The sequence below is a fragment of the Wolbachia endosymbiont (group A) of Aleiodes leptofemur genome, from assembly GCF_964028465.1.
GTDB lineage: Bacteria > Pseudomonadota > Alphaproteobacteria > Rickettsiales > Anaplasmataceae > Wolbachia > Wolbachia pipientis.
Genome location: NZ_OZ034782.1, coordinates 1 through 57671 on the forward strand (window position 1 = coordinate 1; position 57671 = coordinate 57671).

Sequence of the window (57671 nt, forward strand, 5' to 3'; positions counted from 1 at the left end):
TGGAAAGCGGCAAAACAACAATAGCGAAAATTATTAAGAGAAATGAGCCGGGTGGAAGAGTGCCTATCTGGCTAATGCGTCAGGCTGGCAGGTCTCTTCCTGAGTACCGCAAAGCAGTAGAAAATATGAATAATTTTATGGAGATATGCTACAACACAGATTTAGTGACAGAATTGACGTTACAGCCGGTGACAAGATTTGACATGGATGCGGCGATAATTTTTTCAGACATTTTAATAATAGCTGATGTTTTGGGTTGTGACGTGAATTTCGTACGCGGTGTAGGTCCAATAATAAAACCCGTGGAAAGTCCTAAGGAATTGAAGGGTCCACAAGAAATTGAAACTAAAACCTTACCAATTCTAAACGCTATAAAAAAAGTCAGAAGCCAATTACCAAAAGAAAAATCTCTCATAGGATTTGCTGGTGGACCATGGACAGTAGCCTCATACATCATAGAAGGTGGGAGCAGCAAAACTTTTTCCAAAGTATTAAATTTTTATCCTTCGTGTTTGAAGGAAATAATTGAACGAATAACGGAAGTAACGATTATTTATCTAATTAAACAGATAGAATTTGGAGCAGATGTTATTCAGCTATTTGACAGTAATGCTGGTGCGTTATCGGAACCATTGTTTAAAGAATATGTTATCGAACCAACAAAGAGAATTATCTTGGCAATAAAGGATAGATTTTCTGATTTTCCAATAATAGGTTTTCCAAGGTCTGCTGGAAATCTTTATAAAGATTACTGCGAACAAACAGGTGTATCTGCAGTAAGTATAGATTATAATGTTCCAATAAAATGGGCGAAAGCGAATCTAAACATCCCTCTACAAGGAAACCTTGATCCTAATCTTTTAGCCTATAATAAAACGGAAGCAATCAAAGAAGCAAAACGTATAATAGATTGCTTTAGAGATTTACCCTTCATATTTAATCTCGGACATGGAGTACTCCCTGATACTCCAGTTGAAAATATTGCTGCATTGGTAAACCTGGTAAAAAGCTACTAATACAATACACAAAATTCTAGCTTTTTTGTTGTACGGGGTTTATCATTTGAATTTAGCTTCAGTAAGATATGTCAGACCTTGCAAAAAGAATGTCCCTAATAAAACCATCACCTACGATTGCTGTAACTGATAAGGCAAATAAGTTGAAAAATGAAGGAAAAAAGATCTGTGTTTTAGCTGCAGGAGAACCGGATTTTGATACTCCAGATCATATAAAAAAAGCAGCTATTCAAGCAATAAGTGAAGGTAAGACTAAATATACTGCTGTTGATGGAACGCGTGAGCTGAAAGAAGCAATAATTAATAAGTTAAGAAAGGATAATAACCTCGAGTACACGCTTAACCAAATCTGTGTTGGTACAGGTGCTAAGCAGGTGTTATTCAATTTGTTCATGGCAACAATTAACTCTGGAGATGAAGTTATTATTCCAGCTCCTTATTGGGTTTCATATGTTGATATGGTAAGTCTTTTTGGCGGCTTGCCAGTTGTAGTAGAATGCAAACAAAATTTTAAACTGACAGCGGAATTATTGAAAAGCAGGATAACTAAAAAAACTAAATGGTTAATTCTTAACTCACCGAACAACCCTGCAGGAGCTGTGTACACATGTGATGAATTGAAAGACATAGCACAAATATTGCTTGAATATCCACATATGAATGTCGTTACAGATGATATTTATGAGCATATAATATACGACGAAAAGTTTTTTACTATCGCTCAGGTTGAGCCGAAGCTTTATGATAGAGTTTTTGTAGTCAATGGAGTATCAAAAGCCTATGCAATGACAGGCTGGAGAATAGGGTATATTGCAGGTAGAAGTGATGTGGTAAAAGCTATCTCTACGCTGCAGTCTCAAAGCACTTCTAATCCAAATTCGATAGCACAAGCAGCAGCAGCAGCAGCATTAAACGGTGATCATAGTTTTTTGAAAGAAAGAACAAGGATTTTTAAGAGTCGTAGAGATTTTATGGTGAAAGAGCTAAATTCTGCCCCGGGATTATCAGCGTCTGTTCCACAAGGTGCGTTTTATTTATTTGTCTCATGTGAAGGATTGCTCAGTAAAAGCACAAAAAGTGGTAAGATAATAAATAATGATTTAGATTTTACTGAATACTTACTGGGAGATCATTTGGTTGCTGTGGTTCCAGGAATTGCATTTGGTCTAGAAAATTTTATCAGAATTTCTTATGCAACCTCTCAGGAACAATTAGAAATTGGATGTGATAGTATTACTAAAGCGTGCCAGGAGTTAAAATGAAATAGACTATCCATAAGTTGTATATTTTGCCATACTTCGCCAAGGTTATTTTGAATGTTCTAACTTGTGTTTTTCTATGGAAGGCATTTTTATTGATTGAGCAAGTGTCTTTCTAATATTGAATTCCTCATTTTTTTCATTTTGTTGCAGTAAGTTAATGTTATTTATTTTATTTACTAAATCTTTCCCCTTTTCCAGAGTCTTTAAATCACTTTCGTTAATGTGATGTTCATTGTAAAATTCTGCAACAATTTCTTTTCTTTTCGGATAAGTATAGCTCTTTCCACAGAAGTCCGGATATGATAAGATTAAGGATAGATGGCGATAAGGAGGTTGGATGCCGGCAGCATATAGTTATGATTTAAGAAAAAAAGCAATGGAAGCACTAGACGAAGGGGAAAGCAGAGAAGCAGTGGCAGCAAGATTTAAAATTGGACGAACTACTTTGTGGGAGTGGAAGCAAAGAAAAAAAGAAACAGGCGACTTTCAGTCAAAAAACTCGGTAATGGAGGTTACAATCAGAAAATTATCGACTGGAATAAGTTTATCGAATTTGCTAAAAAACACGGTAGAAAAACTCTGTCGGAAATGGCTAAACTTTGGGGCAACGTTAGTATCGAAACGATCCACCGAGCTCTCAGAAAAATTGGATTTACGCGCAAAAAAAGACATATGGATACAAGGAAAGGAACGAAGAAAAACGTGCTGAATTCTTAAAAATTATAGCAACAAAAGAACCAGAAAACTTAGTGTATATAGATGAGTCTGGGATTGATAACACGGAGGACTATCCATATGGGTATTGCCAGAAAGGACAGCGATTTTATGCCCTAAAATCTGGAAAAAAAACTCAACGAATCAGCATGGTTGCAGCCTTAAGTAGAAGAAAGATAGTTGCTCCATTAACATTTGAAGGCCACTGTAATATGGATATTTTTAATGGATGGTTTGAGCAATTTTTGGCACCGATCTTAGAACCTGGACAAACTGTCATTCTTGATAATGCTACTTTTCATAAGTCTGATAAGCTTATCAAGCTCGCTAAAGGAGTCGGTGCAGAAATTTTGTATCTGCCGCCTTATTCTCCAGATTTTAACAAAATTGAGCATCATTGGTTTGCTATAAAAAACAGAGCCAGGAAAAACATTCCTCTATTCGAATCCTTTCGTCGTGCTGTTGATTCTGCCTTCCTATGACCTATTCGGACTATTATGAGAAATGCTATATTTAAAAATTCCGACACCTGATGTTTAGCAACAGCTTGAATAAATTTCTTATTAAATCTTGAATCGTTATATAGATCTTCTAAATTTTCATCGTAGTGTTTTGCTTCATTTACAGCAAGCTTTATTATCTCTTCTATACCACTTAGAAGTTTCCTATACAATTTGTCGTATCTATTCCCTAGCACGTGTGTAGCGAATGTTTGTTCAATGTATTTTGTTATGTAATTTTGCAGCGTATTATCTATCGTGCTTATATTCATCAGCCTGCTTTAATATTATATTAACTATTTTACACATAAAAAGGTTAATGTTGAATTAATAGAATACTTCTGAAGTCAAATTTTACTGAAAATTATGGTATTTAAGATATAATTGTCAGCATGAAATAAAAACATAAATAAAATGGATCTTGTAACAAAAGTGAAGCTCAAGATAAAGATGAATAAGGGTAAAATCATAAATATACTTATCATTTGTGGTGTAATTTTTTTCATATACCTTATTCATGAGCCAGTTGTAGATATGGTAGAAAAAATTATAAGTAAAATAAAAGGTCTCTTTTAAAAATAGAAAAAGTGAACTTTTTCCATCATCCAAACTTGAACCTGGAAAATTTAGTTAATGCATAAACTACTTATGTTGGCTATGAGTTCAACTGTATAAAATTCCGGTAAATTAAAATAAGTATTCATAAAAATATTGTTTTCTATAAACAGAGTATCTATAGCCTTTCTTATAATAGTCCGAATGCGATAAGATATGTGTTTATGGCTATAGCAGGCCAGTAGCATATTACGGTCTGTTCGGATTATTGTAAAAAGAGCTATATAATGCTAGCTTTGGGGTAAAGTATTGCAGAGGAATTTTTTAATCTGGTTGTTGGCGTCACTGTTTTATGCATACCAATATATATTACGCGTAATTCCAAATATTATAATTCCTGAATTGGTAGTAAGGTTTAATATAGGAACAACAGAAATAGGACAATTTTGTGGACTGTATTATGTAGGTTATGTGTTAGCACATATTCCTGTAGGTATTCTTTTAGATAGATTTGGTTCTAAAGTTGTTATACCGATTTGTATTGCATTAACATCTTTAGGTGCTTTACCTTTAGTCAGTTCTAATGATTGGAGTTATTCTATTATTGGAAGAATAATTACTGGTATTGGATCCTCTGCTTCAGTACTTGGACTCTTTAAAACAATAAGAATCTATTACCATAGAGAAAAATTTGCCATGATGTTCAGCATATCGGTTATTATTGGCATTTCAGGTGGTGTATTTGCCACCAAACCATTACATGTCTTACTTGATAAGTTTGGGTGGGATTATTTATTTACTGTGTGTATAATGCTTGGATTATTGCTTGCTTTAACTACCTTTATATCTATACCTAAAGTTGGCACCTCAGACGAAGAATTAAATATTAAAAATTTAAGCAAAGTTATATTTAATAAAGATATTTTATTGATAGGTTTGTTTGGCGGTTTTATGGTTGGACCATTAGAAGGCTTTGCAGATGCGTGGTCCGCAACATTCTTGCATGAGATGTACGCTATAGATAGACACATTGCATATAGCATTTCAAAATGGATACTAGTAGGCTTTGGCTTTGGGCATTTATTACTTCCTTACATATTAGCAAAAAATCCAACCAAGCACTATGAAATAATAATTTCTTGTGCTATGGCCATGATAATTGTGTTCTTATTACTTTTTATATGCAATATTAGTGAACTCCTGGCATGTATATTACTATTCATTATTGGTCTTGCTTCTGCATACCAAATTTTTTTTACTGCTAAAGTTGTAAGTTGTGTAAAAAACGAAGCAGTAGCAAGTGCAGGATCTGTAGGTAATTCCATAGTTATGAGTTTTGGTTATTTTTTTCACGTCATTATTGCAAATATAATGAATTTTTATTGGAACGGTGAAATTATCGATGGAAAGCCATTTTATGGAACTGATGTAATGGTTAAGTCTATGTTAATAATACCTATATGCCTACTAATAGGAATGATAGGCTTTTGGTTACTTAAAGTTATAAGCTGTAAAAAGAGCTAAGCAGATTTAGATGATTAATATAGTATTGTTTTTTATAACTAAAGTATCTATAATCCTAAATTTTAGCTGAGATTCATGTTGCAGAGGAATTTTTTAATCTGGTTGTTGACGTCACTGTTTTATGCATACCAATATATATTACGCGTAATTCCAAACATAATTGCGCCTGAATTAATAACAAAATTTAACATAAGTATTGCAGATGTTGGCCAGTTTGGTGGGTTATACTATGTAGGCTATACGCTAGCTCATATACCTATTGGTCTTTTCCTTGATAGATTTGGACCAAAGTTTGTTTTACCTGCTTGTACCGTTTTGACATTTACCGGAACACTACCGCTTATATGCTTTGATGAGTGGAGTTATTCAATAATTGGAAGAATAATTGTGGGAATTGGGTCATCCGCTTCGGCAATTGGAATCTTTAAAGTTGCAAGCATGTATTTTGCGCAAGAAAAATCAGCAAGAATGGCCAGCTTATCTATAATTATAGGAATTTTGGGAGGGATATGTGGCGGGTTACCTTTAGACTTCTTACTCGATAAATTTGGCTGGAATTATGTTATCTATACATTCTCAGCATTTGGGTGTTTACTTGCTCTGTTGCTGTTCTTAGTAACGCCTGAAAGCAATGCTCAACAGGAAAAAGTTAGCATTAGAGACTTAAAAAACATACTTTTCAACAAGCATATTATTCTAATTAGCTTTTTTGGTGGACTCATGGTCGGTCCAATGCAAGGTTTTGCCGATGGTTGGGTGAAAGCATTCTTTTTTGAAGTATATAAAATGAATGAAGACTTGGCATCTTCTCTCTCTTCCGTAATATTGATAGGAATGTTAACAGGATCATTCTCTTTGGCTTATTTATTGGAAAAATATAAAAATAAGCATTATGAAGTAATAATTGCATGCTCATTTGCAATGATCGCTAGTTTTCTTTTGCTTTTTACTCAGATTGGTGGCTTGTATGTTGTATTACCTACGCTTTTTATTATTGGCTTCACATCTGGATATCAGGTGGTTACCATTTACAAAGCGATAAGTTATGTAAATAATAACTTAGTAGGCCTGGCTACAGCTGTGTCAAACATGATAGTTATGGTTTTTGGCTATTTTTTTCACACTGGGATCGCAAAAATAGTAGATTTGTGTTGGGATAGAACAATAATACAAGGAAATCCTGTGTATGGTGCTGAATTGCTGATAAAAGCAACATCAGTTATTCCTGTATGTTTGCTGGTGGCTGTTTTTGGGCTCTTATGGTTAAAAAATAAAGATTTTAGAGAAGTTGATTGTAATAAGTAGATAATTTATCGAAGGCTCGTATGATAAAATCGTTAGATGTACTAATTTAAGGCTCTTGTTATTATGAAATATAATACTTTATTTTACTTTGATATTTTTGTTTTAATTGTAATTGGGTTTTATTAGGTGGTAGGTATGTCGAAAAGTAATTTTTTTGTATGGTTGATAGTATCTCTTTTCTATGCATACCAGTATGTGTTACGTGTCATGCCAAACATAATTGCGCCTGTATTAATAACAAAATTTAATATAAGCATTGCAGATTTAGGGCAATTTAATGGTCTCTACTATGTGGGATTTACACTAGTTCATATCCCTGTTGGTCTTTGTTTTGATAGATTCGGTCCAAAAATTGTTTTACCTATTTGTGCTGTCTTGGTATCTATTGGAACATTACCTCTTGTGTGCTTTGATGAGTGGTATTATTCAGTATTAGGTAGAATAATTGTTGGGATTGGCTCGTCTGCGTCAGTAATAGGAGTATTTAAAGTTGCCAGTATGTATTTTCCGCGAGAAAAATCAGCAAAAATGGCAAGCATATCTGTTATTATAGGGCTATTAGGGGCAATATATGGTGGTCTACCAATAGAACTTTTGCTTGATGAGTTTGGTTGGAATTACGTAATTTATATTCTTTCAGGGTTTGGTTTCTTACTCGCTTTATCTTTATTTTTAGTTATTCCTTACAATGCTTACGACTTTCGAAAAGAAAAAATTAGCATGAAGGATCTAAAAACTGTGCTTTTCAATAAATATATCATTCTAATTAGTTTTTTTGGTGGCTTAATGGTAGGTCCACTAGAAGGTTTTGCTGATGCTTGGACAAAAGCTTTTTTATGTGAGGTATATCAAATGGCCGGTGATCTAGCGTCTTCAATTTCTTCTGTTATATATGTAGGATTTGCAGCTGGATTGCTCTCTTTTGCTCACATATTAGAAAAATATCCAAATAGACATTATGAAGTTATTATTGTCTGTTCCTTTGCAATGATTGCTAGTTTCCTTTTACTTTTTACACAGGCTGGCGGATTGTATATTGTATTGCCTGCACTTCTTGTTATAGGTTTCGCTTCTGGATATCAAATAGTAACACTGTACAAAGCATTAAGTTATGTAAATAATAACTTAATAGGATTAACTACAGCTGTGTCAAATATGATAGTCATGGTTTTTGGCTATTTTTTTCACACTGGGATCGCAAAAATAATAGATTTGTGTTGGGATAGGACAGTGATACAAGGAAATCCTGTGTATAGTGCTGAATTGCTGATAAAAGCAACATCTATTATTCCTGTATGTTTGCTGATAGCTGTTTTTGGGCTCTTATGGTTAAAAAAGCAGGATAAGCAGTCTTAAAATTGCTTGTGCATCTTAAAATTAAAGCGAGGTTTGATCTATGATGAGTGTTTTAAAAAAAATCTGTGGCTCTAAAAATAGTTTAAAGTCTTTTGATAACGAGGTTTATCAGTCTATAGAAAAAGAATTACAACGCCAAAAATCACAATTGCAATTAATTGCATCAGAAAATTTTGCAAGCAAAGCGGTAATGGAGGCACAAGGCTCTTTTCTGACTAATAAATACGCAGAAGGTTATCCAGGTAAAAGATATTACTGTGGTTGTGAGCATGTGGACAAAATTGAAAGTCTGGCTATAGAAAGACTTTGTAAGTTGTTTGGTGTTAAATTTGCAAACGTTCAACCTCATTCTGGTTCTCAGGCAAACCAGGCGGTATTTGCTTCACTGCTTACTCCAGGCGATACAATACTTGGATTATCACTGAGTTGCGGTGGGCATCTAACTCATGGTGCGGCACCAAGCCTTTCTGGTAAATGGTTTAAGTCAATTCAATATACAGTGAATAAAGACACTTACTTGCTGGATATGGATGAGATAGAAAAGCTGGCGCTGGAGCATAAACCGAAATTGATCATAGCTGGTGCTTCTGCTTATCCAAGAAAAATGGACTTCAAACGCTTTCGCGAGATTGCAGATAAAGTTGGTGCTTATTTGCTTGCAGACATTGCTCACTATGCAGGGCTTATTGCAGCGGGCGAATATCCATCCCCTGCTGAATATGCACATGTTATGACTTCCACGACTCACAAAACTTTGCGTGGTCCTCGTGGTGGAATAGTGATGACCAATGATGAAGCATTACACAAAAAAATTCAATCCGCAGTTTTTCCAGGATTGCAGGGCGGGCCACTTATGCATGTGATAGCTGCAAAAGCTGTTGCATTTAAAGAAGCATTAGCACCAGAGTTTAAGACTTATAGCAAGAAAGTCGTGGAAAATGCGAAAGTGCTGGCTCAAGAATTGCAAAAGCATGGACTTGACATTATAACCGGTGGCACTGACTCTCATATAGTGCTAGTTGACTTAAGATCGCAGAAATTAACTGGAAAAGACGTTGTAGATAGCCTTGAGAGAGCCGGTATTACCTGTAATAAAAACTCTGTACCATTTGATACAGCAAAGCCGACCATCACTTCAGGGCTCCGTTTTGGCACCGCTGCTGAGACAACACGCGGACTTGAGGCAGAAAATTTTAAAGAGATAGCTGGTCTAATAAATGAAGTAATTCAAGGATTAATCAGCGGAAATAGCTCAAGTGTCGAAAAAGCAGTAAAAGCTAAAGTTGAAAGGATTTGTAGTAATTTTCCTATTTATTAATTTATGTGGTGTCATCCAAGTAGCTGGTAGAAACGAAAAAACTTACTTGACACCCTTCGCCAGCCCTCTTATCATGAAACTGAAGGTATTCATTTATCTTCAATCTGTGCAGATTAAACGACAACAGTATTACGTAATTGGCGTCTTATTTTTAATTTTTTGCACTATGCGCACCCTACGTCTTCACAACATTTCTGGGTTTTTACCTATATAAGCTGAAACGCGCTTATAAAGCGTTTAAGACAGTATAGCACGCCAATTTGCAGGGTTAGAGAGTGACAACTAGCTAATACGGGATTTCTTTTGCCTTTTTTTCTGCTTAGTAAATTTCTTAAATATTTAAACTAAGATGAGTTGCATTTAAAAGCAGCTAAATTGCAGTGTTTAAGACTTAAAAAACGCCAATACTGAAAATAGACAATGACTGGGGCTTCTTTTGCCTTTTTTTCGTTTGGTAAATTTCTTAATGTTTGTAGCTATAGCATTTCTCATAATAGTCCGAATAGGTCATAGGAAGGCAGAATCAACAGCACGACGAAAGGATTCGAATAGAGGAATGTTTTTCCTGGCTCTGTTTTTTATAGCAAACCAATGATGCTCAATTTTGTTAAAATCTGGAGAATAAGGCGGCAGATACAAAATTTCTGCACCGACTCCTTTAGCGAGCTTGATAAGCTTATCAGACTTATGAAAAGTAGCATTATCAAGAATGACAGTTTGTCCAGGTTCTAAGATCGGTGCCAAAAATTGCTCAAACCATCCATTAAAAATATCCATATTACAGTGGCCTTCAAATGTTAATGGAGCAACTATCTTTCTTCTACTTAAGGCTGCAACCATGCTGATTCGTTGAGTTTTTTTTCCAGATTTTAGGGCATAAAATCGCTGTCCTTTCTGGCAATACCCATATGGATAGTCCTCCGTGTTATCAATCCCAGACTCATCTATATACACTAAGTTTTCTGGTTCTTTTGTTGCTATAATTTTTAAGAATTCAGCACGTTTTTCTTCGTTCCTTTCCTTGTATCCATATGTCTTTTTTTGCGCGTAAATCCAATTTTTCTGAGAGCTCGGTGGATCGTTTCGATACTAACGTTGCCCCAAAGTTTAGCCATTTCCGACAGAGTTTTTCTACCGTGTTTTTTAGCAAATTCGATAAACTTATTCCAGTCGATAATTTTCTGATTGTAACCTCCATTACCGAGTTTTTTGACTGAAAGTCGCCTGTTTCTTTTTTTCTTTGCTTCCACTCCCACAAAGTAGTTCGTCCAATTTTAAATCTTGCTGCCACTGCTTCTCTGCTTTCCCCTTCGTCTAGTGCTTCCATTGCTTTTTTTCTTAAATCATAACTATATGCTGCCGGCATCCAACCTCCTTATCGCCATCTATCCTTAATCTTATCATATCCGGACTTCTGTGGAAAGAGCTATAAAAGTCATAACATGAACAAACATTTGAGAGTAACTTCTGCTAGTAGGGTGTCATCCCAGTGCCCAGACACTGGGATCCAGGAATTTTATTAAGTTAGTAAGCATAAAAGTAGCCGTTTTATGTTAAAATACAACATTTTAATGATTATGAAAAGGCTGGATTCCAGCGGGCTTTGTTGCATCGCTAGCTATGATGGATTAAAGATAAAAAAGATGGAGAATATCAGTAGCTTATTATTCTGGTATTTATAATAAGAACGGTCAGTGAATACCTAAATTTGAGTAAAAGAAATTTCACTACCACTCACTAATCTGGCTAAAATTCAAGAATTTCAATGCTTTAGCTATTTTCAATAGAATTAAATTTATTAATATAAATAATAAATTACTATTCTTAAATTTGATCAGATTGATTGCAAAAAACAAGATTTTCAATAGGTTGCTTATAATTCTAACTATAGTTAGCCTTTCATAAGTAGCGATGCAACAAAGCCATTCCAGCGTCACGCGCTGGAATGACATTGTAGGGTGTTATCCGAGTCCTTTTTCCGTCATCAGAGGACCATATGACGTCATCCAAGTAGCGTGACTACTTGGATCTAAGCTGTATTACCAAGTCCAATTAAGTGCAGCATCATCACTTGTTGGAGGCTCAAAATACGGTTGTGACATTTCCTCTTGCACAGCTCTTTTAAATTCTGGACTTTGTATGCTTATCTTTGTTACATGCTCTTGTAAGGCTTTCTCAGTAGCTATTTCAGCAGCTGTTGGACTTTTACCATCTGCTCCTTTCTCCCCTGTCTCCCCTTTCTCTCCTTGTGGGCCTTGAGCTCCATCTTTACCATCTGCTCCTTTAGGACCAGTGGCTCCTGTCTCCCCTTTTAGCCCTTTACCTCCTAAGAACACCTTTGCTGTTTGATCATTTTTGTCACCATACGCTGTGTCAGTAGCATCAAGAAATCCTCCTAATTTATCCACTAAAATTGATTTGTCGCCGTCTTTTGCATCAAATATAGCATTCACGACATCTTTCGCTGCAGCTTTTGTTTTAAGCTCTGTAGCTTTAACAAAAGCAGTCTCTGCAGCAGTTTTAGTGTAAACTTCATCGGCTGGAGCAGCTTTAATATATACCTTATTTGTAAAATCAGGAGAAGCAGTTATAGCATCCACAACAGGCTGTTTTACTACTTCTGTTTTTAGCGTATCTGTAAGTCCTAAAGTTTTAACAAATGCATCATCAACACCTTTTTTGGTATAGATACCATTATCATCAGCACCTTTTGCTAATTCTGGTATTAAAGCATCCACAACAGCTTTTTCTGCAACTTTTGTTCCAAGATCTGCAGTTTTAAGAAACGTGTCATCAACACCTTTTTTAGTATAGATACCATTATCATCATCACCTTTTGCTAATTCTGGTATTAAAGCATCCACAACAGGCTGTTTTACTACTTCTGTTTTTAGCGTATCTGTAAGTCCTAAAGTTTTAACAAATGCATCATCAACACCTTTTTTGGTATAGATATAGCTCTTTCCACAGAAGTCCGGATATGATAAGATTAAGGATAGATGGCGATAAGGAGGTTGGATGCCGGCAGCATATAGTTATGATTTAAGAAAAAAAGCAATGGAAGCACTAGACGAAGGGGAAAGCAGAGAAGCAGTGGCAGCAAGATTTAAAATTGGACGAACTACTTTGTGGGAGTGGAAGCAAAGAAAAAAAGAAACAGGCGACTTTCAGTCAAAAAACTCGGTAATGGAGGTTACAATCAGAAAATTATCGACTGGAATAAGTTTATCGAATTTGCTAAAAAACACGGTAGAAAAACTCTGTCGGAAATGGCTAAACTTTGGGGCAACGTTAGTATCGAAACGATCCACCGAGCTCTCAGAAAAATTGGATTTACGCGCAAAAAAAGACATATGGATACAAGGAAAGGAACGAAGAAAAACGTGCTGAATTCTTAAAAATTATAGCAACAAAAGAACCAGAAAACTTAGTGTATATAGATGAGTCTGGGATTGATAACACGGAGGACTATCCATATGGGTATTGCCAGAAAGGACAGCGATTTTATGCCCTAAAATCTGGAAAAAAAACTCAACGAATCAGCATGGTTGCAGCCTTAAGTAGAAGAAAGATAGTTGCTCCATTAACATTTGAAGGCCACTGTAATATGGATATTTTTAATGGATGGTTTGAGCAATTTTTGGCACCGATCTTAGAACCTGGACAAACTGTCATTCTTGATAATGCTACTTTTCATAAGTCTGATAAGCTTATCAAGCTCGCTAAAGGAGTCGGTGCAGAAATTTTGTATCTGCCGCCTTATTCTCCAGATTTTAACAAAATTGAGCATCATTGGTTTGCTATAAAAAACAGAGCCAGGAAAAACATTCCTCTATTCGAATCCTTTCGTCGTGCTGTTGATTCTGCCTTCCTATGACCTATTCGGACTATTATGAGAAATGCTATAGTAGCTGTTTCTCTTATCTCACTTTCAATGTTAGCAACTTTACTTGCTCTTAAATTGTGAGAATAAACCTCTACTTTAATATTTAAATCTTCAACTTCTATAACATGTGGCGAATTAAACCCTTTGCCGTTATTGTTGAAATATTCTGCTTTAGTTATATTTTTATTTACTTGTTGACTAATTGTCATAATTTTAACCTCTAATTTGCTGATCTTTCAATATCAAGCATAAAGTAATTTCCCTAAAAAAAACGTAAATCCCTGTATTAATATAATTTATATCTTAATAAATAAAGTATAGATAGTTAACTTAATATGTAAAATTTAGAATATGGCTGAAATTCTATACAGCTATATTCCGGAATCACATTGGACAAGGACAAAAGCAAAGTGGTTTATTGACTTTCATTCCACCAAAGCACTATACTAAAACCACGATGGGTAATTAGCTCAGTTGGTAGAGCACTTGCTTGACGTGCAAGCGGTCGCTGGTTCGAACCCAGTGTTACCCACGTTTTTGTTTATGAAAAGATTTTATATGACAGCAGTGCATAACGGTAAACACTCAGCAGCGCAGTCCAAGCGCTTAATCTATTCCATAATAATAGTTGCGATAACAATGTTTATGGAAATAGTAGGTGGAATAATTTCACATTCGCTTGCTCTATTATCAGATGCAGGGCATATGCTCACTGACCTCTTTGCCTTGGTTTTAAGCTGGTTAGCACATAGGTTTTCAGCTAAGAAATCCGATTTGCAGAGATCATACGGATATCATCGGTTGCAGATAATTGCAGCATTTGTTAATGGTTTAACTCTATTCCTCATTGCAGTAATCATTATAATTGAGTCAATAAAGAGGTTTATTTTTCCAGTCAATGTTGAGTGGAAAGTAATGTTAATAATTGCTACACTCGGTCTTGTCTCTAACATAATAGTCTTTTTTATATTACATAGTAAATGCGAGAGCAATATAAACATAAAAAGTGCTGTACTACACGTTATAGGAGATATTTTAGGTTCTGTAGCTGCTATACTTGCATCTATAATTATCATGCTTACTGGATGGCAAATAGTAGATCCAATCTTATCAGTATTTGTTAGTGTGATAATTCTAAATAGCGGCTATAAAATTCTCAAAAATTCTTGCCATATACTCCTTGAAGGTACGCCTGAGGGTATATCTGCTGAAGAGATAAAAAGTAAGATCACATCAGAATTACCTGAAGTGATAGATGTGCACCACATACATACATGGTCGCTGTCTGATAATTATTTTATAATTACCATGCATGCTAAAATAAAGCAAAATGTGCAGCACACCAATGTTTTATATGAAATAAAAAAAATATTGCTAGATAAGTTCGAGATAGCACACTCTACAGTCGAGATCGAATACGATGAGTGTGCGGATAATAAGATACTTAAACATTGACGTTTTAAATTATTATGCTATTACTAGAGTGTAATGATGTTGAAGGTAAGCTATGATAGGTATTTCTCAAATACAATTTCCTTCAAAGGATTCTAGTAAGCTAAAATTTGTTAGCTACTTTGGAGCTTTTGTCTCGTTAAGCATTATCACTAATCCTGTTAATGTTCTTTTTTCTCTTGGTACTATGTTCTTCAGGTCTGAAATTAAAACTCTTTATATCTACAAAGAAATAAAAACGGCAAAACAGCAAAAAATGAGCAAAAGGGAATATTGGGAAATATTTTTTAAGAACAATACAATCAAGGTAGCAGCCTTCCTCTTGTTTTCTGCTTTCATAACATATCTAACTTTCACTACCACTTTCTTGCTTATTTCGTTACTGGGAACTATACCACTTACAATGCTATTAATTTTATTGCAGAGTGAACTAAGGCCAAAAGATTTTAACCCATTTACGCTGCTTAAAGCTTCTATAAATTTCTTTTTGGAAGGTATAAAAGAGAATTTACGTGGTATGGTTAATAGTTTTGATGTTAAGCTTGAACATTTACTGCCCCATCAATTAAATGATGATATCATTAAAAATATTGATAAATTAAAAGGTAAGTATAGTGAACAAGTACCTGAAGACGTAATCAAAAATGATGAATATATTCAATTCATTGGATATATAAACAATTCATATGAGTTTAGTGATGAGGATAAAGGAAGAGTAATTGCATTTTTAGATGACTTTTGCAAAGATGATCAAAAGCATAGCTCCGGCTTTACAGGTGGGCAGGTTCTGCTTTTAGTTTTAAGGGCTTGCAATGATGGAGACGGAGAAGCCGTTAAGAGTAAAAAGGATGCATTGATTTCTAATTTAATTGATAGCCAAACTTTCTCTAGAAAAGAGCGAATTCCTAACACTTGCTTCACCGGTATTATCTATAGAATGTTAAGCACGCTAGAGGGTATTCATCCTGATCCAGAAATTAGATTTACTCCCCCAAGGGAAATGTTGCTCTCAGAAGCACAAAATAAAGCACGTGAGTTTATGTTAGACAGGTTAAAAAACAAGAAAAACAATAAAGAAATTCTTAAGGCTTGGTATGACGTTCAAAATGGTTATGAAGACGATGAAAGTCAAAAAATAGTTGATGATTTTATTTCAGAAGTAAGTATTCCTTTAATGAGAAAATTATTGAGTATTACTTCTCAATATAGTGAACAAATTGTGCTGACGTTAATGAAAAATATTAGCTCTATAAAGTTAAATAAATTACAATGTTGTGAGCTGGTTCAGCACATGAGAAATAAACTGCAGGAGCATGATTTAGATGACCAAGAAAGTTTACTCGAAAACATCGGAAAAAAAGTATTCTTAGAGCTATTAAATCGAGATCTACTCGAGACAGATTTTTCTCTCAAGGATTCATCTTTGGATGGAGCTAAGAGAATAGCTAATAAGATAATAGAAGAAGAAGTAGCAGAATTTAAATTAAAGGCTGAGAAGACTATTGAAGGTCAGATAATTAGCATGTTAGATGGGTTAAGAATGCTCCCAAGAGAAAAAAGATGTTATAGGGTATATGTAGAACTCAGTAAAAATAACGAAAATGATAAGGAAAAAATAAAGAAAATTTTGCAAGAAAGGTTAAAAGTAACAAAAGCAGCAATGGATGAAATGTTAAAAAAAGGAGCTTCACATAAGCTAGAGTTAGAAATTGAAAGTGTATATGAAGGAAATAAAGATCACGTTACTCAACTTTATGAAAAAATAAGAGAAACAAAAAAGGAATTCATTGAAGATGGTCTTTTAACACCTCAAGAAGTAGAGAATATAACAAAAGCAAAAATCATAGACTTAAACAAAGAGGACAAAATCATACCGTCAAGCAATTTGTCTCATAGTTTAAGTGTCAATAATTTGGCAGTACATTATCTATAAAATTTATACTCTTTACCTTGCAGAAGATTCACAATATTTCTGTGGTGTTTTAGGAAGACCAGTGCTCCTATAATTAGTAATGTTAAGAACAAATTCCTCTGAAAAAAAAAGGACCATGCTACAGCCGTTGAAGTAGCACTGAGTGAAGCAAGGGAAGAGTATCTAAAGGCAAGAAAGACTATTATCCAAATTATTACGAATACTAAAGTAATATCGATGTTAAATGCTATCAGTATCCCTAGAGTGGTTGCAACGCCCTTTCCTCCACTGAATTTTAGCCAAATAGGAAACATGTGTCCTAAAACTGCTAAAATTGCAGATACATATATATAAAAATCGTTATTATCACAAAATTGTTGTGCTATATAAACGGCAATAAATCCCTTAAAGGAATCCAGAAATAATGGCAAAGCAGCAAGAAATTTATTTCCCGTCCTTGCAACGTTTGTAGCACCAATGTTTCCTGAACCTACTTCTCTTAAGTTTATCCCTTTTATTCTTGTAATGATTAAGCTAAACGGTATTGAACCGAGTATGTAGGACAGTATAAGAACTACATACTTTTCCATTATACCAAGAACCTAATTAATTTTATTATTCCTCAGCCTTTTTAGGTAGCACTGAACTTCATCGTTAATCTGATTACTAAACAGTATAAGCGCTGTCATGTTGATGAGAGCTAAACAAGAGAATAAAGTTCCACCGATATTGGCAATAGCCATTATATCTTTAGAAAGACCAGAGAAAAACGCCACAATTATTACCGCTATGCGGTATATCACTATACTTTTTGCACCGAATAAATATAGCCACCCCATTTCACAACAATATACAAACGAAATTACTGAAGAAAATGAAAACAAAGGAGCAGCTACTGTTAGAAGGATAGGAAACCATGGAGAAACTGTCTCAAATGCTTTGTGAGTAATTAATATTCCCTCACCAACACCTGTTTGGTATGCACCTGTTATTACTATTGTTATTCCTGTTAAACAGCAAATTAACATTGTGTCAAAGCATGGTTCTATCATAGCGACTAGTCCAGTTCTTACTGGTTCTTCATCTTTAGTTGTTGCATGAGTAATTGAAGCAGAACCAACACCTGCTTCGCTGGCAAAGATTGCCCTTTGAATTCCAGCAACAAATGCTCCTACCATCCCTCCGCCAACAGCATTGAAATCTATCATAGTGGAAAATAATATTTTCAACGTATAACCAAGGTTATGAATATTAAATGCAATAATAATAATACAACTAAAGATATATATAAGTGACATAATAGGCACTAGTGCAGAAGATACTCTAGCTATCCTTTTAATTCCGCCAATAATCACTAGAGCAAGCAGCGCAGAAATTATGGAAGAAAGAAACCAAGAGTGACCATCTACCCAACTTGAATAGCCAGATAATATTGAAACCATTTGGTTGGTTTGAAACGCTACACTTCCACCAAGACCTGATAATATAAAGAATACTGCATACATGGCAGCCAGCACAATACCAAGTTTTTTAAATCCAAATTCCTCCAGACCATTCCTTATATACTGAAAGGGACCACTAAACAATTGGTCCTGATCTTCTGTTCTATGTCTAAACGCCAACGTTACCTCAGCAAATTTTGCTGACATACCAAAAAAACCTGTAATCATCATCCAAGGCACCGCTCCTGGTCCACCCATTGAAACTGCAATTGCGACTCCAGCAACAGTTCCAAGGCCTACTGTGCTTGAAAGTGCAGTCATAAATGCCTGAAAATGCGTAATATGACCATCATGGTGATTCGTGTCATATTTTCCACATAAAATAGCAAACGCATGCTTAAACATTCTTATGTTGAGAAATCCAAAACGTAATGTTAGAAACACATAACCAAAAACTAGTAGAAGGATTATAAATGGCACGTAAAGGATCTTGAAAAACAGTACTTCATTCATGAAGTTATTTATTCCATTCAACACAGCGTCATAACTTTCGTAAAAACCTGAAGCAGCGTACACATCATTAAACAATAGGCAAAATAACACCATACAAAGCAATCTATAAATCATGTTAATACCCTTTAGAATTGTAATAAGAATCTATTGTATTCAAAACTTCCCTTCTTAGTAGATATATTGCAACAGCATTTGGAATCATAAGGCACATAAACAAACTGTCACCTAGATAAGATATAAATTCTATATTCTTTGACATACAGCTGATATACACTGAAACCACTATAAGAATTTGGAACGGTATCAGTATTTTTTTACTACCAAATAAATACAGCAAAGCAACTTCACAGTAGTAACAATAAGCTATTATTGTGGAAAATGCAAAGGAAAACATCATTAGCGGAAAAACTAACTTGCTGAACAAGGGCAAAGCTGTTGAAAATATCGAACTAATTAGTGTAATATCACCCACGTTATCAGTGCTATGCATACCAGTGATAATTATCACAATACCAGTCAAAAATGAGATTAATATTGTGTCTATAAGTGGTGCAATCATTGCAACGCACCCAACTTTAATTGGATCTTCTTCTTTTACAGCTGAATGTGCTATAGCTGCTGTTCCGGTACCTGCTTCGTTAGCAAACACTGATCTTCTCACTCCGGCTATTAATCCGCTCAATACTCCGCTTCCTATAGCTGATTTATTGAAGATATCTTGGAATATTATGGATAGAGCATTCAGCAAATTACTTCCGTTTACATAAATTAAATATATACACATACCCACATATAGCACTATCATAATTGGTGCTAAGCTCGTTGAAACGAAAGCAATGCGCTTTATTCCTCCCAATATTACAATAAAGACAAGCAGGGATATAATAATGGATGCGTTGTATTCTAGGAGGTTATTTGATAGTGCTGCTATTTGATTTGCTTGAAATGGTATACCGCCCAAAATCATTGCAATAAGTAGCATAATCGCATAAGTGAAGGCAAGAAATCTACCAGTTTTTGCAAATCCAATTTTTGCAAGCCCGTACTTCATGTAATAAAAAGCCCCGCCAGTTGTATTTTCAGAGCGATAAGTAAATGCAAGCACCACCTCGGCAAACTTTATCGACATACCAAGTATTCCGGTAATTACCATCCAAAAAACTGCACTTGGGCCCCCTATTGTGATAGCTATTGCAACTCCTGATATTGTTCCAAGACCAACTGTTCCTGAAATTACTGTTGCAAACGCTTGAATATGAGTGATTATGCCATTGTTGCTGTTATTACACTTTAGATTGAATAGCGTCTGTATTCCATATTTAAGTAACCTAAAGTTAATGAATTTGAACTGGGCAGTACAAAAGATTCCAGTTGCAATTACCCAAATAATTATAAATGGAATGTTGAATATCTTTATATACAGAAATGAATTTAATAGTTCACTTATCTTCAAAATCATGCAGTTTTCTATTTTTTGTTAGCTAACGAGTTTTATATGTAAAATATATGTAAAACCCGATGCTTATTGGAATAGTAAGTGTATACACTATACCTAAAATTGGTAGAGTCATCCAGGGCTTACTGATGAAAAATACAATAAGTACTCCAAAAAATGACACAAATATATAGGATAGGCTTTTGGGAATATAAATATATTTTGCAGAGAAAGTTGGAATGTGACTTATCGAAAAAAATGAAATGGCCAGAAAGTAACAAGCTACGTTTCTTGTGTTAAAAAATCGCTCTATGAGAAGTAAGTATTCACTCTCATGAGATTGAAAGGTAATAATTATTGGTAACAAAGAAAGTAAAGCACACACTGGAGCTGGAACACCAGAAAAGAAAAATTTTTCCCAGTATGGTTGTTCTGAGTGTAGCGAAACATTAAATCTTGCAAGTCTTATTGATATGCAGATTACGTATATCATTACTAAAATCCAACCTATGACTTTGATTTCGTTTAGCTTCCAAAAATACAAAAGAAATGCAGGCGCTGCACCAAAATTTAGAAAATCTGCAAAAGAATCAAGCTGGGCTCCAAAATCGCTAGTTGATTTTAGAATTCTAGCTATTCTGCCATCCATTCCATCTATTATTGCTGCAATGATGATAAAAATTACTGAGAATTCCCATTGTTCATTAAATGTAAATTTAAGTGAAGTGAGACCAGAACATAAACCCAATAAAGTTATAAAGTTTGGGAATAATTTAGTAATAGGTAAGAATCTACTGTTACTTCCATCGTTATTCATATAACGTCAAAAGTAAGCTTCTCTTGAACGTTTTCCTTATTTAAGTTTGCTATAATTGTTTCACCACCAATAACAGTTTGCCCTTCTGAAACTCTGACTTCTGTATCAGCAGGAACATAGATATTCACTCTACTGCCAAACCTTATAATTCCAAACCTTTCACCTGCTTTTACGTTCTGGGATATTCCTAAATTACAAACGATACGACGTGCAATTAATCCAGCTATTTGCTCCACAATAATTTCTTTCCCCTTTTCGTATTCAATTACAATAACCTGCTTTTCATTTTCATTACTAGACCTATTGCTCATTGCGGATACAAACTTGCCTTTTTTATAACTCATTTCCTTTATCGTACCAGATATTGGTATACGGTTCACATGGACGTTCAAAACACTTAAAAATATGCTAACAAGCGTAAACTTCTTCTCCTCTCCGTTTTCTGCTGATAAAGGATAATTAACTTCTTCAATTTTTGAAATCACACCATCAGCAGGACTTAATATAAGATTCTTATTGTTTGGCACAGCTCTTGCTGGATCACGAAAGAAATAAGTACACAATAATGTCGGAAACAAGCACGTAACGCCAAACCCCCAAGATATAGAGAATGCTATACACGTTACTATAAAGGAAACTACTATAAATGAATAACCTTCCCTGTTTATATTAGGTAAACCAAAACACATAATCTTATTAACAATAACCTATTGTTAACAATTTATCATTTATAATTTCTCATGAAAAGCTTTTTTTAACTGCTTCAGCAAAGTCTTTTTGATACAAGGTAACATTACAGATTGTTATATTAGCACATAGAATTACCGTCATACTGTAACAACCCGTCCAACACAAAATCTAATGCCTAAGTTTAGATCAGAAAACTGATTCTTCTAAAAGTTGCTCACTATCCTCGTTTATTATGATAGAATTATCATGATTTCTGAGTAAATCTCTGATTTTCGTTTCTATTTCATTTGCGACTTCTTTGTTTGTTTTTAGGTAAGTTTTTACATTCTCTCTTCCTTGCCCAAGACGTGTGTTGTTATATGAATAGTAAGCGCCTGCTTTTTCAAGCACACCAAGCTTTGCTCCCATATCTATTATTTCTCCGAGTTTTGATATACCTTCATTGTACATTATATCAAATTTCGCTTCTCTAAATGGAGGAGCAACTTTATTTTTTACAACTTTAACTCTTGTTTCATTACCTGTAATATTTTCTTTGTCTTTTATTACACCAACTTTTCTTATATCAAGCCTTACAGAAGTATAGAATTTTAATGCATTTCCACCCGTGGTAGTTTCAGGATTTCCATACACTACTCCTATTTTCATACGAATTTGATTAATAAATATCAATATACAGTTCGCTTTTGAAACGGCAGAGGTTAGTTTCCGTAGCCCATGACTTAGAAGCCTTGCTTGCAGCCCCATATGTTGATCACCCATATCACCTTCAATTTCAGCTCTTGGAGTTAATGCTGCGACAGAGTCAATAACTATCACATCAACCGCACCAGAACACACTAAATACTCAACAATATGCAACGCCTGCTCTCCAGTGTCTGGTTGTGAAATCACTAAATCATCAGTGCTTACCCCAAGTTTACGAGCATATAAGACATCCAATGCATGTTCTGCATCGATAAATGCGCATGATCCTCCTTTTTTTTGTGCTTCAGCAATCACGTGCAAGGCAAGAGTGGTTTTACCAGAACTCTCGGGGCCAAATATTTCAATTATACGCCCTTTTGGCAGACCTCCAACACCTAGAGCCGAATCAAGCGCAATTGATCCTGTGGATATTGTGTCTATTTTTTCTACAGGGTTTTGCTTCAACTTCATTATTGCACCTTTACCGAATGCTTTTTCAATCTGGCTTATTGCGTTATCTAGCGCTTTTTGTTTATCACTATTTCTTTCTTCTGGGTTACTTGCCATAGATCATTTATTAATTTATATAATTCTCTATGATAATCAAACGCGAATAACCTGCCAAGGTTTTTCTAGTATTTATGTATTATTTCAATGAAAAATATTAACGTTTTCATAAAGCAGATATTTGTTTGCCTTTGTTAGTAACACACTATACTTTAGTGTACGAACGTTGCAATTTGCAGCATAGCAGGTGGTGTCATCCAAGTAGCCAACACTGAAATGACTAAATTCGAAATGGCTACATGAATTTATTGTAAATTACTACCGTATAAGGTGCGATGCAACAAAGCCATTCCAGTGTCAGCTACTTGAATGACACCTCTTAGATGGGTCAGCTACTCAGATCTGCCATGAAAACTGCAACCCTAAATGTTGGAGCACTGTCGTACACTAAGCGCTGTAATGACAATTTTAGTCGCTTCATACACTTATCATGCTAGTCATAACAGAAATAATTTTTACCAAAGATATTTATGAAATAATTGACATAGTTTGGAAATATGTATATTATAGAACATTAATAGTTAGTTAATTTGTAGGTGTAATGTGGCTAGAAATGTTTTGAATGAAAATGAGTACCACGCTTTAAAGCAGTTGTTTTTAACATTTAATATTCAAAAGGAGGATGTGGTAAATTCTGACATTAAGAATATTAAGAAAAAGCTTAGTCAACAATACCGTAAATTATCGTTAAAATATCACTCAGATAAAAACCCAAACAATAAAGAAGCGGAGGAGAAATTTAAGGTTATTGCATTAAATAAGCCATTTTTTGAAGAATTTATAATAGAGCCATTGGAGAAAGGTCTCAATAAAAGAAATAATTTAATAAAAGAATTACGCGGTAAGTTGTGGAGTCGCAGTTATGAAGAATTGCAAAAATACTTAGATGATAAGTGCAGAAATAAACTCTATAATAAGCAGCAGTCAATTAACAATAATGTAACTGCTTATGTAAAATATTCTTCTTATTCAAATCTCTTAGGAGTTCTTTTAGTATCCTTCACATCAATTGCATTTTTAATAATTAATGGTATTTCTTCTAATGTACCAATAGCAGTAGGTTTTCTTGCTCCCTTGTTAGCAGGATCTATTTTAAATCTAGCTGTTAAGAGCATTTATACTAGAAATGGGAAAGAGTTTAATCATCAGACTAATATTTTATTATTGTTTAACTTTGACCAAGAATGCGAAAATTTTTCAAAGAGTGATAGGACTAAATTAAAGTGGCTAAAAAATTCAGTTATTTTGAGCAACACAATCTGTACATCTTTAATGTTTTTCGGTATGGGATTAGATTTAGTTGCCAACGGCTTTGGTATAACTAACTCTATGATGTTATCCGGCTTATTACTTTCATTACCATTCACGCTTTTAATTGTTACTTCACCTATTTTAAATGCTGCAAGTAATTATATTCTCAAAAAGACAGCTATAAATTCAATTGAGGAGCAATTTAAAGGTGATGATCAGTTTATAGAAGTCGATAACGAAAAGCCAAGCAGTACTATGAGCAATCAAAGTTATTTCCCCATCGGTCAGTTAATATCATCAAAGTTAGCTATTCTCCATAGCGAAGTCTCTAGCTAGGAACAATGAGCCACAGATTAGTATGGTTTTGACGTTTTGGGTAGAGGCTTTTAATATGTGATTTGATATTGCATCGCCAATTGATTCACATTCAACTGCTTTTATTCCTATGTTATTGGCTTTTTCCCTAATCAAATTTGTATTTGTTGCTTTAGGTTCAGACTTAACACAAACCGCACATAGTAGCTTGATATATGGCTTTAAGTGCTCTAAGAACTCTTCCACATTTCTGTTACTAGTAACACAAAAACCATATAAATATAGCTCTTTCCACAGAAGTCCGGATATGATAAGATTAAGGATAGATGGCGATAAGGAGGTTGGATGCCGGCAGCATATAGTTATGATTTAAGAAAAAAAGCAATGGAAGCACTAGACGAAGGGGAAAGCAGAGAAGCAGTGGCAGCAAGATTTAAAATTGGACGAACTACTTTGTGGGAGTGGAAGCAAAGAAAAAAAGAAACAGGCGACTTTCAGTCAAAAAACTCGGTAATGGAGGTTACAATCAGAAAATTATCGACTGGAATAAGTTTATCGAATTTGCTAAAAAACACGGTAGAAAAACTCTGTCGGAAATGGCTAAACTTTGGGGCAACGTTAGTATCCAAACGATCCACCGAGCTCTCAGAAAAATTGGATTTACGCGCAAAAAAAGACATATGGATACAAGGAAAGGAACGAAGAAAAACGTGCTGAATTCTTAAAAATTATAGCAACAAAAGAACCAGAAAACTTAGTGTATATAGATGAGTCTGGGATTGATAACACGGAGGACTATCCATATGGGTATTGCCAGAAAGGACAGCGATTTTATGCCCTAAAATCTGGAAAAAAAACTCAACGAATCAGCATGGTTGCAGCCTTAAGTAGAAGAAAGATAGTTGCTCCATTAACATTTGAAGGCCACTGTAATATGGATATTTTTAATGGATGGTTTGAGCAATTTTTGGCACCGATCTTAGAACCTGGACAAACTGTCATTCTTGATAATGCTACTTTTCATAAGTCTGATAAGCTTATCAAGCTCGCTAAAGGAGTCGGTGCAGAAATTTTGTATCTGCCGCCTTATTCTCCAGATTTTAACAAAATTGAGCATCATTGGTTTGCTATAAAAAACAGAGCCAGGAAAAACATTCCTCTATTCGAATCCTTTCGTCGTGCTGTTGATTCTGCCTTCCTATGACCTATTCGGACTATTATGAGAAATGCTATACCTTCAGCAAAATTATCTTTTACCCACTGAGATATAGCTCTTTTTACAATAATCCGAACAGACCGTAATATGCTACTGGCCTGCTATAGCCATAAACACATATCTTATCGCATTCGGACTATTATAAGAAAGGCTATAGTACTCTAGCACCATCATTATTGTGTGCACCATCTAAAAATAATTGCCAATCTTTCGGTAGTAGGAAAATTAAATTACCTTCTTTTATAGACTCTAGCCGTGCAGGCCAATAAGTGCACTGTAAACCTGAAGTGATATCCTCTTCTCCAATATCAAATTCATACTTTCCACTTAAAATACTACATGCTGCAATAGCATTGCCTGCATTAATCACCTGATGATCACCCTTTAAAGATGGCAAAGGAAATTCTATTGATTGAATAGCTGATTGAAAAACCATTTTGTTGTTCTTTTTTTTGCAATTCCATTCAAGACCTCCTCTATACAAGGGAGATTTCTTATTTATTGCGTGGTGTTCTAGCGTGTTCACTATAGATTTTTCTTGCGGTGCTATTACGCAAGGAACATTAGGTTTCATTATTCCAGCCTTTTCACCTGCTATAATTTCTACAGTAGGGCCAAGATATTCCGTATGATCAAGTGCAATGGAAGTAATTATTGTTAAAATCGGATTATCTATAACATTTGTTGCATCAAGCCTTCCACCCATACCCACTTCAACTAAAGTTATATCGGCTTTATGACGAGAAAAAGCTAAAAAAGCTGCAATAGTTGCAGCTTCAAACAGAGTGATAGGTTGTTCTGCAATTACTGCACGACATTCTTCTAATAAGCTATATAATTCATTATCGTCGATATAGCTGCCGGCTATCACTATCCTCTCATTAAAACTCACTAAATGTGGAGAAGTGTATGCGTGTACCTTATACCCTGCTGCTTGCATTATATATCTTATAAATGCTAGTGTTGAGCCTTTCCCATTAGTTCCAGCTATATGAATTACGGGAGGCACTTTTTTCTCGGGGTTATCTAGTTTGCTAAGAAGGCCTTTTATGCGATCAAGAGAAAAATCATTCGGCCTGCTACCAAGTGGCTTAGGCCAATGAGGCATATATATCATGGATTGTTATTGCATTTTAATTCAGCTATAACGCTTGCTATGCCATGCGTGTCGATTTTTTCACTAAATTGATAACGTTGATTAATAGCAATACTTATTCCACTCATTACAACATCACTTATCAAGAAAGAACTGTTATTTTTAGTAACTTTAAAATCAATATTTGTAAATTCTTCATCACCGTAAGAAAATCTTGTACCAATTAAGCAAGTTTCATCGTCAACTGCTTTTGTACTCATTATGATCATTTCACTATCATGCATGTATTTATATAAAATTTTAACGCACAAACGCGTAAGATACACTTCATACTCTCTTAAAAAATCTTCTTTTTCTTTTTGTTTAACTAAAGCCCAATGTTTTCCTATGACGAATTGCGATATTCCTTTGAGGTTAACATTGTTTTGAATGACCTCCTGAAGCTTTTTTTGCACACATTCCCGGTTTTTTTTATTCTCCTTTGTAGATATACCATCCACTTGTTGCTTCATAGTATGCACAAAAATTTTGTGATCTGTACAATTAGTGTAAGCACTTGAAGAAATTACAATAAAAACAATGATAGTTAAAACTTTAGTAATGTTCATAAGATATATTTATTAGCTATGATACTTAGAATGCAAAGTTTAATAAAGATTAAATAATAATCGCTAGCTTTAATATATCTATAGACACACCTTGTATAAATCATCTACAATTAATTAAGGGTCTGTTCTATGCGTTATGAGTTAAGTTAAATTTCCCGAGCGATAATTTCTAGTCAAGGGAATTGCCTCTGTTAATTTCGTTGAAATTGATACGCGATGCCCACCTTAACTTTAGTCTCAGGAATCTACTAAGGCTGACGGTAGATACGGATCCTATTTTGATTGGTTGAACATTTATGCTTCATCAATACAAAGAACAGGGTGTTTTCCTATGTTTGCCTAATGAAGTATTCCAAATTGTAATTGATGTTGAAAGGTATCCTGATTTTGTTCCTTGGTGCAAAGCCGTTTATATAAAAGAAAAAATTAACAACCAAATGGTTGTGGATCTCCTCGCAGCTTTTCATGGAATTAAAGGTAGATATACATCAGAAGTTACTTCTCTTTCTCCAAGTGGAACAAATGAAGGTTGGATAAAAGCTGTATCATCAAATGGAATATTTAAACATCTATACAATGAATGGCAATTCATTCCCATAGATGAAAATAAAACTATGGTAAAGTTTTATATAGAGTTTAAGTTTAAGTCCAACTCATTTTCCACTTTATTAAACTCAGTATATAAGTATACACAAAGTAAAATAATTGCTGCATTTAAAGATAGGGCTGAAAGCCTTGCTAAACAAAAGTTATCTTGACATTATTAATATAAATGTATAATTTTTTTTAGTAAGTTAAGTGTTTATATTGTAATGATTTTTAGACTATTGTTTTTATTAATTTTCATAAGTGTTAATTCTTATGCAGTTGTTAAGCAAGATTTATCCGATAACCAATACATTCAAAAAAAACCCAATGAAATAACATCAAATGAGCTATTATCGCCATTACCTAATGATAAATTATTAGGAGATCCAAAAGCACCAATTCTAATGATAGAATATGCTTCATTAACTTGTTATCACTGCTCTCTTTTTCATAGGAATGTTTTTCCTAAAATTAAAGAGAAATATATAGACACAGGTAAGATGTTATATATATTTCGTCATTTTCCTTTGGATTACAGAGGGCTAAAGGCTGCAATGCTAAGTCATTGCTACGAAAAACAAGAAGACTACTTTAATTTTAACAAAGCTGTTTTTAACTCAATAGATTCGTGGAATTACTACAATTTAAGTGATTTGACTTTACTACAAAGAATTGCTGCACTAAGCAACTTAAAGCAAGATGCATTTAACCAATGCATTAATGATAAGAAAATAATGGATAAAATCGTAAATGATAAATCACTGGCAATTAATAAACTTGGTATCACAGCCACTCCAATATTTTTCATCAAGCTTAACGATGATAAATCATATATAGAGCATAATAAAGTTAAACATGGAGGGTATAAAGAGCTGAAATATTTCACTAATGTGATAGATAAATTATATGGAAAAGCTATAGTGAAGTAATACCACTGTAGCTTACCATATAAAAGACTCTATGCTGAGTCATTGTTTTTCACTACTGTTTGTTGTTTTTTACGCTCAAACTCTCTTTTTTTACTGTGCCAAGTGTAGTAATACATAGCGATTTTATTCTCTATTAATACTATTGTCCCATCATAAAACTGAACCATATCCATAACTTTTCTCTGAGCTTCATCAAAACGTTCTTTATACTTTTCACGATAAGCTGGATTATGTAGTAACATAACCCCTTCATTCTTGTTAGATTTTTTGTTTAACGTTTCAACTTCACCAGCAATAGTATAAGACATATAACCCCCTCTAATTGATTATAAAAATTATATTTTAAAAAGAGAAATGCGCATAAACAATCCCTTTAATTCTAGCATAATAATCGACTGTTTATTATACTAGTTAACTATAGTACGATATATAATAATTTTTGTCACTTAAAATTTTATAATATGAAATAATAACTTAAAATAAATGTTTTTATTATTTTAAACTATATTATTATATTTATAAATTGTGTATGAATTAAGTCTCCCTAATTTATAATATATGCGTAATAATTTTAGTATAAAATTGTCATACATAAGAAATCTATTTGCAAAAGAATATAAAAAAATAGAAGAATATTGTATTCTTGAAAAAAAGCAACATATTCAAATTGGCCCTGAAGAAGGAAAGCTATTAAGTTTATTTATAAAAATCCAAAAAATCAAAAGTATTGTTGAGATTGGCACGTTATACGGTTACTCGTCGATTTGCATGGCAAAAGCTCTACTAAAAGACGGTCATATATATACAATAGAAAATAATCCTCAACACTCAAGAATAGCAAAAAAAAATTTTAGTGCTTTTAATCTAAGTGATAAAATTACTCTAATAGAAGGCGATGCACTGGAAAAAATTAATGAATTATCAGCAAAAGCACCATTTGACATGATATTTATTGATGCTGACAAAAGTAGTTATCCTAAGTATTTAGATTGGGCAGAGTCATACATTAAACAAGATGGGCTAATCGTTGCAGATAACACTCTACTGTTTAACACAGTATTTTTAGAATCGCCTCCAAAAGAAGTATCAGAAAAATCATGGCATGCCATGAGGGAGTTTAATAATAGATTATCAGATGAAAAAAAATATTTCTCTATATTGATTCCAACTGATGAAGGAATGACTGTAGCTTTAAAGCTAACATAAGTTAAAAATCAAGGTCAGCATAATGTTTAGGAGGGATTAAACCAGAAATCCTCTCTAATAATATCTCACGAAAACAAGGCTTTGATTTAACAATGGAGTACCATTCTTTTAAAATTTTACTTTTTTCCCATGGAAAACTACTTACATAATCCATTACGGAAATATGCGATGCTAAAGTAATATCAGCTAAAGTGAACTTATCAGTTGCAAGCCAAACGTTCTTGTTAATTAAGTGTTCGGTGTATTCCATATGGCAAGGCAGGTTATGCTGAGCTGCATGAAGAAATCTAGAGTCAGGGCTGCGGTTAGTAATTACTTTTTCATTCATAATATACTTAGTAACTTCATTGTAAAATTTGTTATCGAACCAATTGATTAGAGCGCGTATTTTAGACTTAATAATAGTGGATGAACCAAGTAATTTGACGTCGCTATTGTAAGTCTCTTCTATATATTCACAAATGGCATTACTATCCGCTATTACAAAGTTATTATCTATTAACACTGGTACTTGCCCGGTTGGATTGATCTCCATAAATTCATTCCGCTTTTCCCACGGATTTTCATACACTAGATCACAGCCTAATTTTTTTTCTTTTAGAAAAGCTCTAACTTTTCGTGAAAATGGACAAAGAGGAAAATGATATAAAATCATAATGTTCCTCTTTTGTTATACCAATATCCTTTTTTTGTTACTCTATGGCTTGACCTACAACTGTACGAACTTTCTTTGTAGTCCACAGAAGTTTGCGTAGCAGGTAGTGTCATGCAAGTAGCTGACACTGGAATCCAGTTCTTGTTATACAATTGCCTAGTGCGCTCATTTACAGTTAAGTTTTCTGGATCCAAGTAGTCAAGCACTGGGATGACATCCTTTTCGGTAAAAATTGCTCTTATATCACAACATTCATACAGCTGTATGCCTAGGCACTGGGATGACATAAATAAGCGCTGAAATGACATAAATAAACATTGGAGTGACAATCTTGTAGTGACTTGCATGACAACTAACTTTTTGTTTACTTCAAAATAGCACTGTAAAAAATTTAACATATCAAATTATAGAGCTAATATAGGATATACCTTGCTAAATAAAAAAAAAAGTATAATATTTTATAAGGTATGCAGGCAAAAACTCTGTAATTTGGTCAGATCAGAAATGAAGCAGCCATATCAGAACCTTTTTGGGTTGCATACCTATTTCATTATTTGTTTTATCCGAGGCTATGAATATAGCATTAAAACATCGTCCTAGTAGCTTCAAAGATCTAGTAGGTCAAGATATATTAGTGCGTGTATTAGAAAATGCTTTTATTTTAAACAAAATCCCACAATCTATACTGCTCTCTGGTAGTAGTGGAGTTGGTAAAACCACCACTGCAAGGATAATAGCTTTATGTTTGAATTGTTCCCTGGGGCCAATTTTTGAACCTTGCGGATCATGTGAAAATTGTCTAGCAATAAAAAATTCAAGCCATCCAGATGTAATTGAAATCGATGCAGCAAGTCACACTAGCATTGACGATATTAAAGTAATCCTGGGAGATATTTGCTATTCACCTATAAGCTCTAAATTCAAAGTCTACATTATAGATGAAGTACACATGCTATCTAGCAGTGCATTTAACGCATTACTTAAAACCCTAGAAGAGCCACCATCTAGTGTAAAGTTCATTTTAGCAACTACGGAAATAAAAAAGATACCAATAACTATTATTGCACGTTGTCAAAGATTTGATTTACACAACATTCCTGTAGCTAAAATAGTGGAACGTTTAAATGATGTTGCACAAAAAGAGAGTTATTCCATTGAAAAGGGAGCATTAGAATTAATTGCACGACACTCTGGAAATTCAATGCGTAACGCCTTGTTTTTGATGAATCAAGCAGTGCTATATAGCAAAGATGGTGCAATATCCACTAAAAATGTGACAGACATACTTGGCCTAGTGGATAAAGATATTATATTTGATCTATTAGGGGCAATATTAGAAGGTGATTTACAGAAAGCTCTATCAGTGTTTGACAAGGCGGTAAAAACAGCAAACCCACTTAGTATTTTTGAAGGTCTATTGCAAACAATTCAGTTAGTATGCCGTTTTTTGATTACAAAAGAGATTGATAATGCAGTTACAGAGCATGAAAAGAATAGGATAAAAGATTTAAGTATAAAGAGATCTTTAATATTTTTTTCGAGATTGTGGAAGATGTTGCTTAAAGGTATTCAAGATATAAAAACTTCAACATGCAACGATGTTGCTGCTGAAATGATGTTAATTAGCCTCTGTTATCTTTCTGATCTGCCTTCTCCGGAACAGGTGATCAAAAAAGTTCTTTCGCAGAATGTAGAGCAAGGAAATAGACAGGGCAGACCTGTTGCACCTTCCCCCTCTGTCATCCAAGTAGCTGACTACTCGGATCCAAAAAAATATGTGGAAAGTAAACAACAACCCCACTCTGTCATCCCAGTGCGTGACACTGGGATCCATGTGGAAAATAAACAACAAAATTACGATTTTGATAAGATTTTGCAACTATTAAGGCGAAGTAACCAAATTTATCTTTACAAACAACTGTGTAATAATCTACAATTAATAGATTGTAAACCTGGATATTTAAAATTAAAAGCTGTATCTAAGTTGGATAGTAATTTTTGCAATGATTTAAAAAATTACTTAAACCAGGTGACTCAGCAAGAGTGGGTTGTTGCAGTTGATACAGGTTATATAAACAGGGAAGTGAGTAATTTAAATTATGCACCTGCAGTTAAGGATATCCTTGACACGTTTAAAGGTGCAAAAGTAGTTAATATAGAAAATAAGGAGTAAGTTGTGGATTTTAGTCAAATAATGAAACAAGCGCAAGAGATGCAAAAAAAGCTTGCAGAATCTCAAGAAAAATATGTTGGAAAAGAGTTTCAAGGTATTTCTGGTGGTGGCAAAGTTTCTGTATTAGTGGAAGTCATAAAAATAGGTAGCTATAAAGCTAAAAAGGTGAACATAGACTTAGAACTTATGAGAAATGAGGAAAAAGATATAGTAGAGGATTTAGTAACAGCAGCGTTTAATGATGCCGTTAAAAAAGCAGAAGAAGATATGGCGAATGCAACTTCTGATCTTGCAGGTATGATGGGTTTACCATCTGGGTTTAAACTTCCTTTTTGAATTTACTACTGAAGTTTCTTTTAGTGTAAGTATTTTTTTTCTAATGTTCCCAACGCTAGTACTTCTTCATATAATGTACCTATACTAGCATAGCCCTACGTCATACCGTGATTCATTCCACAACTGTACAAACATTGCAATATGGCACATAGTAAACGATGTCATTCCAGTCTGGAATCCAGCCTTGCCGTAATCTCATCAAGAACATTGTGTTTTAACATAAAACGGCTACTTTTATGCTTACCAACTTAATAAAATTCCTGGATCCCAGACTGGGATGACAAGAAGATGGTACTTGGATAAGAGGCATTGCCCTCCTGGTAGGCCCAAATTGCAATGTTCGTACAGTTGTGGATTTCTCATCCGCTAACAAGCAGCGGAATGACGAGGTCTTTCGATAGTAAATCTTACCTGTGTTAGCTATACCAAAAAATCAAGAGTAAAAAAGTCGTATTTATTCATTAATAAAATCTTTGTCTTCTCCTAAAAATTAGTTAAAATGTAGAATATTTTGTGTTATTAAGTTAGCACTTGACTTAACTTTAGTTGTTACTTAGACTGCTAAAGTGGAATTTTAATTTTTTTACGAGGACAATTATGCATTATAAAAAGTTTTTTTCAGCAGCCGCTTTAGCAACGTTGCTAAGTTTATCAAACTCTGCTTTTTCAGATCCTGTTGGTCCAATAAGTGATGAAGAAACTAGCTACTACGTTCGTTTGCAATACAACGGTGAATTTTTACCTCTTTTCACAAAAGTTGATGGTATTACCTATAAGAAAGACAAGAGTGATTACAGTCCATTAAAACCATCTTTTATAGCTGGTGGTGGTGCATTTGGTTACAAAATGGACGACATCAGGGTTGATGTTGAAGGAGTTTATTCATACCTAAACAAAAATGATGTTAAAGATGTAACATTTCACCCAGCAAATACTATTGCAGACAGTGTAACAGCAATTTCAGGATTAGTGAACGTGTATTACGATATAGCAATTGAAGATATGCCTATCACTCCATACATTGGTGTTGGTGTTGGTGCAGCGTATATTAGCACTCCTTTGGAACCCGCTGTGAATGATCAAAAAAGTAAATTTGGTTTTGCTGGTCAAGTAAAAGCTGGTGTTAGTTATGATGTAACTCCAGAAGTCAAACTTTATGCTGGAGCTCGTTATTTCGGTTCTTATGGTGCTAATTTTGATGGAAAAAAAACAGATCCTAAAGATTCAACCAGACAGGTTACTGATGCAGGCGCATACAAAGTTCTTTACAGCACTGTTGGTGCAGAAGCTGGAGTAGCGTTTAATTTCTAGTCTATCTCAGTCTTGTTATCCCAGTGAGTTTTTTCTTGCCATCTAAGTGGCATGACACTGGGATCTAGAAAAAAGAAATGTGGATTCCAGTGTCAAGGCACTGGAATAACACTATTTGCTATGTGTTTAAGCTATAACGTTTACCATTGTACTGGTAGAATATCATCTAAGGTTACATAATGTTATCCAATTAGCTAACACTGCGGCCTACTGTCTCCAAGAAATTAGATGGAAAATTTGTACTTTTTTCAAATCAAAGCTTGAATTTTTTCTGGAAAATCAATATATTATATGCATGAAGTTTTGATTTAAGTTGTTATGTTGACCTCAATGGCAAACTTATGTGTCGATAGCAGAACCAATCTCATGCAATATATTGCTAGGGTGCAAAAATTTCCTATGCTGTCTCAAGAGGAAGAGGTACGATTAGCAAAAAATTGGAACCAATATAAGGATGTTTCTTCTGCTCATAAATTGATTACCAGCCATTTGAATTTGGTAGTGAAAATTGCAATGAAATTCAAAAATTATGGGCTATTGTTGATGGACCTGGTTATGGAAGGAAATATGGGTTTAATGCACGCAGTGAAAAAGTTTAATCCTGATTTAGGGTTTCGTTTTTCAACTTATGCAGTGTGGTGGATTGAAGCTTCAATAAAAGACTTTATATTGAAATCTTGGTCGTTTGTGAAAATAGGCACAACGCAAGCACAAAGAAGATTGTTTTTTAGTTTACGTAAAATAAAAAAAAGAATTTTACAGTATACAAACAGGGAAACTTTAAATAATGAAGAAATAAAAGCAATATCTAATGAGCTTTCTGTATCCGAAGGAGACGTTCTGCAGATGAATTACCGTATGGCTTGTAAGGATCAGTCGCTAAACGATTGCATAAAAATAGGTGATGACTCTAAAAGGGAGTTGCAAGATATGATCCCATGTAACTTGGTCAGTCAAGAAGTAACCTATCAGAATCATGAAGAAAAAGAATTAAAAGAAACAATTTTAAGCAATGCACTAGCGAGTCTCAACGAAAGGGCAAGAGACATTTTTATCAGTAGATATTTGTCTGAAAACATTCAAACTCTGGATGAACTTAGTAAAAAATATTGTGTTTCAAGAGAAAGAATAAGGCAGTTGGCTGAGCAGGCGATGGCTAAGGTAAAACAATATATACAATCTGAAAGTTTGAAATTTGGTTTGCATGCGTAGTTTTTTTATATTTCTAATATTTTTTTCGATAGGCGCTTTTGCATCGGTTAGTGATGTACAATTGAAGGAAAAATATAAAGATTGGCTCGTGTATACTGCATTGGAAGATGGAGAGAAAGTATGTTATATTGTATCCTATCCTAAAAAAAAAAGCGAATATTATACAACCAATCGCAAGCCGTATGTAATGGTTAGTTATGTTGATAAAAAAGCAGATGAGGTAAGCGTTACCTCTGGTTTTCAGTATGATAAGGAGCCTGTAGCTCTCAATATCGACAAAAAAATTAAATATACACTGCCCATAATACAGGGAAGTTTTGCGTGGGCAGAGCATACAAAAATAGATCAAGATCTCATTCTAAAAATGAAGCAGGGATTATCAATGGTAGTTAATGGAAAAACAAAAACAGTGACCATTGATGATACTTATTCCCTACTTGGTTTTCAAAAAGCGTATCAAAAAATGCATGATTTATGCCATACAAAGTAAATTATTGTAACAGAATACCCAGCTATAGTATAAACTAGACTACTCTTTCAATGGAAATATAAATAGCACTTTACTTTATATGGGATGTGGATATCATTTAAAATATATTTTTGAGAGTTAGCAATGTCAGAGGTTGCAGGTGTAGATACAGAAATCAAAAAGCAAAATTCTGTGTGCGAGCAGATGCGTTTTAGCGTGAGCCGCACAAGTCTTTTAAATACATTATCCAGAGTAAGTGGAGTGGTTGAAAGGCGTAATGCAATAGATGTTTTGGCGTGTATAAATATCAAAGCACAACACGGCAGCATAAAATTAATGGCAACTGATCTTGACATTTCAATGTTTGCCTCACTTGCTGCAACCGTATTAACAGAAGGAGAAGTAAAAATTTCAGCGCATACTTTACATGACATAGTGAAGAAGTTACCCGCTGATTTGGATGTCAATTTTGAAGTAAACAACCAAGGAAAATTATTGATGTCTTGCGGAAATGCAAACTTTTCTTTACCGAATGTAGTTTCAAGCAGCTTTCCTGCTCTTGAAGAAGACAATTATAAACATGATTTTACTCTACTAAATACAGACCTGATAGACTTATTAACTAAAACAAAATTTGCTGTATCACTAGATGATACAAGGTATAATTTAAATGGAATATATCTACATACAGATGAGCAATTTCTGTACTGCGTTGCAACTGATGGCCATCGTTTATCATGTATAAAGAGGCCAAAGCCTGGGAACATCAATGGCGAATTTGGTGTGATCATTCCACGTAAAACTGTTATGGAGCTGTTAAAAATATTGGACGATTGTAATGAAATTAAAGTAAAACTCTCAGACAGAAAAATCAAGTTTACATGCGGTGAATATATTCTAATATCAAAATTAATAGATGGAACTTTTCCAAATTATAAAGCAGTTATTCCAGCATCTCAAGATAAGCATATGATTATTGAAAGTAAAAAACTTTCAGACGTTATAGATCGAGTTTCCGTTGTTGTATCTGATAAAGTAAAATCTATTAAATTCTCACTACAAGAAAAGCTGCTAACTCTGCATTCAAACTCCCAAGAGTGCAGTGATGCAACTGAATCCATAGAAGTGGACTACAATGAAGCCCCTATAGAAATAGGGTTCAACTCGCGTTATTTACTTGATGTTCTATCCTGCATAAAAAATAAATGTAAGTTTAGCTTAGCCGATGGTAATAGTGCTACAATTATCACTGATGAAGACGATTCAAGTGCATTATATGTAGTAATGCCAATGAGAACTTAAACTCGTCATCTCGCTGCTTGTTAGCGGAATCTGGAGATACCGTGGCGGTATGGCACTTATTTCACTAGCTTTTATTAAATTAGTAATCTATCTTTACCAAATATAAGCCAAAAGGTGGTGCAGTAACTCCAGCGGCACTTCTTTTGCATTGGTTTAATATATTTAGCATTTCTTGCGGATTGGTTCTATTTTTTCCAAATTCAACTAAAGTACCCACAATAATCCTCACTTGGTTATGTAAAAAGGAAATAGCAGATATTTTGATGTGTATATGATTCCCATTTTGTATTATATCGATATCATCAATTGTTCTTATCGGATTTGCGGCTTGACAATCTTTTGAACGGAAACTTGAAAGGTCATGTTTTCCAAGTAGATGTTTAGCAGCTTCACGCATAATATTTACATCAAGTGGGCTAAACACTTGCCATACATAACCCGTCTCCAGAGCGGCAGGAGCATAGCGATTAACTATTCTATATTCGTAATATCTTTTTTTTGCTGAAAACCGTGCGTGAAACGCATCATCTACAACTTCTGCATTAAGCACGACTATAGGAATTGATTTTAAATGATAGTTTATTGCATTCCTTATTCTATAAAGCTCAAATTCCTTTTCCATATCAAAATGAGCAACTTGTCCTAAAGCATGAACTCCTGCATCAGTCCTGCCACCACAGTACAAAGTAACTTTCTCACCACTAAAATTAAATATAGCATTTTCTATCTTCTCCTGGATTGAGTTAGCAGAGTGTTGCTGTTTTTGCCAACCAGAGAAATTACTACCATTATATTCTACCGTTATTTTGTATCGCACTGCATTACATCAAGCTCTATCTAAAATAGTCATTTTCTATCTTAACATAATTTATGGTCAAGCCTACAGTGCTGCCACTCCCATAAAGTAGTTCGTCCAATCTTAAATCTTGCTGCCACTGCTTCTCTGCTTTCTCCTTCGTCTAGCGCCTCCATTGCTTTTTTTCTTAAATCATAACTATATGCTGCTGGCATTCAACCTCCTTATCATTATCTATCCTTATCACATCCGGACTTCTATGAAAAGAGCTATAAATCGTGAAAAAGAACTGCTCATTAAGTGCTGTTTGCTTAATAAATTTACTGACATTGGTATGGCTAAATTCGAAATGGCTACATGAATTTATCGTAAATTATTACCGTATAAGGTACGATGCGACAAAGCCATCCCAGTGTCAGCTACTCGGATGACACCGTCATAAAGGAACCAGTGTTAGCTACTTGGATGACAACCATTGTGCTTGAGGCAAAATTGACTATCACTTCTTTTTATAGAGCTTGCTCCAAACTTTGTTGTTAGTTAATACAAAAAACACTGTTAAAATTATAAAATACGCCACTACTTTTAATCCAAGTTTATGCCGGCGCTCTAATTCTGGCTCTGCTGCCCATTGTAAAAAATTTATCACATCATACGCCATATTTTCAACTGTGGCTTGCCTTGCACCATCATATTCCACCATTCCTTCAGAAAGTGGTGGCGCCATAGCTAATCTGCCTGTTGGAAAATACGAATTAAAATATAAATCATTTTCATCGTGTTCGCCGTTTTGATAGCCTGTTAACAATGAATAGACATAATTTGCACCATCATGCCTTGCTTTAATAATTAATGATAAGTCTGGTGGGACTGCACCATTGTTGCTTGCTGCAGCTGCTTCTTTTGTATCAAAAGGCGCAATAAAATAATCCGAAGGTACTCCAGGTCTGTCAAACATTTCACCCAAATCATTCGGACCATCTTTAACTTGATAAGAAGCTGCTATTTGTTTTACATCTTCTTCAGAAAAACCGACATCTTGCAAATTACGAAATGCTACCCTATTCATTGAATGACAAGCAGCACAGACTTCTTTATACACTTTATAGCCACGCTGAATTGACTCTCTATCGAAAGATCCGACAATTCCATCAAATTTCCAGTCTATTTTCTTATTTGGTGATGATTTAAATTCTTCTGCAGATATAAGACTAGATAGAAATAACATGCAGAAGATTGCAAATACATTAGATCCCATGCATAACCACTGTTTTAGTAAATTTCGAATTGATGTCATGCAAGTAGCTGACACTGGAATCCAGCTTATTTCATCACTGACATTATGGTTATCATGCACTCCTAGAATCTGTTGTCCATTGCATGATTTGTAAGTATTTTTATACCTGGATCCCAGTGTCAAGCACTGGGATGACAACGGAAGATAGTGGAATGACACTGTGTGTTGTATACAACGTTCATACAATTGTGTACATGATGCTGGAATCCATTTATTTTTTTTCTGGATCCCAGTGTCAAGCACTGGGATGACAAAAGAGGGCTCTGGGATGACAGAAGAGAGCTCTGGGATGACAGAGAATTTTGTAAGAGATCTGCTTTGAATTGACATCACCTCATCTCCGGCACAGAATCACTTAAGGTTTTTGGTAGTTCTTTTGGCTTTTCATACTTACTAAGCAGTGGTAAAACTATCACAAAGTATGCAAAGTAATAAAGAGTAGATAGCCTACTCATAGTGATGTAAGGCTCTTTTACCTCTTGTCCTCCAAGCCAGGCAAGAAGTACAAAATTTATTGCAAAAACCCAAAAAAATTTCTTAAACACCGGGCGATAAGCACCACTTTTAACTTTTGATTTATCAAGCCAAGGTAACAAAAACCACACTAAAATAGACGCAAACATGGTAAGCACACCAGTAAGTTTATCTGGAATTGAACGTAGCATTGCATAAAAAGGTAAAAAATACCACTCTGGCACTATATGTACCGGAGTGACCATAGAATCAGCTTCTATATAATTGTCTGGATGCCCAAGATAATTGGGAGCATAGAAAACAAATGCGAACAAAACTACAAAAAACAGACCAAAAGTTATGCAATCCTTGACTATATAATAAGGATAGAGAGGGATGGTATCCTTATCTGATTTTACCTCCACTCCACTTGGGTTACCAGAGCCAAACCTATGCAGAGCTATCACATGAAGCATAGCTAAAGCAATAATAACAAAAGGCAGAAGATAATGCAGAGCGAAAAAACGGTTAAGTGTTGGGTTATCCACTGAAAAACCACCCCATAACCATATAACTATTTTATTGCCAATTAAAGGTATAGCAGAAAATAAGTTGGTTATAACTGTTGCACCCCAGAAACTCATTTGTCCCCAAGGCAATACATATCCCATAAAGGCAGTTGCCATCATTGCAAAAAATATAAATATTCCAATAAACCACACCATCTCTCTCGGTCTTTTATAAGATCCGTAATATAATCCACGCATTATATGAACATAGACTACCATAAAGAAGAGCGATGCTCCAACAGCGTGAGTGTAGCGTATTAACCACCCGTAATTCACATCTCGCATTATGCGCTCTACACTATTAAACGCATAATCAACATGCGGAGTGTAGTGCATAGCAAGAAATATACCTGTTATTATTTGTAAAATCAGCGCTATACCAGCCAAAGAGCCAAAGTTCCAAGCATAATTTAAGTTTTTTGGCACTTGGTAAGAAGCAGTGTGTCTTAGAAAAGAAAATATAGGCAATCTATATTCTATCCATCCTAATATGCCTTTTTCTTCTTTTATTGTTTCTTTTTTGTTATCTTCCTGCATAACTTAAACCTTTCTGAACACATGTCCATTGCTACTTTTATCTTATTTTTTTATTGTAGCAACTTATCCTTTACGCACAAATAAAAACTTTAAAGCAATATTAATTACCTCTTCAGCAACCTGTCACGTGCTGCGTTTAATTTTTGTGCAAAATATTCCGAGCCTCCTTTATCTGGGTGAACTAATTTCATTAAATTTTGATATGCTTTATTGATTTCATTTTGGTTCGCTCCAGAATCTATTCCTAGCACTTTAAATGCTCCATCTCTGAACATGTTACTACTACCAGACTAGTATGATTTTGTCTTGTAAATTTATTCAACAACCCTATTCTAACTATATAATGAAAAATTATCTACAAAGTGTTTATGAAGATGGTATGAAAATCCAACTATCTAAAGTCAACAAATATTTATTAGTTTTACTGATTACTGTCTCAGCATTTCTCATATCTGGGCAAGTATCCAGTTCAAGCAATATCGAGAATGATTTTCAAGATTTACAAGAAAAATTACCATTATTGAAAGATCAGGATTTGTTATTTTTAGATCCAGCTTCAGCTTTAAATTATGGTGATAGGGCAGGTAAAAAAGTGTTAATGGTTATAGTTCACCATACTGAAACATCAACACTAAAAGGTACAAAAGATACGCTGAATGCTAGAGGATTGTCAGTTCATTTTATTGTCGATAGGGATGGCAGCATCACCTTAATGGTTCCATTAGAGAAAGAAGCATGGCATGCTGGTATTAGTTATGCAAGAGTTAAGGTAGATAGTAAGCTTGAAGAGTTACGGAAGCTTAACAACTATTCTGTAGGTATTGAAATTGTAAACACAGGACTTGAGCCTTTTCCGGAAGAGCAAATGAGATCTGTTAAAGAGCTGATTTTATACCTTATGGAGCGTTTTAAAATTAAAAGGGATATGATATTTAGTCATTCTGAAATAGGAACTATAGTGTATGATCCAGAGCTTGGCTATACAATGCGTAAACCAGATCCACACAAATTGTTTGATTGGGAGTTATTAGAGAAAAATGAAATTGGATTGCACATAAGTGACAGAATAAACCCTAAAGATGCTAAACACAAAATGGGCAAAACATTGTATAAAGCAGGTGATAGAAATGAAGGTATTTTGAAATTAAAACAAAGGCTGAACAGATTTTTCTATAAGATAGAACCTTGGAATGATAAGAAAGGTAATGTAATTTTTCCTGATAATAATGCTGATTACTCAGATGAGTTTGATGAGAATTTTGTATGGGTTATTTATCAGTTTTCAATACATAATTTACCAAGAGAAATTAGAAAAGATCTACCTCTTAAACTAGAACAAGCAGATATATTTCCTGAATTCTTTAGTGAATATAGTCATGGCATTTCTTCTAGTTATCTAACCTTTAGTGAAAAAATTAAATCGACTCTACAACCATGTTTAAGCAAAGTAGATTATGAGAATTTATTATCTTCTCTTGCACAATATGAGAATAACATTTCTCCTGATGCATCTACCACTTTAATGTACAAAATTAAGTTATACTATGATTCTTATTTAAGATATCGCATATGGTCTTCACTCTATAAACCATTTAAGCTTAATGTATTGGAAGAGTTAGAGATTTTAAAGAGTGGAGTGTTATCTTTAAAATCACTAGATAGCTCTAAAGCTGCAGAAGTTTCCAGTTTAATTGATAGCTTTAAAGTAGATATTTCTTTAGAATTTCAGGGTTTTGAAAAACAGTGGTTTCAGGAGTTTAAGAATGCTTGGAGACAAGAATTTATACCTTCCCTGGAAGAACAGATAACATGGACTGCACTACATGAAGCAATATTGGAGTATTTAGAAAAAGCAAAGGAAGAAATTCGTTAAACGAAAACTTTTTTTAAGATCACTTTTTTAACAATTTATCACGTGCCGCATTTAGCTTTTGCGCAAAATATTCCGAGCCTCCCTTATCTGGGTGAACTAATTTCATTAAATTTTGATATGCTTTATTGATTTCATTTTGACTTGCCTCAGGATTCAGCCCCAGTATCTTTAATGCTTCATCCTTGGACATGTTATCACCAGTGTAATTTTCAGTATAACTTCTACTGCTACTAAATTCGTTCAAAAACTTACTCAATATAGAGTTCATCATGAAACTCATATTATTTTTTTTTGTCAGGAAAAGAAAAAATATAACAACGCTAGGCAAGACAAATGTAATTACTATGAATACTAAAAAAAGAAAAAAGATGAATGACATGTATATTTTTTTATCATTTTATGATTAAATAGTAACAATTATAATTGTCATGGTAAATAACATGTTCATCCAGATTGAAGAAACACCAAACCCAAATACGCTAAAATTCCTTCCTGGATTTGCAATTCTAAACGAAGGAGAAACGGCTGATTTTTCAAATGCAGATGAAATAAAAAACTCCAAGTTAGCAGCAAATCTTTTTCAAATAGAACATGTGGTAAGAGTGTTTTTTGGTCATGATTTTATTTCAGTAACAAAATTGGGTGGAATTAATTGGGATACACTAAAAGTAGAAATTTTAACTACAATCATGGATCACTTTACTTCAGGTGGAAAAGCGCTAGATAAAGAAGAAGTGAATGATCCAGATGAAGAATTTTTTGATAAAAATGATATAGAAATTGTAAATAGAATAAAAGAATTGATGGAAAGTCATATCAAACCTGCAGTTGCTCAAGATGGTGGCGATATCAAATTTCGTGGCTATAAAGATGGAATAGTTTATGTTGAGTTGCAAGGAGCTTGCTCCGGATGCCCAAGTGCTGCAATTACCCTCAAGCAAGGAGTGCAGAATATGCTGAGCTACCACATACCAGAGGTTGCGGGTATAGAGACCACACTATGACTAATCAAACGGTTAGAGGAACAAAAGATCTCCTGTTTGATGAATGGTACAAGTTTAAATACATTCAGCAAACAGCAAATAGAATCTCAAGTCTATACGGCTTTTTGCCCGCCCAAACTCCAATATTTGAATACACGGAGGTTTTTACAAAAACCTTAGGTGATAGCTCAGATATCATCACTAAAGAGATGTATAGCTTCAATGATAAAGGGGGAAAGAGCATAACTTTACGTCCTGAGTTCACTGCAGCGATTGTCAGGCTACTCATTGAAAAAAAACTGCAAACACCGATAAAATTATTCTCAACAGGACCTGCATTTCGCTATGAAAGACCGCAAAAGGGAAGACAAAGGCAATTTCATCAGATAAATTTTGAGGTTTTTGGCATAGAAGATCCAAAAGCTGATATTGAATTGATATCACTCGCTCAGCACTTACTAACTGAATTTGGCATCAATAAAAATGTAAAGCTGGAAATCAACTCTTTAGGTGATGGTGAAACAATAACTAAATATAGAGAAGCTTTGATCTTATACTTTACAAAGTATCAAAATGATCTATCAGAAGATAGCAAAAATAGGTTGATCAAAAATCCACTCAGAATACTGGATTCCAAGGATGAGAAAGATAAATCAATAATTTCTGATGCGCCTAAAATCAGCAATTATTATACGAAAGAGTCCTCAGATTTCTTTGAACAAATACTAAATGGATTAACAATTCTTGATATACCTTATACCGTAAACAATAAACTAGTTCGAGGTTTGGATTATTATTGCCACACAGTGTTTGAGTTTGTTACAGAGGATTTAGGTGCACAAGGGGCAGTTTTTGCCGGTGGAAGATACGATAATTTAGTATCTTCAGTAGGTGGAAAACACACTCCAGCAATAGGATTTGCAGGGGGTATTGAGCGCATAATGGAGTTAATCAATTATTCTCCGAAAGAAGAGCGACCTATTTACCTAATTCCAATCGGTAGAGAGGCTGAAAAACATGCTTTAACACTTGCAAATGAATTGCGCAGAAATGGTTTATATGTAATCTATGAATATAGCGGAACGCTCAGAACCCGAATGAAAAAAGCAAATCAAGCAAATGCTAAAGCTGCTTTAATCTTTGGCGATGAAGAATTGAGTAGTAAAACTTTAAAGATTAAAAACATGGATACAGGTGAAGAAAAAATAATTGCTCGCGATAACACAATAGAAAATATCTATTAGGAGCAATGCAAATGTTTTTCTCAGTCAGCTATAGAAGAAAATTCGTCTGCACAAGAATTTTTCATAGTATTCAAAGTATCATAATCTGTAAAATCTAATTTTACCGGTGTAATAGTAATAAATCCTTCTTTTATTTTATTTATACTACCACTGCCTGAGTGCTCTCGAGACCAATTTAAGCTAAAAGAGCCATTCGAATTTTCAGTAAAAGTTAAATCCCCATCAATGTTATATTCACCTTGTTCAGCAAATTCTACTCCTTTTACTTTTTCCGTAGCAGGAAAATTTACACTCATCACTATGTTTTTAGGCCAACCAACCTTAACTAGCTTGGCAATAACCTTTGGTGCAAAAACCTTTGTATTGTGCCAGTCTATTTTATCATGATAAACTTGGCTCAGCGCAATAGAAGGTATAGACCTTGCAGCACCTTCCATTACAGCACCAATTGTTCCTGAATAACAAATATCGTCCCCGACATTTGATCCAATATTTACTCCGGACAATATTAAGTCTGGTTTTTTATTCATAACTTTATTTAGCGCAATAATGACACAATCTGCAGGAGTACCAGACACACTAAATTCCCTTTCACTATGTTGTTTTATTCCAATAGATTGTTTCACTGGATAATCAAGAGATCTTGCAGCTCCGCTTCTATCAGTATCTGGTGCCACTATCCATATTTCTGACGCAAAATTCCGTGCAACCTCTTTGAGTAATTTTATTCCTTCACTTCCAAAGCCATCATCGTTTGTTATCAATATTATCATATACAATACTCAGCTATACAGCTCCAAATTATGTAAACCACTGGCTGTAAATAAACTCATGAGGCTTTAAGTTTCTTTGCATAACTGTGGACTGTAACAAAGAACCTGCTGTAAATCAATAGATTTCTTGCACAGGCCATAACTGTCATTACAATAGAAACGAAAAAACTTGCTTGACAAACTCCGCCAGCCCCCTTATCACAAACACTGAAGCTATTTATTTATCTTCTCTGTACAGATTAAATGACAAAAAACTCACGTATCTGGCGTCTCATGTTTAATTTTTTGCACTATGTGCACCTTGTGTCTTTATCAAACTTCTACCTACATAAGCTGAAACGCGCTTATAAAGCGTTTAAAACATAAAAAAACGCCAACTTAAAAAATGGATAGTGAATAACTAGCTACCCTAGGGTTTCTTTTGCCTTTTTTTCTGTTTAGTAAATTTCTTAAACATTTATAGCTAAGGTTAGTTGCATTTAAAAGCAGCTGAGTCGCGGTTATTAAGCGTTTAGAATAAAAAAACGCCATACTTGAAAGTATAATGTAAGTAATTAGCCAACTACGGGGCTTCTTTTGCCTTTTTTTCTGTTTAGTAAATTTCTTAAATATTTATAGCTAAACGACAACCGTCATCCCGCTACGTGTTAGCGGCTAAGAGATACCGCGGCGGTATGACGGTTTGCGGCGGCATGACCTCGTCATTCCCCTACGTGTTAGCGGGATCTAGAGATACCGTGACGGTATGACGGTTCGCGCGGTGGCATGACCTCGTCATCCCGCTACGTGTTAGCGGGATCTATGCTTTGAGATACCGCGAATGAATCGCGGTATGACGGTGTAGATGATGGTTAAGTAATTCGTCATCCCGCTGCTTGTTAGCGGGATCTCTTGTTAGCGGATGAGATACCGCGAATGAATCGCGGTATGACGGTGTAGATAGTATCCCGCTGCTTGTTAGCGGCTGAGATACCGCGAATGAATCGCGGTATGACGTGTTGAAACAATCCGATAAGGTAAGCCTCGTCATCCCGCTACGTGTTAGCGGGATCTAGAGATACCGCGGCGGTATGACGTGTTGCTTGGTTCAGCTATAGTATTTCTTAAAATTAATAATAAATTTCTTGGCTAGCAAGAAGCTGTAAATTTTTTTGCGAGACCTAAGCCGCTTTTGATATAGCTAAAGGTTTACTGATGATTTGTCTCATTCCACTACCTGCTGACTTACTTTCTGCTTAGCATATCCATCAAATCAGATTCTTTGAGTTTACTATGGTCAACTTTACTGAACTTATTTACCATAGAGCTCATTTGATTATACTGCTTAATTAGAAGATTAATGTCAGTTACAGTTGTTCCGGACCCCTTAGAAATTCTAAGTCTTCTTTTGCCATTTAAAATATCTGGATTTTGCCTTTCTTTTTCAGTCATTGAGTTTATGATGGCTATATATTTTTTCACTTTATTGTCATCTGGCACACTGCTACTTAGCTTTTTTGTAAATGAACTAGGAATGAATTTCATTATGTTGCTAATGCCATCCATTTTACTCAGAGTTTTTAACATTCCCACTAGGTCGTTTAGGTCGAATTTACCTTTTTTCACTTTCTTTTGTAACTTATCAATTTCTTCCTGACCAACAATCTCAGCAGCTTTTTCAACCAATGATACAACATCACCCATGCTAAGTATCCTTTTTGCAATTCTATCGGGATAAAAATCATCGAGGTCACTTAATTTTTCACCACAAGCAATAAATTTAATTGGACAATCGGCGATCATTTTCATAGAAAGAGCAGCACCACCACGTGCATCACCATCAACACGGGTGAGAATAATGCCGGTTACACCTATTACCTCATTGAATGATTTGGCAATGTTGACCGCATCCTGGCCTATCATTGCGTCGGCTACTAAAATAACTTCTGCAGGTGAAGCTATTTCCTTTACGGCTTTCAACTCATTCATCATATTATTGTCAATATGAAGCCTGCCTGCAGTGTCTAGTATTAATACATCATAATTATCGTTCTTTGCTATTGCTATTGCCCTTTTTGTAATTGTAATGGGCTTCTCATCTATTACTACAGGTAAAGTTTGCACATCTATTTGTTTACCTAGCACTTCAAGTTGTTTCTGGGCAGCAGGCCTATAAATGTCTAAAGAGGCAAGCATCACTTTTTTCTTTTGCTTTTTTAGTTTTAAAGCAAGCTTTCCTGAGGTAGTTGTTTTACCTGCACCTTGTAAGCCCACCATCATAATCACAGCAGGGGGTTTAACTGCTAGATTTAAGTCACTTTTCTCTGATCCGAGAACTGCAACTAAATTATCCTGTACAATTTTAATTATCATTTGTGCTGGAGAAACACTTTTTATGACTTTTTCCCCAATCACTTTATCTTTAATGTCGTTGATGAATTTTTTTGCAACTTCAAGTGAAACGTCAGCTTCAATTAAGGCTATGCGTATTTCACGCATGGCAAGATTAAAATCATCTTCAGAAATGATTGACTTTCCTCTCAGTTTACTAAATACAGAATTTAAACTTTCAGTTAACGATTTAAACATAATAGCATTAGTAGAATACTCATTAAAAAGAGAGAAGAAGCTGAAACAAAACTCACTGAGTTATAACTCAGCACTTCTTTAAGTTTAGTAATATTATTAAAGTATAAACCAACAAGTGGATTAGTCAAGTTTTGCACTACGCTGGCAAACATTTCTCTAGTTTTAGAGACTAACTGATTGAACAGCAAGATAATATAGGGTATGAAAGCTCTAAAAATCCAATCAACATCCATTTTAAAATTTACTCTCGGGTAAAATAACTTGCGTAAAGGAATAAACAATAAAGTGGTACATAGTAATAAATTAAATTGCGACCAAATATTTTTTGTGTTGTACACAAAATCGAAAATCGAAGGTTTATTGTAAATAGGTAAGTAAGGATTGCCAGCGATTACGCATATAAATGCTAAAATAATCATAGTCATTTTGCCTCCTCTCTCTGCTAAAGGTTTTGACTTACTTTTTGCAATAAATAAGTAATAAAGAAACTTTAGCCCCACGCTTAAATGAAGCAGCAAATTTAGAAGCTTATATAAATTTTTATACCCTTTTAAGGCAACAGTGTTCATTTCAATTTCAGCTGTGATATATGATTTACTGATAAATCCAACGGTTCCAGGAAATGCAGCCATTGTAAGTATTGCGATTATAGCACACATGCCTTCCACTGACATCAGTTTACCCACTCCATTAAAACTAATTGTTTTTGTTTGTGAAATAATCGAATTACTGACCACAAACAATAATGATTGATAAACAAGAGAGAAGATTATATGCAGTATCAAAATTGGTATTGCTTTTTCCGAAGGACTGAGCAAACTTCCTGCAATAATCAGCAAGCTCATTTGTCCTACAACGTTATAGCATAAAAATCTGCGAATATTTTGCTCAAGAGAAGCAAATATAATGCTGTAAATTGCAGTGATGGCGCCTACAAGCGCTAATATTTCAGTACAATCTTGCCATAGGTTATAAGTGTGTAAAAGCATCACTAAAAAAGAGACTTTAGTGGTAAATAAAGAGAGATATGTGGTGCCATGTAGCGATGCAGCAGGATATGCATCAACAACCCAAAATGAAAAAGGAAAACAAGCGCAGTTTATCAATAAACCCAAAATTATCAGGTTAGTGCTTTGAAGTGCCAATCCTGCTATTAATATAACTCCAACGAAAAAGTGTACACAAGCGTACCTTATTGCAGGTCCACTATCTCTACAGCTAGCTGCGATAATAAAAAATGCACTGATGGTCATTAATTCACAGAATATTATAACCAATATCATATGTTCAGATAAAACTGCATAAAGTGAACTAATAGTGTAAGCAGCAAAAGATAGCATCTCTGAAAAAGTCAAATTTTGTGCTGGTAGAACAGCTAAAAATGCAACTGATAAAAAAGATATTAGTATGGTACGAAAAGATAAATCAAAATCTAGAATTGGGAGAGACCAATTTACTGCAATGCTCAAATTTTCAGGTAATTTTAGGACTATAACTATTAATACAGTCAGTAGAAGTAACAGTGAAGATTTATAAAGTTGCACAATAATTAAAACCAATATGGTTTATGCTATCTCAATATATGAATAAAATCAATTTGCATATTAACCACTAATTAAACTAATTATCATATAATTATATCAGAGTTTAGAGGGTTATAGAGAAACCGGTCAGATTGGGTTTTTAATCTAATCTGACCGATAGCTTTAATAGTGAGGTAAGCTTTAATATAGCACTCCTAATTCATAACGCTACACTCGTGCATAATTTATTTTTAATTTGTGCACGAGCGTTAGTAAATTATTTACTTTTTGAAATAAAATTTGGCATCACTTTAATATTGAGACTTAGTAAACCTCAGTAGGTCTGCCAGTTGGGCCCATAAGAATTATTTGCTCGCCTTCTCTTAAGTGTCTGCATAAATTAGTGGAGCCGCCGATTTCCAGCACAATAGTGGAAATAATTCCTTTTTTTTTGTCTACTTCAGTGCCGGTTACGGCTATACCTTCCATAGCAAGGTTTGTATTATTGGCTTTTCTGCCATTGGTTTCAAAATTTTGCAATCTAAAGAATTGCCCAGGCTTAAAATTCTTTGCCGCAAGTGGTGCTTTGATCACTATTTCCACAACTTTGTCTGTTAAATATTGAACTTTTATAACCTTTGCAGTGAATTGCTCTTTGATTCTATTAAATAATTCTTTATTAGCCAGGTCTTCAACACTTGACCACGCATTTTTTTTCTGGCCCACAACATCACACACTGGAATGACAGAAACGAAGCTATTAACTCCACTCAAAAGCTGAGAAATAATAGGGTAGCCGTTTTTAGCACTTGCCATAGCTTTCACGACGCTGCCACTATACGAAGGGTGAAGATCACCAAAAAAGCTGATTGTTTTATTGCCTTGCTTATACACTAATATTCTATCTTTATTTTGCATTTTAGGAGAAAATATTGGGTCTATTTCTTTTCCTGATGAATTCAAATGAGTAAAATACCCATTACTTAATTTAAAATGCTTTTTATCTTCTGTTGCAATAACTGTATTTGGCTCAGTACCTGCTGCTATAAAAATAGAACGTGCTTTTATACGTTTGATTTCGCCGGATTTTGTGTCTATCAGTTTTATTAATTCAGCATGGTTATATTTATCCGTCACAACTTCAACTGGCTCTAAGTTTTCAATAAAGTAAATTCCTTCTGACAGTGCATTTTGCACCTCTTCGCTATTTAATCGATAACTCGGTGAATCTTTTAGCTCTTTTCTATATATAACTTTCACTCCCCCGAGGCTCTGCATTAACTCTAATATTTTTATTTCTCTATTCTCTTTTTTTGCTAACTTTTGCTTTTCTCGGATCAATTGTGCGTGCGATATGAGCTCATTTGCAATTTTGTGTTCTTCTTCTGTCCAATCTTTTTCAACACAGTCCTTTCCATACTTATCAACTAATATCTCATAACGAAGAAGAAATTTTTCTACTTGAATTGGATAATACGCTAAAGCTTCAGTGGCAGTGTCAATCGCAGTAAGCCCCGCACCTATGACAACTATCGGCATACGAACTTGCAGATTTGCTATAGAATCAAATTTAAGAGCGCCAGTCAGTTGTAACGACATCAGAAAATCAGATGCCATGCGTACTCCACGAGCTAGTATGTTTTTTATTTTGATCATTCGTGGCTTACCAGAGCCAAGTGCTAGGGCGATGTGATCAAAACCCGAGTTGAACGCGTCATCAACATTAATCGTGCCACCAAAACGAATGCCTCCATAAAGTGCGAAATGCTCACGTCTTTCCAGCAGTAATCTAATAATCTTTAAGTAATTCTTATCCCACCGAGAAGTAATGCCATATTCTGCCACCCCACCAAACCCTCCTGCCGTGCGTTCACTCAATTTTTCGTGTTTGAAATCTTTAATTAGCTGGAAATTATCGATCAAAGGTTCAATCTTTAGTCCATCAATGGTGATAACGTTATGCCCATCATTCAACAAATGATGAGCTAAATTAAAACCAGCAGGACCAAGGCCTACAACTAGAACGTTTTTTCCGGTGTTTTCTCTTGGCAATGAACGCTGAAAATTTAAAGGATTCCAACGGCTGAGCAGAGAATATATTTCAAATCCGTACGGTAAACTGAGCACATCATCCAGAATCCTTGTTTCAATTGCTGGCACATTTACGGGTTCTTGTTTTTGATATATGCACGAATTCATGCAGTCATTGCATATTCTGTGTCCAGTAGCCGCGCATAATGGGTTATCTATCATCACAATTGCAAGACTTGCTATGCTGTACCCTTCGCTTTTCACCAGATTCATTTCTGATATTTTCTGCTCTAGTGGGCAGCCGTGCAGTTCAACTCTAAGTGGAGACTTTTTGAAAGTATTGTCATCATTAATTAGCCCCTTTGAGCAGCTATCCTTACTTTGCTTATGACAAAATATGCAGTAGTGAGCATTATCCAATGCTTTATCTAAACTAGCCTTTTCACTTGTTAGGTCAAAACCGTATCGTCTTTTTACTTCATTTGAATACAGCACTTCAACTTTGTCTACTTCTTTTTTAGAAAATGGTATGAGGTTTTCGTGGTCAATTTTTTTATGTATGCTAAATAATATGCTCTGTTTATTTTTCACTCTCCACGCTGCATATTGTGCCGCAAGTTCTATTTCCTCTTTGTGATTTTCTTTATCTTCAAACCAATGCATCACCTGCTCAGCGAAATTTTTTTCTGTTGTTGGCAAAGTGAGAAAAGGACTTAGTTTGTTAGTAATATTTATATTCGCCACATTAGTGTATTTCTTCAATGCATAGCGTTGGACAAATAATCTTTTGCACTTATATATTACAGCAAAGTCGTTGTGCTTTTTCTTTAGCTCCTCTATTTCTTTTTCAACATTGAAAAGTTTTGCAATAAATTCATCAAGTAAATATGAGAGGTCTACTATTAACTGACTATCTGTCATCCAAGTAGCTGACCGTCCTTCTTGTTTTCTAGATCCCAGTGTCAAGCACTGGGATGACGGGGGGTGACACTGGGATGATGGGAGGTGACACTGGGATGACATCGAAGAAGAAGCTGCTTTTTCTCTTGCTTCAATTAATGAACAAAACAAGCTCTCATCACATGATTTAATATAATTCAAAAATGTCTCATCTAATTTTGTTAATCCATTGCGAGTATATAGATTCGAAAATGAGATTTTGAAATTCAGCTTCATTGCTATACTATAAAGTGTACATGCTGTTTCTTACAGATGAAGATTTTATTTATTTTGCAATACTGCTGAGATTGTTGCTTCTGCAACTTTTTCTTCGCTAACAGATGCAATACACCTAAATTTGTATACACCTAAACACACACTTTGAATGTTAGCTTGAAGAATCAATGTGTCCCCTGGAGTAACTAGCTTTCTGAATTTTGCATTTTCAATGGATCTCAAGTAAACAACTTTATTTTCTATTGTTTCTTTACCTAGAACACATATAGCAGATGCCTGAGCTAGAGATTCAATTATCAAGACTCCTGGCATTATCGGATGACCAGGGAAGTGGCCAATAAAAAATGGCTCATTGAAAGTCACATTTTTGATTGCTTTTATACTTTTACCAGGATCACACTCTATAACTCTATCTACTAAGAGAAACGGATAAGAATGTGGTAGTGTTTTTATAATATCACTGATATTAAATTGCATAAGTCTATTCAATGCCTTTTAAAGCAAATTCAGGTATTTCCTTGTTTATATTGTTTAATACCACATCTGATAAATCAACTTCATCCATGGAGTATAAAACTTGGTTCTTTTTTGAAATAAATAGTACCAAATCTATGTTGTTTTTTTCTGCCGTTTTTTTAGCGACTTCTTTTATCTTGTTAAAAACACTCTCTACTGCTTCTCTATAGCTTTCTTCTAAATGTAACATTTTTTTAGCATAATTATCTCTAACATTTACAGTGTGCTTATTAAATTGTCCTGTCTTTTCCTTTTTTGCTTCTTCTGACAAAAGGTCAAATTCTTCTTTTGATGGCTTAAGTTTTTCTAACTCATTTTCAAATTCTTGTTGTAATCTAGAATTCTGCTCCTTTATTTGTTGTTGTATATTTTGCAGAGCAAGAGATTCATTGATGACTTTGTCACTATCGATAATTGCAGCCTTTGTGTTCTGAGGTTGATATCCTACAAACTTATACCCCACAAATAAGGAAATAATTAAGGCAATAACTGATATAAATAACTGTATATATTTCATTCAAATCCCCGCTTCAATAGAAAATTTAACATTTGGTGATGGTATTATATCATAAGATTCCTTTACTAAAGGAAACCCGAAATCCAATCTAAGTCTACCAAAAGGAGAAAGCATTGAAAAGCCAAAACCTGGTGACACTCTCACAAGCTTGCTATCATAGTATTTCCCTTCATACTTCTTATTTTTATCATCTAAGCCAAAAAGTGTTGCATAGTCAACAAATAGTGAGCCTTTGATACCAGCATAGTCATATAGTTTTGGTAGAGGAAAATCCACTTGCTGTGTTAGATTAAAATAAGTTTTGCCTCCTAATGAGCTTTTATTTTTGTCTTCTGCTCTTGGTCCAATACCGGAAAGGTCAAACCCTCTAATCTCATTACCCCCTTTAAAAAAGTGCTGGCCAATGTTTAGATTTTCATCAGTATAAGAAAAAATATGACCTGCCGCCATCTTAAAGCGTAGCGTTATATCATCGTCAATTTTGCTTAATATAGGGTGCGTATAAAAAGATAAGAATTCAGATTTCAGGAAATTCACGTTTCCTCCCAATCCTGAAATATCCTGACTTAAGCGCAGTAAATACCCTTCTTTTGGAGTATAGAGGTTATCCAGTTTATTATATGCCAACGTGTATCCCACTGATGAAATCTGATGTTTACCTTTTCGGTCCAGTATTATTTCAGAGATATCGGTGTCTTGTCCACCCTTATTATCCATGTGTATATGATTATACTTATAAGAATAGCGAAGGGAATTAGTTAAGTTCTCTGTGACTTTATATGATAACTTTGTAAAAAATCCCATATCGCAACTATCAAAAGTAGTGTTTGGTTTATCTTGTTTTTCATAAAATACACCCATGCCTAGTGACGTATCAGAATCGTTAAAATTATTTTCAACAAACTCTAAATCAGTAGAAAATACGTATTGACTTTTTTCAAGAGCAAAAGAGAGCTCTTTTCCAGTACCAAATAAATTACGGTCTTTGAGGTCAATTTTAATCAATGCTCCACCAGGAAGAGACACACCTCCTCCCAAATACAACGAAGTAGTGTTTTTTTCTTTAACACTTAAGTCAAGATTTACTGCATTATCATTAACTGCATAACTATTTACTTTCACTGTTTCAAAAAAATCACTACTCATTAGTTTTTTACGTGACTTTTGAATCTCAGATATATTGTACGCATCACCTTCTGCTACACTTAGCTTACTTCTGATCACTTTATCTAAAGTGCGATCGTTACCATCAATTGTAATTTGATTTATATAAATCTTTTTACCCGGCAGCACTCTGTAGGTTACATCTACAACATTGTCACGTTGTGCATACTCTGGATTAACTTTTGCAAATATATATCCTTTCTCATTTAAATATTTGTTTATTTTTTCTACTGTATTATTAATTTTAACTCTATTAAATATCTTATCGTTTTCCTCTGTTATAAAATCCAATATTTCTTCTTTTAGGCTCAAATCCTGAATTTCAGTTTCAATATTAACCTCATTATTTCCAAATAAATACTGCTGTCCTTCGTCAATCAAAAAAGTTAACTCTGTTTGATTGTTATTATCAACCTCAACAATTGGTTGAATATTATTTTGAATATATCCTTTAGATGAATAAAAATGATCGAGCAATTCTGTGTTAATCAATAGATATTGCGGTGAATAATGATTTCCGCCTTTAAAAATAGCTCTAAATAACTTACTAAATATGTCATTACTATGTCTTTTGATAACTTGCTCTAGCTCATTTTCAGAAAAGTTTTTGTTGCCTATAAATCTTATATCCTTAATTTTAGAGATTTTGCCTTCTTTTATTTTAAAAATTAGATTGACTCTATTGCCATCAAGCTTATTCAGGTCATATTCAATTTTAACACCAATCTTACCGTTATTTCTATAAGTAGTGACTAAATTCACTAAATCGTTTTGCAATTTTGTTTCAGTTAAAATAGTTAGCGACTTTGATTGAATCACATTACTTAGCAGCTCTTTGCTGTTAAATAACTTATTGCCTTTTAACACTACCTTGTTAATCAGTGGATTTTCTTGAATTTTTATTACTAAATTTTTTTTATCATCTATGTAAGCATTAACACTAGCAAATAACTTTGTTTTATATAGATCTTTTATAATTGAGTCTATATCATCGTCGTTTATATAATCACCAGATTTTAGTTTTATATAGAACCCTATTGTCTGGTTGCTTACCCTCTCATTACCAATACATTTGACATCTTTCACCTGCACTTTTTCCGCAGTTCCTAAAGCAACAAGCAGGGCAGGAAAAGAAATAAAAACCACTACCAGTATATAAAATAGCTTTTTCATATTTTATTTCAAAAAAGATCCCTAATATCATTTGACATTCCAGTTGCCATAAGCAAAAACAACACTAAAGCACCAAAAATAGCTGCATATTTTTGACATTTCAAGCTTAAATCCCTACGTATAACCGCTTCTATGATATAATGAAATAAATGCCCACCATCTAGCAGTGGTATTGGCAGCAAGTTAATTGCAGCTAAATTAGCTGAAATGATTGCCATAAAATATAGAACCATAATAAATCCCTTTTTAGCTGATTGTCCTGAATATTTTGCGATTTTTATTGGTCCACCTATTTCACTTGCACTCCTCTTACCAACAATAATTTGAAAGATAGCTTTAATCGTTAAGCACATAGTGTGGTAAGTTTCACTTACTGATAAGCTCACAGCCCCAAGAAAAGACGACTGCTTTAATGTATTGACTGAAATAATCCCTATAGTTTCTCTTTCTATTGTGTTGCCAAAAACGTCTTTGTCCTTGATTATTAATGGAGTTAAACTGGTCCTGTGCTTCTCATTATTTCTGCTATACTCAATCTCCATTCTTGTTTTAGGATTCGACATTATCACACGTGAAATATCTTCAAAGTATTTTATTTTATGCTCATTGATTTGTGTAATAGTGTCACCTGGCAACAAACCAGCTTGCTTAGCTGCACTACCTTCGATTACATTTTCAATCACCGGTGGAGTGCGATAATAACCTGCTATGCTAAAAAATATTGTAAAAGCTATAACAGCAAATACCATGTTTGCAAAAGGTCCTGCAAAAACTACTGCTGCTTTTTTATGACGCGGTTTTGTATGAAATGAATACAATTTTTCTTCTTCCGTTAATTCTTGTTGATCAGCTGGGACACT

Annotated in this window: 47 protein-coding genes, 1 tRNA gene, 2 other RNA genes and 11 pseudogenes (1 of these 61 running past the window's edge); 29 read left to right on the forward strand and 32 right to left on the reverse strand. The window is 34.4% G+C overall.

Annotated elements, in window-relative coordinates:
* Positions 1 to 67: 67 nt before the first annotated feature.
* Both hemE and ABWU67_RS00010 read left to right on the forward strand, forming a co-directional pair.
* Positions 68 to 961 (forward strand): annotated as a pseudogene (gene hemE, locus ABWU67_RS00005) (uroporphyrinogen decarboxylase); the annotation flags it as partial.
* Positions 962 to 1084: 123 nt separating this feature from the next.
* Positions 1085 to 2278, forward strand: a complete 1194-nt coding sequence (locus ABWU67_RS00010; RefSeq protein ID WP_010082012.1) for a pyridoxal phosphate-dependent aminotransferase — start codon at positions 1085 to 1087, stop codon at positions 2276 to 2278.
* 45 nt (positions 2279 to 2323) lie between these two features.
* On the opposite strand, the pseudogene ABWU67_RS00015 reads toward ABWU67_RS00010, so the two are convergent.
* Positions 2324 to 2551, reverse strand: a pseudogene (locus tag ABWU67_RS00015) (hypothetical protein); the annotation flags it as partial.
* A 64-nt stretch (positions 2552 to 2615) separates the two neighbouring features.
* Here ABWU67_RS00015 and ABWU67_RS00020 point away from each other — a divergent pair.
* Positions 2616 to 3474 (forward strand): annotated as a pseudogene (locus ABWU67_RS00020) (IS630 family transposase).
* 29 nt (positions 3475 to 3503) lie between these two features.
* Here the strand turns inward: ABWU67_RS00020 and ABWU67_RS00025 are convergent.
* Positions 3504 to 3764 (reverse strand): annotated as a pseudogene (locus tag ABWU67_RS00025) (hypothetical protein); the annotation flags it as partial.
* A 354-nt stretch (positions 3765 to 4118) separates the two neighbouring features.
* Positions 4119 to 4295 (reverse strand): hypothetical protein, encoded by a 177-nt coding sequence (locus tag ABWU67_RS00030; protein WP_353282003.1) that lies wholly within the window; start codon positions 4293 to 4295, stop codon positions 4119 to 4121.
* A 61-nt stretch (positions 4296 to 4356) separates the two neighbouring features.
* Here ABWU67_RS00030 and ABWU67_RS00035 point away from each other — a divergent pair, with 61 nt between their 5' ends.
* The 4 genes from ABWU67_RS00035 (at position 4357) to glyA (ending at position 9550) form a co-directional block, all read left to right on the forward strand.
* Positions 4357 to 5571 (forward strand): MFS transporter, encoded by a 1215-nt coding sequence (locus tag ABWU67_RS00035; RefSeq protein ID WP_353282013.1) that lies wholly within the window; start codon positions 4357 to 4359, stop codon positions 5569 to 5571.
* Positions 5572 to 5646: 75 nt separating this feature from the next.
* Positions 5647 to 6876 carry an MFS transporter gene (locus tag ABWU67_RS00040; protein WP_010962993.1) on the forward strand — a complete coding sequence of 410 codons (1230 nt, stop codon included), beginning with the start codon at positions 5647 to 5649 and terminating at the stop codon, positions 6874 to 6876.
* Between the two features lie 135 nt (positions 6877 to 7011).
* Positions 7012 to 8232, forward strand: coding sequence for an MFS transporter (locus tag ABWU67_RS00045; RefSeq protein WP_010081954.1), 1221 nt, complete (start codon positions 7012 to 7014; stop codon positions 8230 to 8232).
* 40 nt (positions 8233 to 8272) lie between these two features.
* Positions 8273 to 9550 carry a serine hydroxymethyltransferase gene (gene glyA / locus ABWU67_RS00050; RefSeq protein WP_209472475.1) on the forward strand — a complete coding sequence of 426 codons (1278 nt, stop codon included), beginning with the start codon at positions 8273 to 8275 and terminating at the stop codon, positions 9548 to 9550.
* A gap of 507 nt (positions 9551 to 10057) precedes the next feature.
* Here the strand turns inward: glyA and ABWU67_RS00055 are convergent.
* A pseudogene (locus ABWU67_RS00055) lies at positions 10058 to 10916 on the reverse strand (IS630 family transposase).
* A 673-nt stretch (positions 10917 to 11589) separates the two neighbouring features.
* The gene (locus ABWU67_RS00060; protein WP_353282014.1) at positions 11590 to 12414 is read right to left on the reverse strand and encodes a collagen-like protein; all 825 of its coding nucleotides are present in this window, start codon (positions 12412 to 12414) and stop codon (positions 11590 to 11592) included.
* Positions 12415 to 12568: 154 nt separating this feature from the next.
* Between ABWU67_RS00060 and ABWU67_RS00065 the strand changes: the two are divergent.
* A pseudogene (locus ABWU67_RS00065) lies at positions 12569 to 13427 on the forward strand (IS630 family transposase).
* On the opposite strand, the gene ABWU67_RS00070 reads toward ABWU67_RS00065, so the two are convergent.
* A complete protein-coding gene (locus ABWU67_RS00070; protein WP_353282015.1) occupies positions 13340 to 13645 on the reverse strand; it encodes a hypothetical protein in 306 nt (101 codons plus the stop codon). The pseudogene ABWU67_RS00065 and the gene ABWU67_RS00070 overlap by 88 nt on opposite strands.
* 250 nt (positions 13646 to 13895) lie before the next feature.
* On the opposite strand from ABWU67_RS00070, the gene ABWU67_RS00075 reads away from it, so the two are divergent.
* The 3 genes from ABWU67_RS00075 to ABWU67_RS00085 all read left to right on the forward strand — a co-directional run bounded on the left by ABWU67_RS00075 (position 13896) and on the right by ABWU67_RS00085 (position 16821).
* Positions 13896 to 13968 (forward strand) — tRNA-Val (locus tag ABWU67_RS00075).
* Positions 13969 to 13979: 11 nt separating this feature from the next.
* Positions 13980 to 14891 carry a cation diffusion facilitator family transporter gene (locus tag ABWU67_RS00080; protein WP_083250476.1) on the forward strand — a complete coding sequence of 304 codons (912 nt, stop codon included), beginning with the start codon at positions 13980 to 13982 and terminating at the stop codon, positions 14889 to 14891.
* Positions 14892 to 14943: 52 nt separating this feature from the next.
* A complete protein-coding gene (locus ABWU67_RS00085; protein WP_353282016.1) occupies positions 14944 to 16821 on the forward strand; it encodes a hypothetical protein in 1878 nt (625 codons plus the stop codon).
* Here ABWU67_RS00085 and plsY read toward each other — a convergent pair.
* From plsY to recA, 6 genes are all read right to left on the reverse strand, one after another.
* A complete protein-coding gene (gene plsY / locus ABWU67_RS00090) occupies positions 16812 to 17390 on the reverse strand; it encodes a glycerol-3-phosphate 1-O-acyltransferase PlsY (protein WP_353282017.1) in 579 nt (192 codons plus the stop codon). The genes ABWU67_RS00085 and plsY overlap by 10 nt on opposite strands.
* 12 nt (positions 17391 to 17402) lie before the next feature.
* Positions 17403 to 18869, reverse strand: a complete 1467-nt coding sequence (locus ABWU67_RS00095; protein ID WP_353282018.1) for an alanine/glycine:cation symporter family protein — start codon at positions 18867 to 18869, stop codon at positions 17403 to 17405.
* Between the two features lies 1 nt (position 18870).
* On the reverse strand, positions 18871 to 20214 hold the full coding sequence (locus ABWU67_RS00100) for an alanine/glycine:cation symporter family protein (RefSeq protein WP_038199325.1): 1344 nt from the start codon (positions 20212 to 20214) through the stop codon (positions 18871 to 18873).
* Positions 20215 to 20236: 22 nt separating this feature from the next.
* Positions 20237 to 21007, reverse strand: coding sequence for a CDP-alcohol phosphatidyltransferase family protein (locus ABWU67_RS00105; RefSeq protein WP_015589351.1), 771 nt, complete (start codon positions 21005 to 21007; stop codon positions 20237 to 20239).
* Entirely contained in the window at positions 21004 to 21696 is a 693-nt protein-coding gene (locus tag ABWU67_RS00110; protein ID WP_007548750.1) for a phosphatidylserine decarboxylase, read from the reverse strand. The genes ABWU67_RS00105 and ABWU67_RS00110 overlap by 4 nt, the downstream gene beginning before the upstream one ends.
* Before the next feature lie 187 nt (positions 21697 to 21883).
* On the reverse strand, positions 21884 to 22951 hold the full coding sequence (gene recA, locus ABWU67_RS00115) for a recombinase RecA (protein WP_353282019.1): 1068 nt from the start codon (positions 22949 to 22951) through the stop codon (positions 21884 to 21886).
* A 624-nt stretch (positions 22952 to 23575) separates the two neighbouring features.
* Between recA and ABWU67_RS00120 the strand changes: the two genes are divergently transcribed.
* The gene (locus ABWU67_RS00120) at positions 23576 to 24538 is read left to right on the forward strand and encodes a J domain-containing protein (RefSeq protein ID WP_410529804.1); all 963 of its coding nucleotides are present in this window, start codon (positions 23576 to 23578) and stop codon (positions 24536 to 24538) included.
* On the opposite strand, the pseudogene ABWU67_RS00125 reads toward ABWU67_RS00120, so the two are convergent.
* A pseudogene (locus ABWU67_RS00125) lies at positions 24506 to 24787 on the reverse strand (bifunctional folylpolyglutamate synthase/dihydrofolate synthase); the annotation flags it as partial. The gene ABWU67_RS00120 and the pseudogene ABWU67_RS00125 overlap by 33 nt on opposite strands.
* 75 nt (positions 24788 to 24862) lie before the next feature.
* On the opposite strand from ABWU67_RS00125, the pseudogene ABWU67_RS00130 reads away from it, so the two are divergent.
* A pseudogene (locus ABWU67_RS00130) lies at positions 24863 to 25721 on the forward strand (IS630 family transposase).
* Positions 25722 to 25887: 166 nt separating this feature from the next.
* Here the strand turns inward: ABWU67_RS00130 and ABWU67_RS00135 are convergent.
* Both ABWU67_RS00135 and ABWU67_RS00140 read right to left on the reverse strand, forming a co-directional pair.
* Positions 25888 to 26850: pseudogene (locus ABWU67_RS00135) on the reverse strand (bifunctional folylpolyglutamate synthase/dihydrofolate synthase); the annotation flags it as partial.
* Positions 26847 to 27437 (reverse strand): phospholipid-binding protein MlaC, encoded by a 591-nt coding sequence (locus ABWU67_RS00140; protein WP_010963011.1) that lies wholly within the window; start codon positions 27435 to 27437, stop codon positions 26847 to 26849. The pseudogene ABWU67_RS00135 and the gene ABWU67_RS00140, both read right to left, overlap by 4 nt.
* Positions 27438 to 27553: 116 nt before the next feature.
* On the opposite strand from ABWU67_RS00140, the gene ssrS reads away from it, so the two are divergent.
* The 3 genes from ssrS (at position 27554) to ABWU67_RS00155 (ending at position 28954) form a co-directional block, all read left to right on the forward strand.
* Positions 27554 to 27714: non-coding RNA, 6S RNA (gene ssrS, locus ABWU67_RS00145), on the forward strand.
* 19 nt (positions 27715 to 27733) lie between these two features.
* Entirely contained in the window at positions 27734 to 28195 is a 462-nt protein-coding gene (locus ABWU67_RS00150; RefSeq protein ID WP_010963012.1) for a type II toxin-antitoxin system RatA family toxin, read from the forward strand.
* A gap of 54 nt (positions 28196 to 28249) precedes the next feature.
* Entirely contained in the window at positions 28250 to 28954 is a 705-nt protein-coding gene (locus ABWU67_RS00155; protein ID WP_038199341.1) for a DsbA family protein, read from the forward strand.
* 29 nt (positions 28955 to 28983) lie between these two features.
* On the opposite strand, the gene ABWU67_RS00160 is transcribed toward ABWU67_RS00155, so the two are convergent.
* The gene (locus ABWU67_RS00160) at positions 28984 to 29262 is read right to left on the reverse strand and encodes a DUF2671 domain-containing protein (protein WP_006279425.1); all 279 of its coding nucleotides are present in this window, start codon (positions 29260 to 29262) and stop codon (positions 28984 to 28986) included.
* Positions 29263 to 29512: 250 nt separating this feature from the next.
* On the opposite strand from ABWU67_RS00160, the gene ABWU67_RS00165 reads away from it, so the two are divergent.
* Positions 29513 to 30160, forward strand: coding sequence for an O-methyltransferase (locus ABWU67_RS00165; RefSeq protein WP_010081993.1), 648 nt, complete (start codon positions 29513 to 29515; stop codon positions 30158 to 30160).
* Between the two features lies 1 nt (position 30161).
* Here ABWU67_RS00165 and ABWU67_RS00170 read toward each other — a convergent pair whose 3' ends face one another.
* A complete protein-coding gene (locus ABWU67_RS00170; protein WP_010081992.1) occupies positions 30162 to 30815 on the reverse strand; it encodes a glutathione S-transferase family protein in 654 nt (217 codons plus the stop codon).
* A 107-nt stretch (positions 30816 to 30922) separates the two neighbouring features.
* A pseudogene (locus ABWU67_RS07205) lies at positions 30923 to 31039 on the reverse strand (WPE palindromic element domain-containing protein); the annotation flags it as partial.
* Positions 31040 to 31275: 236 nt separating this feature from the next.
* Here ABWU67_RS07205 and ffs point away from each other — a divergent pair.
* From ffs to dnaN, 8 genes are all read left to right on the forward strand, one after another.
* Positions 31276 to 31365, forward strand: an RNA gene (ffs, locus tag ABWU67_RS00180) — signal recognition particle sRNA small type.
* Positions 31366 to 31386: 21 nt separating this feature from the next.
* Positions 31387 to 32988 (forward strand): DNA polymerase III subunit gamma/tau, encoded by a 1602-nt coding sequence (gene dnaX / locus ABWU67_RS00185; protein ID WP_010963016.1) that lies wholly within the window; start codon positions 31387 to 31389, stop codon positions 32986 to 32988.
* A gap of 21 nt (positions 32989 to 33009) precedes the next feature.
* Positions 33010 to 33324: a YbaB/EbfC family nucleoid-associated protein gene (locus ABWU67_RS00190; RefSeq protein ID WP_353282214.1), complete on the forward strand. Its 315-nt coding sequence runs from the start codon at positions 33010 to 33012 to the stop codon at positions 33322 to 33324.
* Positions 33325 to 33921: 597 nt separating this feature from the next.
* Entirely contained in the window at positions 33922 to 34635 is a 714-nt protein-coding gene (locus ABWU67_RS00195; RefSeq protein WP_353282021.1) for a P44/Msp2 family outer membrane protein, read from the forward strand.
* Between the two features lie 51 nt (positions 34636 to 34686).
* Positions 34687 to 34815 carry a hypothetical protein gene (locus ABWU67_RS00200; protein WP_255407348.1) on the forward strand — a complete coding sequence of 43 codons (129 nt, stop codon included), beginning with the start codon at positions 34687 to 34689 and terminating at the stop codon, positions 34813 to 34815.
* A 138-nt stretch (positions 34816 to 34953) separates the two neighbouring features.
* Positions 34954 to 35847, forward strand: coding sequence for an RNA polymerase factor sigma-32 (locus ABWU67_RS00205; RefSeq protein ID WP_353282022.1), 894 nt, complete (start codon positions 34954 to 34956; stop codon positions 35845 to 35847).
* Positions 35840 to 36337, forward strand: coding sequence for an invasion associated locus B family protein (locus tag ABWU67_RS00210; RefSeq protein ID WP_006279310.1), 498 nt, complete (start codon positions 35840 to 35842; stop codon positions 36335 to 36337). The genes ABWU67_RS00205 and ABWU67_RS00210 overlap by 8 nt, the downstream gene beginning before the upstream one ends.
* A gap of 123 nt (positions 36338 to 36460) precedes the next feature.
* The gene (gene dnaN / locus ABWU67_RS00215) at positions 36461 to 37618 is read left to right on the forward strand and encodes a DNA polymerase III subunit beta (RefSeq protein ID WP_038199350.1); all 1158 of its coding nucleotides are present in this window, start codon (positions 36461 to 36463) and stop codon (positions 37616 to 37618) included.
* A gap of 79 nt (positions 37619 to 37697) precedes the next feature.
* On the opposite strand, the gene truA is transcribed toward dnaN, so the two are convergent.
* The gene (gene truA / locus ABWU67_RS00220; RefSeq protein WP_010963021.1) at positions 37698 to 38435 is read right to left on the reverse strand and encodes a tRNA pseudouridine(38-40) synthase TruA; all 738 of its coding nucleotides are present in this window, start codon (positions 38433 to 38435) and stop codon (positions 37698 to 37700) included.
* A gap of 71 nt (positions 38436 to 38506) precedes the next feature.
* A pseudogene (locus tag ABWU67_RS00225) lies at positions 38507 to 38629 on the reverse strand (IS630 transposase-related protein); the annotation flags it as partial.
* Between the two features lie 63 nt (positions 38630 to 38692).
* Here ABWU67_RS00225 and ABWU67_RS00230 point away from each other — a divergent pair.
* Positions 38693 to 38845 (forward strand): hypothetical protein, encoded by a 153-nt coding sequence (locus tag ABWU67_RS00230; RefSeq protein ID WP_182309768.1) that lies wholly within the window; start codon positions 38693 to 38695, stop codon positions 38843 to 38845.
* A 68-nt stretch (positions 38846 to 38913) separates the two neighbouring features.
* Here the strand turns inward: ABWU67_RS00230 and ABWU67_RS00235 are convergent, their stop codons facing one another.
* The 3 genes from ABWU67_RS00235 to ABWU67_RS00245 all read right to left on the reverse strand — a co-directional run bounded on the left by ABWU67_RS00235 (position 38914) and on the right by ABWU67_RS00245 (position 41545).
* Positions 38914 to 39672, reverse strand: coding sequence for a cytochrome c1 (locus tag ABWU67_RS00235; protein ID WP_010963022.1), 759 nt, complete (start codon positions 39670 to 39672; stop codon positions 38914 to 38916).
* 368 nt (positions 39673 to 40040) lie between these two features.
* Positions 40041 to 41270 carry a cytochrome b gene (locus ABWU67_RS00240; RefSeq protein WP_353282023.1) on the reverse strand — a complete coding sequence of 410 codons (1230 nt, stop codon included), beginning with the start codon at positions 41268 to 41270 and terminating at the stop codon, positions 40041 to 40043.
* A 104-nt stretch (positions 41271 to 41374) separates the two neighbouring features.
* Positions 41375 to 41545: a J domain-containing protein gene (locus ABWU67_RS00245; RefSeq protein WP_010082675.1), complete on the reverse strand. Its 171-nt coding sequence runs from the start codon at positions 41543 to 41545 to the stop codon at positions 41375 to 41377.
* A 68-nt stretch (positions 41546 to 41613) separates the two neighbouring features.
* Between ABWU67_RS00245 and ABWU67_RS00250 the strand changes: the two genes are divergently transcribed.
* Positions 41614 to 43143, forward strand: a complete 1530-nt coding sequence (locus ABWU67_RS00250; protein ID WP_223823148.1) for an N-acetylmuramoyl-L-alanine amidase — start codon at positions 41614 to 41616, stop codon at positions 43141 to 43143.
* Positions 43144 to 43162: 19 nt separating this feature from the next.
* Here the strand turns inward: ABWU67_RS00250 and ABWU67_RS00255 are convergent, their stop codons facing one another.
* Complete coding sequence (locus ABWU67_RS00255; protein WP_223823149.1) at positions 43163 to 43414, reverse strand: J domain-containing protein; 252 nt, start codon at positions 43412 to 43414, stop codon at positions 43163 to 43165.
* A gap of 169 nt (positions 43415 to 43583) precedes the next feature.
* On the opposite strand from ABWU67_RS00255, the gene ABWU67_RS00260 reads away from it, so the two are divergent.
* Both ABWU67_RS00260 and hisS read left to right on the forward strand, forming a co-directional pair.
* Entirely contained in the window at positions 43584 to 44147 is a 564-nt protein-coding gene (locus tag ABWU67_RS00260; RefSeq protein ID WP_182319735.1) for a NifU family protein, read from the forward strand.
* Entirely contained in the window at positions 44144 to 45370 is a 1227-nt protein-coding gene (hisS, locus tag ABWU67_RS00265; protein ID WP_353282024.1) for a histidine--tRNA ligase, read from the forward strand. The genes ABWU67_RS00260 and hisS overlap by 4 nt, the downstream gene beginning before the upstream one ends.
* A gap of 20 nt (positions 45371 to 45390) precedes the next feature.
* Here hisS and surE read toward each other — a convergent pair whose 3' ends face one another.
* From surE to rseP, 8 genes are all read right to left on the reverse strand, one after another.
* Positions 45391 to 46143, reverse strand: coding sequence for a 5'/3'-nucleotidase SurE (surE, locus tag ABWU67_RS00270; RefSeq protein ID WP_010081939.1), 753 nt, complete (start codon positions 46141 to 46143; stop codon positions 45391 to 45393).
* 1224 nt (positions 46144 to 47367) lie between these two features.
* Positions 47368 to 48711: a signal recognition particle protein gene (ffh, locus tag ABWU67_RS00275; protein WP_095742798.1), complete on the reverse strand. Its 1344-nt coding sequence runs from the start codon at positions 48709 to 48711 to the stop codon at positions 47368 to 47370.
* The gene (locus ABWU67_RS00280) at positions 48696 to 50255 is read right to left on the reverse strand and encodes a proton-conducting transporter membrane subunit (RefSeq protein ID WP_353282025.1); all 1560 of its coding nucleotides are present in this window, start codon (positions 50253 to 50255) and stop codon (positions 48696 to 48698) included. Before ABWU67_RS00280 ends, ffh begins: the two co-directional genes overlap by 16 nt.
* A 303-nt stretch (positions 50256 to 50558) precedes the next feature.
* The gene (locus ABWU67_RS00285; protein WP_341821975.1) at positions 50559 to 53441 is read right to left on the reverse strand and encodes an FAD-dependent oxidoreductase; all 2883 of its coding nucleotides are present in this window, start codon (positions 53439 to 53441) and stop codon (positions 50559 to 50561) included.
* A 45-nt stretch (positions 53442 to 53486) separates the two neighbouring features.
* A complete protein-coding gene (gene fabZ, locus ABWU67_RS00290) occupies positions 53487 to 53918 on the reverse strand; it encodes a 3-hydroxyacyl-ACP dehydratase FabZ (RefSeq protein ID WP_010082082.1) in 432 nt (143 codons plus the stop codon).
* A gap of 4 nt (positions 53919 to 53922) precedes the next feature.
* Complete coding sequence (locus ABWU67_RS00295; protein WP_209472492.1) at positions 53923 to 54474, reverse strand: OmpH family outer membrane protein; 552 nt, start codon at positions 54472 to 54474, stop codon at positions 53923 to 53925.
* Positions 54475 to 56811: an outer membrane protein assembly factor BamA gene (bamA, locus tag ABWU67_RS00300; protein WP_353282026.1), complete on the reverse strand. Its 2337-nt coding sequence runs from the start codon at positions 56809 to 56811 to the stop codon at positions 54475 to 54477.
* An 8-nt stretch (positions 56812 to 56819) separates the two neighbouring features.
* Positions 56820 to 57671: the 3' portion of an RIP metalloprotease RseP gene (gene rseP / locus ABWU67_RS00305; RefSeq protein WP_010082085.1), read on the reverse strand. It continues 267 nt past the right edge of the window; 852 of the gene's 1119 nt are visible here — the last part of the coding sequence; its start codon lies off the right edge, out of view; its stop codon occupies positions 56820 to 56822.

Bases quoted from the DNA above. Each gene is read 5' to 3' on its own strand.
- ABWU67_RS00010 (WP_010082012.1), top strand. From the start codon at position 1,085: ATGTCAGACCTTGCAAAAAGAATGTCCCTAATAAAACCATCACCTACG.
- ABWU67_RS00030 (WP_353282003.1), bottom strand. From the start codon at position 4,295: ATGCTACTGGCCTGCTATAGCCATAAACACATATCTTATCGCATTCGG.
- ABWU67_RS00040 (WP_010962993.1), top strand. From the start codon at position 5,647: ATGTTGCAGAGGAATTTTTTAATCTGGTTGTTGACGTCACTGTTTTAT.
- ABWU67_RS00045 (WP_010081954.1), top strand. From the start codon at position 7,012: ATGTCGAAAAGTAATTTTTTTGTATGGTTGATAGTATCTCTTTTCTAT.
- glyA (WP_209472475.1), top strand. From the start codon at position 8,273: ATGATGAGTGTTTTAAAAAAAATCTGTGGCTCTAAAAATAGTTTAAAG.
- ABWU67_RS00070 (WP_353282015.1), bottom strand. From the start codon at position 13,645: ATGACAATTAGTCAACAAGTAAATAAAAATATAACTAAAGCAGAATAT.
- ABWU67_RS00080 (WP_083250476.1), top strand. From the start codon at position 13,980: ATGAAAAGATTTTATATGACAGCAGTGCATAACGGTAAACACTCAGCA.
- ABWU67_RS00085 (WP_353282016.1), top strand. From the start codon at position 14,944: ATGATAGGTATTTCTCAAATACAATTTCCTTCAAAGGATTCTAGTAAG.
- plsY (WP_353282017.1), bottom strand. From the start codon at position 17,390: ATGGAAAAGTATGTAGTTCTTATACTGTCCTACATACTCGGTTCAATA.
- ABWU67_RS00095 (WP_353282018.1), bottom strand. From the start codon at position 18,869: ATGATTTATAGATTGCTTTGTATGGTGTTATTTTGCCTATTGTTTAAT.
- ABWU67_RS00100 (WP_038199325.1), bottom strand. From the start codon at position 20,214: ATGATTTTGAAGATAAGTGAACTATTAAATTCATTTCTGTATATAAAG.
- ABWU67_RS00105 (WP_015589351.1), bottom strand. From the start codon at position 21,007: ATGAATAACGATGGAAGTAACAGTAGATTCTTACCTATTACTAAATTA.
- ABWU67_RS00110 (WP_007548750.1), bottom strand. From the start codon at position 21,696: ATGTGTTTTGGTTTACCTAATATAAACAGGGAAGGTTATTCATTTATA.
- recA (WP_353282019.1), bottom strand. From the start codon at position 22,951: ATGGCAAGTAACCCAGAAGAAAGAAATAGTGATAAACAAAAAGCGCTA.
- ABWU67_RS00140 (WP_010963011.1), bottom strand. From the start codon at position 27,437: ATGAACATTACTAAAGTTTTAACTATCATTGTTTTTATTGTAATTTCT.
- ABWU67_RS00150 (WP_010963012.1), top strand. From the start codon at position 27,734: ATGCTTCATCAATACAAAGAACAGGGTGTTTTCCTATGTTTGCCTAAT.
- ABWU67_RS00155 (WP_038199341.1), top strand. From the start codon at position 28,250: ATGATTTTTAGACTATTGTTTTTATTAATTTTCATAAGTGTTAATTCT.
- ABWU67_RS00160 (WP_006279425.1), bottom strand. From the start codon at position 29,262: ATGTCTTATACTATTGCTGGTGAAGTTGAAACGTTAAACAAAAAATCT.
- ABWU67_RS00165 (WP_010081993.1), top strand. From the start codon at position 29,513: ATGCGTAATAATTTTAGTATAAAATTGTCATACATAAGAAATCTATTT.
- ABWU67_RS00170 (WP_010081992.1), bottom strand. From the start codon at position 30,815: ATGATTTTATATCATTTTCCTCTTTGTCCATTTTCACGAAAAGTTAGA.
- dnaX (WP_010963016.1), top strand. From the start codon at position 31,387: ATGAATATAGCATTAAAACATCGTCCTAGTAGCTTCAAAGATCTAGTA.
- ABWU67_RS00190 (WP_353282214.1), top strand. From the start codon at position 33,010: ATGAAACAAGCGCAAGAGATGCAAAAAAAGCTTGCAGAATCTCAAGAA.
- ABWU67_RS00195 (WP_353282021.1), top strand. From the start codon at position 33,922: ATGCATTATAAAAAGTTTTTTTCAGCAGCCGCTTTAGCAACGTTGCTA.
- ABWU67_RS00200 (WP_255407348.1), top strand. From the start codon at position 34,687: ATGACACTGGGATCTAGAAAAAAGAAATGTGGATTCCAGTGTCAAGGC.
- ABWU67_RS00205 (WP_353282022.1), top strand. From the start codon at position 34,954: ATGTTGACCTCAATGGCAAACTTATGTGTCGATAGCAGAACCAATCTC.
- ABWU67_RS00210 (WP_006279310.1), top strand. From the start codon at position 35,840: ATGCGTAGTTTTTTTATATTTCTAATATTTTTTTCGATAGGCGCTTTT.
- dnaN (WP_038199350.1), top strand. From the start codon at position 36,461: ATGTCAGAGGTTGCAGGTGTAGATACAGAAATCAAAAAGCAAAATTCT.
- ABWU67_RS00235 (WP_010963022.1), bottom strand. From the start codon at position 39,672: ATGGGATCTAATGTATTTGCAATCTTCTGCATGTTATTTCTATCTAGT.
- ABWU67_RS00240 (WP_353282023.1), bottom strand. From the start codon at position 41,270: ATGCAGGAAGATAACAAAAAAGAAACAATAAAAGAAGAAAAAGGCATA.
- ABWU67_RS00245 (WP_010082675.1), bottom strand. From the start codon at position 41,545: ATGTTCAGAGATGGAGCATTTAAAGTGCTAGGAATAGATTCTGGAGCG.
- ABWU67_RS00250 (WP_223823148.1), top strand. From the start codon at position 41,614: ATGAAAAATTATCTACAAAGTGTTTATGAAGATGGTATGAAAATCCAA.
- ABWU67_RS00255 (WP_223823149.1), bottom strand. From the start codon at position 43,414: ATGATGAACTCTATATTGAGTAAGTTTTTGAACGAATTTAGTAGCAGT.
- ABWU67_RS00260 (WP_182319735.1), top strand. From the start codon at position 43,584: ATGTTCATCCAGATTGAAGAAACACCAAACCCAAATACGCTAAAATTC.
- hisS (WP_353282024.1), top strand. From the start codon at position 44,144: ATGACTAATCAAACGGTTAGAGGAACAAAAGATCTCCTGTTTGATGAA.
- surE (WP_010081939.1), bottom strand. From the start codon at position 46,143: ATGATAATATTGATAACAAACGATGATGGCTTTGGAAGTGAAGGAATA.
- ffh (WP_095742798.1), bottom strand. From the start codon at position 48,711: ATGTTTAAATCGTTAACTGAAAGTTTAAATTCTGTATTTAGTAAACTG.
- ABWU67_RS00285 (WP_341821975.1), bottom strand. From the start codon at position 53,441: ATGAAGCTGAATTTCAAAATCTCATTTTCGAATCTATATACTCGCAAT.
- fabZ (WP_010082082.1), bottom strand. From the start codon at position 53,918: ATGCAATTTAATATCAGTGATATTATAAAAACACTACCACATTCTTAT.
- ABWU67_RS00295 (WP_209472492.1), bottom strand. From the start codon at position 54,474: ATGAAATATATACAGTTATTTATATCAGTTATTGCCTTAATTATTTCC.
- bamA (WP_353282026.1), bottom strand. From the start codon at position 56,811: ATGAAAAAGCTATTTTATATACTGGTAGTGGTTTTTATTTCTTTTCCT.